The sequence below is a fragment of the Thiomicrorhabdus marina genome (genome assembly GCF_017571465.1).
Lineage (GTDB): Bacteria > Pseudomonadota > Gammaproteobacteria > Thiomicrospirales > Thiomicrospiraceae > Thiomicrorhabdus > Thiomicrorhabdus marina.
Map to the genome: position 1 here is coordinate 1 of NZ_JAGETV010000015.1, position 57671 is coordinate 57671.

The 57671-nt window shown below is 43.3% G+C and carries 52 protein-coding genes, 1 tRNA gene and 1 other RNA gene (1 of these 54 running past the window's edge); 15 read left to right on the top strand and 39 right to left on the bottom strand.

Annotated features, from left to right (window positions below; genetic code table 11):
• On the top strand, nucleotides 1-226 hold a 226-nt coding region (locus J3998_RS08630), incomplete at its 5' end, for a hypothetical protein (RefSeq protein ID WP_208150154.1).
• 16 nt (nucleotides 227-242) lie between these two features.
• Here J3998_RS08630 and J3998_RS08635 read toward each other — a convergent pair.
• The 3 genes from J3998_RS08635 to J3998_RS08645 are packed head-to-tail and all read right to left on the bottom strand — an operon-like array spanning nucleotide 243 to nucleotide 6129.
• Nucleotides 243-3995 (bottom strand): YhdP family phospholipid transporter, encoded by a 3753-nt coding sequence (locus tag J3998_RS08635; RefSeq protein ID WP_208150156.1) that lies wholly within the window; start codon nucleotides 3993-3995, stop codon nucleotides 243-245.
• A gap of 21 nt (nucleotides 3996-4016) precedes the next feature.
• Complete coding sequence (gene rng / locus J3998_RS08640) at nucleotides 4017-5486, bottom strand: ribonuclease G (protein ID WP_208150158.1); 1470 nt, start codon at nucleotides 5484-5486, stop codon at nucleotides 4017-4019.
• 55 nt (nucleotides 5487-5541) lie between these two features.
• The gene (locus J3998_RS08645; protein WP_208150160.1) at nucleotides 5542-6129 is read right to left on the bottom strand and encodes a Maf family protein; all 588 of its coding nucleotides are present in this window, start codon (nucleotides 6127-6129) and stop codon (nucleotides 5542-5544) included.
• Between the two features lie 161 nt (nucleotides 6130-6290).
• Here J3998_RS08645 and J3998_RS08650 point away from each other — a divergent pair, with 161 nt between their 5' ends.
• The 6 genes from J3998_RS08650 (at nucleotide 6291) to J3998_RS08675 (ending at nucleotide 11714) form a co-directional block, all read left to right on the top strand.
• Entirely contained in the window at nucleotides 6291-6713 is a 423-nt protein-coding gene (locus J3998_RS08650) for a hypothetical protein (protein WP_208150162.1), read from the top strand.
• Nucleotides 6714-6724: 11 nt separating this feature from the next.
• Nucleotides 6725-7618: a lysylphosphatidylglycerol synthase domain-containing protein gene (locus J3998_RS08655; RefSeq protein WP_208150171.1), complete on the top strand. Its 894-nt coding sequence runs from the start codon at nucleotides 6725-6727 to the stop codon at nucleotides 7616-7618.
• Between the two features lie 116 nt (nucleotides 7619-7734).
• The gene (locus J3998_RS08660; protein WP_208150173.1) at nucleotides 7735-8697 is read left to right on the top strand and encodes a glycosyltransferase family 2 protein; all 963 of its coding nucleotides are present in this window, start codon (nucleotides 7735-7737) and stop codon (nucleotides 8695-8697) included.
• An 8-nt stretch (nucleotides 8698-8705) separates the two neighbouring features.
• Nucleotides 8706-9962, top strand: a complete 1257-nt coding sequence (locus J3998_RS08665; protein ID WP_208150176.1) for an O-antigen ligase family protein — start codon at nucleotides 8706-8708, stop codon at nucleotides 9960-9962.
• A 9-nt stretch (nucleotides 9963-9971) separates the two neighbouring features.
• Entirely contained in the window at nucleotides 9972-10637 is a 666-nt protein-coding gene (locus J3998_RS08670) for a DUF1919 domain-containing protein (RefSeq protein ID WP_208150178.1), read from the top strand.
• Entirely contained in the window at nucleotides 10638-11714 is a 1077-nt protein-coding gene (locus J3998_RS08675) for a glycosyltransferase family protein (RefSeq protein ID WP_208150179.1), read from the top strand.
• 26 nt (nucleotides 11715-11740) lie between these two features.
• Here J3998_RS08675 and J3998_RS08680 read toward each other — a convergent pair whose 3' ends face one another.
• The 7 genes from J3998_RS08680 to J3998_RS08710 all read right to left on the bottom strand — a co-directional run bounded on the left by J3998_RS08680 (nucleotide 11741) and on the right by J3998_RS08710 (nucleotide 18497).
• The gene (locus J3998_RS08680) at nucleotides 11741-12664 is read right to left on the bottom strand and encodes a glycosyltransferase (protein ID WP_208150182.1); all 924 of its coding nucleotides are present in this window, start codon (nucleotides 12662-12664) and stop codon (nucleotides 11741-11743) included.
• A gap of 94 nt (nucleotides 12665-12758) precedes the next feature.
• Nucleotides 12759-13502, bottom strand: a complete 744-nt coding sequence (locus J3998_RS08685) for a glycosyltransferase family protein (protein ID WP_208150184.1) — start codon at nucleotides 13500-13502, stop codon at nucleotides 12759-12761.
• 23 nt (nucleotides 13503-13525) lie between these two features.
• Entirely contained in the window at nucleotides 13526-14554 is a 1029-nt protein-coding gene (locus tag J3998_RS08690; protein WP_208150186.1) for a polysialyltransferase family glycosyltransferase, read from the bottom strand.
• Nucleotides 14551-15294 (bottom strand): polysaccharide deacetylase family protein, encoded by a 744-nt coding sequence (locus J3998_RS08695; RefSeq protein WP_208150188.1) that lies wholly within the window; start codon nucleotides 15292-15294, stop codon nucleotides 14551-14553. Before J3998_RS08695 ends, J3998_RS08690 begins: the two co-directional genes overlap by 4 nt.
• Nucleotides 15281-16354 carry a glycosyltransferase family 4 protein gene (locus J3998_RS08700; protein WP_208150190.1) on the bottom strand — a complete coding sequence of 358 codons (1074 nt, stop codon included), beginning with the start codon at nucleotides 16352-16354 and terminating at the stop codon, nucleotides 15281-15283. The genes J3998_RS08695 and J3998_RS08700 overlap by 14 nt, the downstream gene beginning before the upstream one ends.
• Nucleotides 16354-17436 carry a glycosyltransferase gene (locus tag J3998_RS08705; RefSeq protein ID WP_208150192.1) on the bottom strand — a complete coding sequence of 361 codons (1083 nt, stop codon included), beginning with the start codon at nucleotides 17434-17436 and terminating at the stop codon, nucleotides 16354-16356. The genes J3998_RS08700 and J3998_RS08705 overlap by 1 nt, the downstream gene beginning before the upstream one ends.
• Nucleotides 17433-18497, bottom strand: a complete 1065-nt coding sequence (locus J3998_RS08710) for a glycosyltransferase family 9 protein (protein ID WP_208150194.1) — start codon at nucleotides 18495-18497, stop codon at nucleotides 17433-17435. Before J3998_RS08710 ends, J3998_RS08705 begins: the two co-directional genes overlap by 4 nt.
• 169 nt (nucleotides 18498-18666) lie before the next feature.
• On the opposite strand from J3998_RS08710, the gene J3998_RS08715 reads away from it, so the two are divergent.
• Genes J3998_RS08715 through J3998_RS08735 form a run of 5 tightly spaced genes read left to right on the top strand, consistent with a single transcriptional unit; the run spans nucleotide 18667 to nucleotide 24044 of the window.
• Nucleotides 18667-19341, top strand: coding sequence for a fused DSP-PTPase phosphatase/NAD kinase-like protein (locus J3998_RS08715; protein WP_208150196.1), 675 nt, complete (start codon nucleotides 18667-18669; stop codon nucleotides 19339-19341).
• A 2-nt stretch (nucleotides 19342-19343) separates the two neighbouring features.
• Nucleotides 19344-21092: a lipid A export permease/ATP-binding protein MsbA gene (gene msbA, locus J3998_RS08720; RefSeq protein WP_208150198.1), complete on the top strand. Its 1749-nt coding sequence runs from the start codon at nucleotides 19344-19346 to the stop codon at nucleotides 21090-21092.
• A complete protein-coding gene (locus J3998_RS08725; RefSeq protein WP_341829260.1) occupies nucleotides 21079-22035 on the top strand; it encodes a lysophospholipid acyltransferase family protein in 957 nt (318 codons plus the stop codon). Before msbA ends, J3998_RS08725 begins: the two co-directional genes overlap by 14 nt.
• A gap of 7 nt (nucleotides 22036-22042) precedes the next feature.
• Nucleotides 22043-23485 (top strand): bifunctional D-glycero-beta-D-manno-heptose-7-phosphate kinase/D-glycero-beta-D-manno-heptose 1-phosphate adenylyltransferase HldE, encoded by a 1443-nt coding sequence (gene hldE, locus J3998_RS08730; RefSeq protein ID WP_208150200.1) that lies wholly within the window; start codon nucleotides 22043-22045, stop codon nucleotides 23483-23485.
• Complete coding sequence (locus tag J3998_RS08735; protein ID WP_208150202.1) at nucleotides 23475-24044, top strand: D-sedoheptulose-7-phosphate isomerase; 570 nt, start codon at nucleotides 23475-23477, stop codon at nucleotides 24042-24044. Before hldE ends, J3998_RS08735 begins: the two co-directional genes overlap by 11 nt.
• A gap of 85 nt (nucleotides 24045-24129) precedes the next feature.
• Here J3998_RS08735 and J3998_RS08740 read toward each other — a convergent pair whose 3' ends face one another.
• Both J3998_RS08740 and J3998_RS08745 read right to left on the bottom strand, forming a co-directional pair.
• Complete coding sequence (locus J3998_RS08740; RefSeq protein WP_208150205.1) at nucleotides 24130-24339, bottom strand: zinc-finger domain-containing protein; 210 nt, start codon at nucleotides 24337-24339, stop codon at nucleotides 24130-24132.
• A gap of 17 nt (nucleotides 24340-24356) precedes the next feature.
• Nucleotides 24357-25283 carry a branched-chain amino acid transaminase gene (locus J3998_RS08745; RefSeq protein ID WP_208150207.1) on the bottom strand — a complete coding sequence of 309 codons (927 nt, stop codon included), beginning with the start codon at nucleotides 25281-25283 and terminating at the stop codon, nucleotides 24357-24359.
• 784 nt (nucleotides 25284-26067) lie between these two features.
• Between J3998_RS08745 and J3998_RS08750 the strand changes: the two genes are divergently transcribed.
• Nucleotides 26068-27246, top strand: a complete 1179-nt coding sequence (locus J3998_RS08750) for an aspartate aminotransferase family protein (RefSeq protein ID WP_208150209.1) — start codon at nucleotides 26068-26070, stop codon at nucleotides 27244-27246.
• A 15-nt stretch (nucleotides 27247-27261) separates the two neighbouring features.
• Nucleotides 27262-28167: an ornithine carbamoyltransferase gene (argF, locus tag J3998_RS08755; protein WP_208150211.1), complete on the top strand. Its 906-nt coding sequence runs from the start codon at nucleotides 27262-27264 to the stop codon at nucleotides 28165-28167.
• 88 nt (nucleotides 28168-28255) lie between these two features.
• Here the strand turns inward: argF and recR are convergent, their stop codons facing one another.
• The 27 genes from recR to J3998_RS08890 all read right to left on the bottom strand — a co-directional run bounded on the left by recR (nucleotide 28256) and on the right by J3998_RS08890 (nucleotide 56691).
• Nucleotides 28256-28849, bottom strand: coding sequence for a recombination mediator RecR (gene recR, locus J3998_RS08760; RefSeq protein WP_208150213.1), 594 nt, complete (start codon nucleotides 28847-28849; stop codon nucleotides 28256-28258).
• An 89-nt stretch (nucleotides 28850-28938) separates the two neighbouring features.
• The gene (locus J3998_RS08765; protein ID WP_208150214.1) at nucleotides 28939-29271 is read right to left on the bottom strand and encodes a YbaB/EbfC family nucleoid-associated protein; all 333 of its coding nucleotides are present in this window, start codon (nucleotides 29269-29271) and stop codon (nucleotides 28939-28941) included.
• A 54-nt stretch (nucleotides 29272-29325) separates the two neighbouring features.
• Nucleotides 29326-31809: a DNA polymerase III subunit gamma/tau gene (gene dnaX / locus J3998_RS08770; protein ID WP_208150216.1), complete on the bottom strand. Its 2484-nt coding sequence runs from the start codon at nucleotides 31807-31809 to the stop codon at nucleotides 29326-29328.
• Nucleotides 31810-31962: 153 nt separating this feature from the next.
• Nucleotides 31963-32059: signal recognition particle sRNA small type (ffs, locus tag J3998_RS08775), an RNA gene on the bottom strand.
• Between the two features lie 269 nt (nucleotides 32060-32328).
• Entirely contained in the window at nucleotides 32329-32691 is a 363-nt protein-coding gene (locus J3998_RS08780) for a response regulator (RefSeq protein WP_208150218.1), read from the bottom strand.
• Between the two features lies 1 nt (nucleotide 32692).
• Entirely contained in the window at nucleotides 32693-34879 is a 2187-nt protein-coding gene (locus J3998_RS08785; RefSeq protein ID WP_243750669.1) for a methyl-accepting chemotaxis protein, read from the bottom strand.
• A gap of 259 nt (nucleotides 34880-35138) precedes the next feature.
• Complete coding sequence (locus J3998_RS08790; RefSeq protein ID WP_208150239.1) at nucleotides 35139-35468, bottom strand: YggL 50S ribosome-binding family protein; 330 nt, start codon at nucleotides 35466-35468, stop codon at nucleotides 35139-35141.
• A 263-nt stretch (nucleotides 35469-35731) separates the two neighbouring features.
• Complete coding sequence (gene nadS, locus J3998_RS08795; protein WP_208150241.1) at nucleotides 35732-35911, bottom strand: NadS family protein; 180 nt, start codon at nucleotides 35909-35911, stop codon at nucleotides 35732-35734.
• Between the two features lie 165 nt (nucleotides 35912-36076).
• Entirely contained in the window at nucleotides 36077-36361 is a 285-nt protein-coding gene (locus J3998_RS08800) for an addiction module antidote protein (protein WP_208150243.1), read from the bottom strand.
• Nucleotides 36362-36363: 2 nt separating this feature from the next.
• Nucleotides 36364-36663, bottom strand: coding sequence for a type II toxin-antitoxin system RelE/ParE family toxin (locus J3998_RS08805; RefSeq protein ID WP_208150245.1), 300 nt, complete (start codon nucleotides 36661-36663; stop codon nucleotides 36364-36366).
• Between the two features lie 231 nt (nucleotides 36664-36894).
• Nucleotides 36895-38154, bottom strand: coding sequence for a tyrosine-type recombinase/integrase (locus J3998_RS13505; protein ID WP_208150257.1), 1260 nt, complete (start codon nucleotides 38152-38154; stop codon nucleotides 36895-36897).
• Nucleotides 38155-38355: 201 nt separating this feature from the next.
• Nucleotides 38356-38446 (bottom strand) — tRNA-Ser (locus J3998_RS08815).
• Nucleotides 38447-38512: 66 nt separating this feature from the next.
• Nucleotides 38513-40321, bottom strand: a complete 1809-nt coding sequence (locus tag J3998_RS08820; RefSeq protein WP_208150259.1) for a hypothetical protein — start codon at nucleotides 40319-40321, stop codon at nucleotides 38513-38515.
• Between the two features lie 37 nt (nucleotides 40322-40358).
• On the bottom strand, nucleotides 40359-40967 hold the full coding sequence (locus J3998_RS08825) for a tetratricopeptide repeat protein (protein ID WP_208150270.1): 609 nt from the start codon (nucleotides 40965-40967) through the stop codon (nucleotides 40359-40361).
• A gap of 1 nt (nucleotide 40968) precedes the next feature.
• Nucleotides 40969-41871, bottom strand: a complete 903-nt coding sequence (locus J3998_RS08830) for a type II secretion system F family protein (protein ID WP_243750670.1) — start codon at nucleotides 41869-41871, stop codon at nucleotides 40969-40971.
• Entirely contained in the window at nucleotides 41871-42812 is a 942-nt protein-coding gene (locus J3998_RS08835; protein ID WP_208150280.1) for a type II secretion system F family protein, read from the bottom strand. Before J3998_RS08835 ends, J3998_RS08830 begins: the two co-directional genes overlap by 1 nt.
• Nucleotides 42812-44212 (bottom strand): TadA family conjugal transfer-associated ATPase, encoded by a 1401-nt coding sequence (locus tag J3998_RS08840; RefSeq protein ID WP_208150282.1) that lies wholly within the window; start codon nucleotides 44210-44212, stop codon nucleotides 42812-42814. Before J3998_RS08840 ends, J3998_RS08835 begins: the two co-directional genes overlap by 1 nt.
• Before the next feature lie 42 nt (nucleotides 44213-44254).
• Nucleotides 44255-45490 (bottom strand): CpaE/TadZ family protein, encoded by a 1236-nt coding sequence (locus tag J3998_RS08845; protein ID WP_208150284.1) that lies wholly within the window; start codon nucleotides 45488-45490, stop codon nucleotides 44255-44257.
• A complete protein-coding gene (locus J3998_RS08850) occupies nucleotides 45487-47061 on the bottom strand; it encodes a type II and III secretion system protein family protein (RefSeq protein WP_208150285.1) in 1575 nt (524 codons plus the stop codon). Before J3998_RS08850 ends, J3998_RS08845 begins: the two co-directional genes overlap by 4 nt.
• Nucleotides 47058-47957, bottom strand: coding sequence for a Flp pilus assembly protein CpaB (cpaB, locus tag J3998_RS08855; RefSeq protein WP_208150288.1), 900 nt, complete (start codon nucleotides 47955-47957; stop codon nucleotides 47058-47060). Before cpaB ends, J3998_RS08850 begins: the two co-directional genes overlap by 4 nt.
• A gap of 108 nt (nucleotides 47958-48065) precedes the next feature.
• Nucleotides 48066-48539, bottom strand: a complete 474-nt coding sequence (locus J3998_RS08860; protein ID WP_208150290.1) for a hypothetical protein — start codon at nucleotides 48537-48539, stop codon at nucleotides 48066-48068.
• 53 nt (nucleotides 48540-48592) lie between these two features.
• Complete coding sequence (locus J3998_RS08865; protein ID WP_208150292.1) at nucleotides 48593-48832, bottom strand: hypothetical protein; 240 nt, start codon at nucleotides 48830-48832, stop codon at nucleotides 48593-48595.
• Between the two features lie 171 nt (nucleotides 48833-49003).
• Complete coding sequence (locus J3998_RS08870; RefSeq protein WP_243750671.1) at nucleotides 49004-49501, bottom strand: GlcG/HbpS family heme-binding protein; 498 nt, start codon at nucleotides 49499-49501, stop codon at nucleotides 49004-49006.
• A gap of 344 nt (nucleotides 49502-49845) precedes the next feature.
• Nucleotides 49846-53181 carry an efflux RND transporter permease subunit gene (locus J3998_RS08875; protein ID WP_208150296.1) on the bottom strand — a complete coding sequence of 1112 codons (3336 nt, stop codon included), beginning with the start codon at nucleotides 53179-53181 and terminating at the stop codon, nucleotides 49846-49848.
• 12 nt (nucleotides 53182-53193) lie between these two features.
• Nucleotides 53194-54279, bottom strand: a complete 1086-nt coding sequence (locus J3998_RS08880; protein ID WP_208150298.1) for an efflux RND transporter periplasmic adaptor subunit — start codon at nucleotides 54277-54279, stop codon at nucleotides 53194-53196.
• 35 nt (nucleotides 54280-54314) lie between these two features.
• Nucleotides 54315-55715: a TolC family protein gene (locus J3998_RS08885; RefSeq protein WP_208150300.1), complete on the bottom strand. Its 1401-nt coding sequence runs from the start codon at nucleotides 55713-55715 to the stop codon at nucleotides 54315-54317.
• A 328-nt stretch (nucleotides 55716-56043) separates the two neighbouring features.
• Nucleotides 56044-56691 carry an alpha/beta fold hydrolase gene (locus J3998_RS08890; protein ID WP_208150302.1) on the bottom strand — a complete coding sequence of 216 codons (648 nt, stop codon included), beginning with the start codon at nucleotides 56689-56691 and terminating at the stop codon, nucleotides 56044-56046.
• Between the two features lie 59 nt (nucleotides 56692-56750).
• Here J3998_RS08890 and J3998_RS08895 point away from each other — a divergent pair, with 59 nt between their 5' ends.
• Nucleotides 56751-57671 carry the 5' portion of a 4-phosphoerythronate dehydrogenase gene (locus J3998_RS08895; RefSeq protein ID WP_208150304.1) on the top strand. Its footprint extends 201 nt past the window's final position, so the window shows 921 of its 1122 coding nt (coding positions 1-921); its start codon is at nucleotides 56751-56753; its stop codon lies off the right edge, out of view.

A 57671-nucleotide genomic window follows, 5' to 3' on the forward strand; every position in this document is an offset into this window, starting at 1 on the left:
ACAGGTGCGTATTCTAGGCATTTACAAAAACTTCGCAACCCTTTTTTTCACTTTTTTCGCAAAAATAACAAAAAAATTCAAAAACAGTGCCAACCTGTCCCTTATACCCACAAACTCACACCTTATCCACAGGGTTTTCCACAAAACCAACCCATACGACCCCCTCACTCACACATTCCCTAACCCAGAAATGCAAAAAGCCGCTTTCTTAATAGCGGCTTTTTAATTTAAACAGGAATACTTTACTCGACAGCTTGGGGTACCAGTTCTATTTTGGGTTCTTTCCATGGACCATCAATCTTATATCGGTAAGTAATCAGATTTTCATTTATATCCGGTAATACTTTCATTACGGTATAAACGGCTAAAGCAGCAATCGGATTTGCAACACCGGCCAAAGCAGCAATCGTCGGCAAAGAAGACCCAACTGAAGGAGTCACATTAGCCTTCAGAGCAAATTCTTCTTTTTGCATATCAATAAGTCCCAACATCGCCACTTTCACTGCCGGAGCATCTAAATCTAAATTAACCAACTGAAGCTTACTATTATTGAGAATAGCTTTACCCTTAATATCATCATATATAAGCCCTTCATTCGTCACATCATCCAAATTCAATTTTAAGCGACGCGCTAATGAATCGACACTTAATAAGCCTAGCAATCGAGCAACGCCAGGCTCAACATCCTCGACAACACCTTCGTCCAATTTGAAATTAAGCCGTCCAAACAGACCATTTAAAGTAAAACATTCAAAACCGCCAAACCATGCAATTTCCGCATGAATGTCCGCCTGCTTAGAAGTCACCCCCTTACTGACACCTAAGTATTTCATCAATTGCTGTAATTTTTTCGAGCTCACATCAATTTCGGCAGCACTCAGATTTCGATTCTGATCATAACGGTAATTTGCCGTGACTACACCCGCCCCTTGACTAAATTGTGCCGATACATCTTCGGTAGCATAGCCATATTCATTGGGCTCTAAACTGAAACGCACTAACTCAAAAGGATAGCTATCAAATTGCACATTTCTCGCCAGAACATTCACTTCAGGGTATTTAGCTTCACGCTTATTAACCGCACAGATTAATTGATCATGAGCTTCCCCAGATTTATCAGACTTTAAAACGGCACGTTCAATTTGCACATTAAGCGCACCTTTCTCAGGAATAAATACACTTCCTTCCAATTCATTACTCTTTACCGACACTTTCAGATTCGATTCCAGCCGCTCAAGCTCAACTCGAGCATTAGTAAAAGATTGATTCTTGTAATTCAGGTTATCAATATTCAGATAACTATTGTGCCAGTCAATATTAGAAAACGGGTTTTTGCCCTCTTCACTCGCTAAGCTATTCCACCACTGTAACCACGCTGCTGCACTTAACTGACCGAGATCACCGTGAATATATGAACCAGAGTCACTCAATTTTGTTTTTGCCGAAACCTGTTTACCGACATAACCTTTTACACTAATGAATTTATCTTGCTCACTGCTGTAAACGACGTCAACTTTAGCAACATCAGGTTGAGATAAACTAACAGACAAACTCTCGCCGATCTGACCCGAAATACTCAAAGGCTTGTTTAAATCTTGAACCGAAAACGGATAAGGCAATAGACTCTGTGCCTGTTGAACTTGTGCGCGTCCAGAGAAAGTCGTCACTAATTGATGCTTTTTAGTCGGGACAGAAAAAGTAAGTTGAAAAGGAAGCGGCTTGGCAAAATACTCTCTGCTTAAATCATGCTCACTTCCTTGCACGGTAAAGTTCATCTGTGCTTTTTTCAGGTCGGTAGCAATATCTAGCACAGCAGGGTTGTCAAAAAGCAACGCTTTAACCTTATTAGCCTTCAAGGTCTTTTCCGTGAAGGATAAGTCACCATCTACCTTAGAAATTTCTGGCACCCCATCTAAAGCAACCTTTGCATCTTGTAGTCGAACGCTTCCAACAACGGTTTCTTCTTTACCTTTAAAACCACTTATCGGAATCCACACATCAGCAAGCGTCACTTTTGCATGCCCTGCATAAGCTTCATTTTGATGCATGTATTTATCTAGACCGACTTTTTTCGGCAACGGAGTTTGCGCAAGATAAGCCACGGCCTGCGGAACAGATGCCATCACACTGGCCTGAACATTCAGGGCAATATCTTTTTTCGATAGATCCGAAAACTTGACCCGCGCTTTTGCCGGCGCACTAACGCCCTGTAGATTAAGTTTTTCGCTATCAAAACTTAATTCGCAGTTTCGATATTCAAAATCAATGTCACTAGGCTCAATCTTTGGCCATGACTTATCAAACTTCAAGCTCGCTTTATCAACCGAGCCAACTACCGACAAACCACTTAACCAATTCGAATTATTTTCAGCTAAGGAGCCTTTAAAACTCACCTTGAAATTAGGATTTTCTCCTGCGACGTTACTGTTAACCAACCAACGATTCAGCCCTTCGCCAAACATCCCATAAGGCAAATAAGCCAACACATCTTTCACCTTGCGTGCCTTGATATCGGCAAAAATGGATAGGCTTTCAGCCGAAACATCAAATGACTCCAGAGAAACTCTGAAACGATCCACCGAAAAATCCACCGGATCGATACTGAACCTCTGATCAGAGTAATTCAGAACAACCGTTTTCGGTAAACTGACTTTTACTGGTAGAGGATGAACCTTCGGCTCCAGAACCCAAATAGGCTCATCCGCTTCAAGTAATAAAATATCACCCTGCTTAACTAAGGATAAATTTTGGGTTGCCACCCCCGGATAATCGGTTAAAGGAATTCCAAGACGAGCAAAACGCGTACGTAAATTCGGTATCTCTAATGTCTGCCAATTTAATCTAAAGACGAAATCGGTCACATCCAGTTCAACCGCTTGATTCAGCAACTCTGCCAGATAGTCATTTTCAACAAACACCCTTAACATATCTTTAAAAGGCGAAATATCAAAACGATCCGCCAAAAGCTCTAACTCCTGCTGCGGATACAAACGTAACTGCACCGGTGAAAGCGTTTTAACGAATTGATTATCCAATTGCACATTAACTAATTCAAAGTTGGCAATAGTGTTATCTAAATTTGCATCTAAACGCGGATTCCAACGTAGCTCAATGCCAACACTGTTCGGTAAAACTTCATCATCTTCTTGCCACTGCAACGCTTGGGCATTAATTTTTGCAACCGAGTCCGCTAGCTCGGCATCTTGAAAACTTGTGTGCCAATCCAGCAACAGTTCACCGGCAGGAAGGATCTCCGCCCACTTAACCGGCAATAACTCAGCTAGACGATTTACTTGTAGCGGCTCATAAGAAACCAAATTAATCGAACCAAAATCCAAGCCGCCCCAAGAATTGGTTGAGAGGTTAATCCTTAGATTGAAACGCTCAAAATCCAAAACATCGTGATAGCGCACACCAAATTCGGTAATCAAGTTGATTTGGCTCGCTTTAATTAAATCGAGATTATCGACCTGAACCGCTGTATCCGGCCCCATAAAGTCATTAACGACCAAACCATCTATGGTAATTTTTTGCCAACAGCGGCGGGTAAAGTTTTGCGAACGCAGAAAATCAACAACGTCTCGGTAAGCGCTATTGAGCTGTGAAAGGTTAGAAAGTGACTCATTTGTTTCTTTGTCACTGAAGGATTCTTTGACTCTCAAGCTAACTTGTTGCGCATTCAGCTGCTCACCAAAACTGATAACCGGAATCATTGGCGCAAAGATATTAATATCGCCGGACAGTTCTTCCGCCTGCAACTGAATATAGGGGTTATCGACTTCTAGACCGGACAGTTCAAACTTCGCGCCCAGCCAAGTTTGCTCAAGCTCAATCGCGCTGACCTTAAACTGCCAACCGCTAAGATCGCTTAAGAATTGTAAAGATTGTTGCGGGTAGGATTGCAAGCCGACAATCGCCAAGCGCATCAACAATAGATAGGCAATAAAAATCCCCAGAAGAATTTCTAGGAATAGATGTGTGCGCTTAATTAACATTCACACCCCGCATAGAGATGGTTACATCATAACGACATCGTATTGCTCAGCAGCATAGGCACTCTCGGCTTGAAAGCGGATACTTTTATCCAAAAATGCCTCCAGCTCAGCAACACTATTCGACTCTTCATCCATAATACGCGAAACCACCGCCTCAGCGGCAATGACTCGATATTGTTTAGCTTCAAAAGAACGAGCCATACGCGTGATTTCACGGAAAATTTCATAAGAAACCGTTTCCGCAGTTTTGACCGAACCACGCCCATTACAAACCGGGCAAGGCTCACACAAAGTACGTTCCAAACTCTCACGAGTACGTTTACGCGTCATCTCTACTAAGCCAAGACTGGAGATGCTACTAATCGTGGTTTTCACGCGATCTCGACTCAGCTCTTTTTCAAGTGTCGTCAAAACGTGTTTTTGATGGTTCTTATCTTCCATATCAATGAAATCAAGAATAATAATACCACCCAAATTACGTAACCGCAGTTGACGCGCAATCGCTTGGGTTGCTTCGAGATTGGTACGATAGATGGTTTCTTCCAGATTACGATGCCCGACGAAAGCGCCGGTATTGACATCAATCGTGGTCATCGCTTCGGTCTGATCAATAATCAGATAACCGCCGGACTTAAGATTAACGCGCTTATGTAAAGCCGCTTGAATCTCTTCCTCAATATTGTACAAATCGAAAATCGGGCGCTCGCCTTGATACAAACCAAGACGATCACTTAACTCCATCACGTAGGTATCGACAAAGCATTGCATTTTTTTGTGCGTCTCGCTGGAATCAACGCGGATTTTTTCAATACGTTCGATCGGAATATCACGCAAGATACGCAAATACAAAGGTAAGTCTTCATACAATAACGTCGGCTTACGAGTACTACGGGTTTTTTCTTGAATGCCAGACCATAAACGTTGCAAATAAATCATATCGGCGCGCATTTCATGAAAATCCACGCCTTCCGCGACAGTACGAACAATAAAACCGCCTTCGGAATTTTCATACTCAGGAATCTGCTTGACCATTTCGCGCAAACGTTCGCGCTCGGTATTGGAATCGATTTTCTGAGAAACGCCTAGCGTCTTCTCGGTTGGCATATAAACCAGCATACGTGACGGAATGGTGACCTGCATGGTCACGCGCGCGCCCTTGGTGCCAAGCGGGTCTTTTACCACCTGCACCATAATTTTTTGTCCGGCATGCAATAACTTAGCAATATCGTCGCATTCTTCATCATCCGAACCCACTGACTTATGGCACACATCAGATACATGCAGGAAAGCAGCGCGTTCTAAACCGATATTAACAAACGCCGCCTGCATTCCCGGAAGAACTCGGTCGACCTTGCCCATATAAATATTACCGACCAAACCACGCTTACTGGAACGCTCGACCCAAACCTCTTGCAAAACCCCGTTTTCCACCCATGCAACACGGGTCTCATTCGGGGTCACGTTAACTAGAATTTTTTCTTCGTTATGCATGCAATTAGCCTTTATTCAGAGTCATGCGGCAAATACTATTCTCTGACAATTATGATTAAAATCTTAAGTGAAACCCGTTTTGCTTTAAAAGCTGGCTCAGTTCATACAGCGGCAATCCCATAACGCCACTGTAGCTACCATTGATATTTTTGACCCATCTGGCAGCCTGCCCTTGAATCGCATAAGCACCGGCTTTGTCCATCGGCTCACCACTAGCGACATACGCAGTAATTTCGTCTTCCTCAATTTCGGCAAAATTGACTTCAGTAATATTAACTGAAGATTGCACCTTACCTTGATGCCAGACCGCAATAGACGAATATACCTGATGGCCTCGACCAGACAATTGACTTAGCATGGATTTAGCATGATTGGCATCGTTAGGTTTCCCCAGAATTTCGCCATCTAAAACCAAAGAGGTATCGCCGGCAATAATCCAATCATCGTCATTTACATCAATCTTGATGGCAGCGGCTTCTGCTTTGTGCTCCGCCATGCGCACAAGATAAGCTAGCGGTGCCTCATTGGCTTGCGGCGTTTCATCAATTTCAGCCAAAACAACGGTAAACTCAATGCCGAGTTGCTCCAGCAATTCGTGACGGCGCGGCGACGATGAAGCCAAATAAACAGCACTGTTCTGCATGCAAGAAGTCAACTCACAGGTTTATGGTAGTGGAAAACGGTTTTGCTGCTCATTCTACAGTGAGATTAGGTAAAATGGGCAAATTCACCAAGAAGATTGGTCTAAACCAAAAACCGCCTGCAACCCCGCAGCCGAAGGTCTAATTAAATAAAGAGAAAATTATGGATAAAGTCGTCACAGACCACAGCCCTGAAAATTTAACTGCACTGTTCCCTGGAACACAAGTGGTAGCGGAACTGCCATTTTTCAGCATTTTGGCAAAAGAAACCCGCGTACCGTGGTTGATTTTTATCCCTAAATACCCGCTTGAAAACATTAACTCAACGCTACTGCTTTACGGGCAAATTCATCGCTTAGTAGAAGAACTAAGAGAAACCAATGGCATGGGGCATTACAACTTAGCCAAAATTGGCAATAAAAACGAATGGCTACACCTACATTTAGTGTTCCGCAGCGAACACGACGAAGCTTGGCCTGATCCGGTTTGGTGTCGTGAACCATTAGAAGAAAACAAAGGCGCCGCAACCGGCTTAAGCAAAATGGTTAAGAGCGCACTACAACAGACTAGCGCTTCGGCAATGTAAATCGCAAATCAATGCCACATCTAAAATGGATTATTTCGAGCAGCCTTCTGCTCGCACTTGCCGCGTTAGTCGAATACTTTATCGGCTGGCATACCGTGTTTGCACCTTGGCAAACGCTACCAACCGCTCAAGTCGCAATGGCCACAGCTTTACTCTTTATAACCTATGCAGTCCGTGCCGGACGCCTAATACATTACTTTCAGTTAACTCAAACTCGGCAGATGCTTGGTTGCGCACGACTGATGTTACTGCACAATTTCTGGAACAACCTACTACCAATGCGTTCCGGCGAAGCTAGTTTTCCTATTTTAATGAAAAGTCAGTTTCAGATTGGTTTGGAAAAATCCCTGCCGGCTCTTTTGTGGTTCCGCATCCTAGATCTGCATACATTGCTACTTATTGCTCTGATTGCGCTCGCCAGCCTCTGGCTTAACACCTTACAAATACTGGCTGTAAGCACTGTATGGCTAGCGATACCCTTTATGCTTTATGCCTTACAAAAACCTTTACTTAAATTATTCTCGGCCGACCACAAACTCAACAATATAGCTCGTAAAATCATTGCCGGCCTTCCACAAAACCTATCGCAATTCGGCTGGAGCTGGCTGTGGACAATCGTTAACTGGACAATCAAATTACTGGTTCTTGCTTGGATTTTAAGCTGGTTTATCGACATCGACTATAACCTGGCGATTCTTGGTAGCGTAGGCGGCGAGTTAAGTAGCGTACTGCCTATTCACGGCATTGGTGGTTTCGGAACTTATGAAGCCGGAGTTTGGCTAGCATTGAGCCAACTCGAATTAACCGAAAACTCGGTCGTTAGCGCGGCGATAAATCTACATCTACTATTGCTTTCGAGCAGCATCCTTAGTGCCATATTTGCCAAACTACTCCCCAAAAACTAGTCGCCGCAATCCTTATGAGCAAAACTTAATAAGGATTGCGCTATAATTCGAGCACAATCATTCTAAGTGCTATTGAAAGTTAAAAAGCACCGCTTACAGACAGTCAGGTAAAACTCATGCAAAGCTATCATCTCTCTATTGTCATCCCAATGTATAACGAGCAAGAAAACGTCGAGCCAATGGTTTCCACGGTTTTTTCCGCACTCGAAAATTATGAACAGCCTTGGGAGCTGATTGTCGTAAACGATGGCAGTAGCGACCAGACCGCGGAATTTTTAACGACGCAAGCCGAACAATTTGGCGAGGCACTTAAAGTCATTAACCTGCAAAGAAACTACGGTCAGACCGCCGCAATGCAGGCCGGAATTGACGCAGCAAGCGGCGAAGTTATCGCCACCTTAGACGGCGATTTGCAAAACGACCCGAAAGATATTCCTCGCATGGTTGAGCGCCTAGTTAACGAAGATTTAGATTTGGTTGCCGGCTGGCGAAAAGACCGCAAAGATGATTTGGTACTTCGTAAAATCCCATCACGCATTGCTAACCGACTGATTGGCAAAATGACCGGCGTCACCCTAAACGACTATGGTTGTAGCTTAAAAATTTACCGTGCCAGCATTCTGAAAAGCATCACCCTTTATGGCGAAATGCACCGCTTTATTCCGGCCTGGATGGCAACCGAAACCCTACCGTCACGCATCAAAGAAGAAGTCGTTACTCACCACGCCCGCCAATTTGGCGAATCGAAATATGGCATTAGCCGAACCTTCCGCGTGATTATCGACTTATTGTTTGTCTTCTTCTTTATGAAATTCCGCGCTCGTCCATCACACTTCTTCGGACAAATAGGACTAGGATTTGGGGCTTTAGGAAGCCTAGGGCTAGCATACTTAGGCGTGATTAAACTGCTTGGCGAAGACATTGGAACCAGACCACTACTCATCATCAGCGTACTGTTAATGGTCATGTCCGTGCAATTCTTACTCAGCGGAATACTCGCCGAGATGATTTCGAGAACCTACTACTCAGCTTCAGATAGAAAGCCTTATAGTATTCGCAATAAGAAAAATTTGAGCTAATTCATGCTATGCACCTCAACTATTCTCAATCAAAGTTAAGAAGAATTTCAAAAACAACAGCTGAGTTGTTAATAATACCAGCATTCTTTTTTTTACCAATTCAGGCAGCACCAGTTAACACTTTACTGGTTCTCGCCATGCTCTTCTGGACTTTGTCAGGCAATTTATCACAGCAGTTAACTCAAGCCTTAAAGCATCCACTAAGTAAAGCATTTGTATTTTTTGCCTTTACTGCTTTTATCTCTTTGATCTGGACTGATAACTTAGAACAAGGGTTACACTTTTCGGAAAAATACCTTCCGTATTTATTTTTTCCAGTCATTCTTTTATTAATTAATACTAAATTTCAAACACACTACCTTGCCGCATTTTTTCTAGGTATTGCACTTTCTGAAATTCTTTCTTATTCAATGTGGCTAGGAATAACGGACATGGGGAAAGCCCCAAACGACCCAAACTTGTGGGATCACACCGCCTTTATTGGCCACGTCCTCTACAGTCCAATTGTTGCTTTTGCTGCGTACATGATGTTAAGCAGATTAATACTCGGGTGGAAGGAATTAAAAACGTGGCAGCGAATTAGCTTAGTACTTTTTTCCACGACAATAATCATTAATCTATTCTTTACACATGGTAGAACGGGGATGGTTGCTTTATTAGGACTCTTATTTGTAGTGTTTTTACTCAGATTTCCAAAAGCAAAATTCAAAGCAATCACGCTAAGCCTAGCTTTAACAACCGTAATTCCACTTATTGCATACAGTACACTAGACGATTTCAAACAACGTGTAGATATCGGAAAAGATGACATTACTCATCTATTTGAAAATAACAATGCAGAAACAAGTCTTGGCCATAGGCTAATCAGCTGGTATGCCAGTATTGAGATAATTAAAGAAAATCCCGTTTTGGGTGTTGGAATCGGGGACTTTGCAAAAGAGTACGAAAAAATAATGAGCACTCAAAATGTAAAATATTGGTCTACGAGCAATCCCCATAATCAGTACTTATTTACTTTTACTACAAGCGGAATCATTGGATTATTATCATTAGTTGGAATTTATCTAACTATTGGATACCTAACTTACCAAGACTATAAAACAACTCCAAAAAATGAACTCAATCCTATTAAAGTTGGCTTACTTATTTTATTTTTAATTATCCCACTTGCCGAAAGCTATTTATGGCGTTCCAACACATCTTTATTACTAATCTTATTTTCTGCTTTTCTATTTAAAAAGCATTTTAATGAGAATAAAATTTAAGCATTTTTTATGAGAAAACAACTCCTCAACTTGATAAGCCAAAATAGAGAACGAAAATATTTAAACAATATAAACTTCATCATAATTTCTAACAATTGCTGGGGGTTTAGTTTATACAAAACATTAAAAAGAGAATACAACACACCTTTCATTGGGCTTTACCTTTACCCTGATTGCTATCTAAAGTACCTTGAAAACTTTGACTACTATTCCAGTAAACCAATTAGCTTTAAAGAAAACTCCAAATATTTCTCCGAAGAAGTTTCTTATCCAATAGGATGTATTGACAATGACATTGAAATTCACTTCTTACATTATGACTCTAAAGAAGATGCCTATGATAAGTGGAATCGAAGATTAGCCAGAATGAAAAATGATATAAGAAATAAAACTCCCATTTTTCTTAAGTTTTGTGACAGCGAAAAAGCGACTCTTAGTCATTTAGCTAGATTCCATAATTTACCTTTTGAAAATAAACTATCTATTGGTCTAACCAAATACAATTCAAAGTGCCATTTTTATACACCCAAGTTACAACAAGCCAACTCTAATGAAATTATCAATGGGCTCGCATTATTTAGAAAACGATACCATTACTTTGACATAACAACATGGATAATTGATAAAGATTGTCGAAAAACTCTGTTTTCCAAACTTGTATCACTTATAAAATAAATGAAGAACTGCCAAAAAAATAAAACACCCATTAAAGTTTTATTAATCCCTTCTTCGGGTGAAAAGGGAAGTGGTGAAACGCTAAATGCAATACAAATTATTAATTTTCTTAGTGAAAGAGTTGAAAATATCTCATTCCATATTGCTCTACACAAGAACTCTCCGTTTATAAAAAACTTTGATTGTGATGTTATTCTGACAGAAAAAACGCCAACTGACAGCGACGAAATACTTATACCAGAAACACGAAAGATCAAACCCAACTTCAGCTTTTTTATTGGCGCGGGGAGTTCAAAACTATTCAGAGCTTCTAAAAAAACAGGATCATTTAATATATTTATTAGCTATTCAAAAGAGATGAGAGCAAGAGGCCTTAAATTAAATAGGATTATGAATATAGATTTTCATTTGGTTGATCAATATGAATCTTCATTACCAAAACTAAGATTATCAGAAAGAATCAAGTGTTTATTTTTTAATAAAAGTAAACCTCATTATCTTGGACCAATATTTCAAACCTGCAGTCTAATCAAAAAAAATAATACTTTAAAAAAATACAACCTCACGGCAGGAAATTACATCCTTGTGAGTTTGGGTTCTGGCGGAGACAAAAACCAGAACAACCAATACTACAATGAAATTATTCACGAAAATTTATGTAAATTAAAAGAAAAAAATCAAATCAAAGTTTTACATATATTTGGAAAAGCATTCCCATTAAAAATACCCGAAGGAAATAATGATCATATATGTATCGACTTCATGACTCCAAATGAATTCATTTGTCTTTTAGAATCTGCAAAGTTCGCAATAATAAACGGTGGAGGGACTCTTTCTCAAGCGATATCTCTTAACACCCCAACATTATCATGTGCAATAACTCCAGACCAACCAGATAGAGTTAACGCATTCGAAAATATGGGGCTAACAAAAAGCTTTATTCCAGAAGGTGACTTTACTGATGTGATATTAAGCTTTAATACCAAAAATATAAAAGAAAACTTACAGCGATCAAAAAACTTGAACTCTTTAGAACAGATTTTCAGAATCATTTCATTTAAAAACAAATCTCTTTAGGACACAAACAGCCTCTTTACAAGCTTCTAATCAACCAAGTTAGCCTTTTTATGTAAAGCACCAAAAACAGAAAACGGAGCACGCAATAGCCAAAACAAAAATATTGCATACCAGTCTGGTTTAAGCCAAAGCTTAGAGTAACAAGCCATTAACTTTTCAAAAGAATATATTGGGCGGTTTAATTTAGCTGCCTCTCTAGCAGCCACTAACTGTTGCTTAGCAACATACTTCGCGGGAAAAGGCTTCAACAACTCTTCCCTAAGAGCCAACACATCAAGCTTCGCCTTACGATTAGGGTTAGTCGCCATTAATCCGGTTTCTTGATATTCTTTGATTTGAATATTTTTATCTAAGGCAAAAAAATTAGGCGTTTTTTGCGCGATTGCCAAAAACCAAACCCACTCTTCAGCATTTTTATATAGCCTCGTAAAACGATTGCTTGATACAGCTCCTAATGAAATAAAATGCGCTACATCTCGTTTGACCGTTCTGCCTAAAAAATAATCATCCAAATAATTTAATTCACCATAACGTTTCAATTTTGAGATTTTTTCACCTCTTGTATCTATCGCATTACCAATCCACCATTGCACTTGAGGATTTTTCTGGATTTTTTCAGCCATATTAGAAAAAGCTCTAGGAACCATATAATCATCATCATCCAACAAGGTGACAAAGCCACTGTCATTTTCTGCCATAATCATATCAAGAGCTTGATTCCGAGCTGCATTAGCCCCTTGATTATTTGGCAGGTGGTAAACAGTAATCTTGCCAGATAATGTTTGCAGGTGCTCCAATACGTCTTTAGTCGGTTTATCAGATCCATCATCAACGATATAAAGATGCCAATTAGCGTAATCTTGTTCAATCAATGAATTAACTGAGCGCACAATTAATTTTCCGCGATTATACGAAGGCATGACCACCAAAAATTTAGGGGATGAACTCACAACCATTCCTCATTTTTTAAAGTTTATTTTTCGCACAAAAAGCATCGAACTCTATATTCAACCACTTTTTTGATTATTATTTAAAACTAAACCTCTAATCCATTGATGGTGCTCGGTAAACATCTTCAATCCACGGTGCTTTCTTATACTTATCATAAGGTTCATGGATTACATCTTTCGGATCAGGTTTTCCATGAAACAAAACAATGCTTGTTCCATGTGGGAAAGCAACTTCGCCCTTGGGAGAAAAGATTGAAAAGTGATTACGCAGTGCCTTTCCCAGAGCACCAAAAGAGTATTGAACCTTCGCATCCAAATCCAATTTAAACGATTTGATTAGTGTTTTAGGATAAATCACTGCTTCTTTGAAAACATATTCAATCCAGTCTTGATCGCCATGCATCTGCTTAATAATCCACTCTTTTTGTGCCCAAAAAGATTCCCAGATAAAAGCGTATTGGCCAGCATTAAAACAGAGTACCGAGCTGTTATAGCGGTCTTCATTAATATCTGACGAAATACAAAACTTATCGCTATATGTAATCAAGGGTTCTAGAGAACCCGTAATTACAATATCCAAATCTAAAAAAAGAATTTTGTCCTGTGAGGATAAACCTAAAAACCCTCTCTGGAAAATAACTAACTTGTACCACCATCCTTCAAGACCTAATTCAGGTAAATCTTCAATAATGATAACTTCGTCAACACCCTCGGCATCCTCAGTCAAACAGTGAAATTTAAATGGCTGATTAAGATTATTTTTGACCATCTTGTACAGACGATTTACATAATCTGGGCTATATTTATCTCCCCATTTCAAACAAATAACGTGCAACATTTCTTTAATCCATTTAATAATAATTAGGACAGTAATTCTTGGAACTCACTATGATGAATCTCAGCTTCATCCGTTAAGATATTAATCCCAACATCCTTTTTTAATAATTTCACCGTCAGTAAAGCGGTAGAAGGCGCTGATACAACATCGGAAAAAGATAATTTAGGTAATATTAATTCCAATGGCAAAGCCGATGGAAGAATGGAAAATGACATCCTCTTATCTCGCTTCACAATGTTTTCTAGCCAATTCAAATTAGAACCATCTCGTGGATGTTTTTTAACCGCAATTCTCAAACCAGTTTGCTTGCTTAAATATTCAGCATATTGCTGCTGTAGACTTACCGATAAATTTGACGGATGAGGGAGAATAATCAACAAGTCATAAGCTTGGTTTAGCAGTGGCGCCTGATCGTCAGAAATAAATTGTTCTAATAAACTTTGCAGCCTTGGACTCTGGTAAAAATTCAAAGGAATGGGATTTAACAGGAGCAAGTCTTTCAATAAACCACACGCTTTTTCTGGAGCGAGCAACCACCCTTCCGAAATCCATTCGCTAGCGCCAATTGTAATTGGATGCTTCCAGTCGCACGGATACATCCGTTTTTTTATCCAAGAATCAAGCACACGATCCCGCCAAGTTTGCGAGCGTCTACGACAGGTATAACTAAAAACACCTTCATCAAGATAGATGCCTTTAACCTCAGGTTTATGCTTAACTGCCTCAGTCATTGCGCATTGAAATTCAATGCGACGGTCACTGCCAACAAAAACCTGATCCGGTTTTAACTCAGCAACAATTTGTTTAATTTCATTTAACTCTCTAACCCGACTGCGCCACTTCTTCCAAGCTCCCTTAAATTTGCCATGAAAACACCAACTCTGTTCAAACGGCGAATCGATTTTAGACAGTGCATCAAGATATGGATTGGGTTGGTTGATCGGAAAGTCAACATACATCAAATAGCTTCGCTCATCTTTTCTTTGCGAAGCAAAAACGAAACTATTTAGAAAATTCCAAGGCGTAGCGGCAATATATAGCGAGACTTTCATCGTAAGATCAGCTTGCCTTTAAGCTTATGCTTCATGTGTATTTTCCACCACACGCCGGCCAAATCATCGCCAAACGAAATCGCCTTTCTTGGGATTGCCATTAGATCATGCTCAGAAGTCCAGGCTCCTCGTTGACAGCTGGTTGCTGTTTCAAATCCTGCTTCAGCAGCCAGTCTCATCACCTCTTTATTCAAGGATCCATAGGGATAACAAAAATGCTGCACCTCATCCTGTAAGCATTCTTCCAATTCGCGCTTAGAGTGAACAATTTCATCAAAGGCTTGCTCTGAGGTAAGTTCAGCCAAACGGGGATGGCTGTGAGTATGCGCACCAATCGTTATTCCTGCTAGCTTAATATCATTTAACTGCTGCTTGTTCATCAACGGCGCTAAAGGCAATCCACTCTTTTCCAGCCACTCTGCCTGCTTATCAATTAAACCACTGACCATATAGACTGTAGCAGGAAAACCATATTTCTTTAAAATTGGAAAGGCATGCTCATAAAAATTGACATATCCGTCATCGAAGGTAAGAACAACACTATGCTTAGGCAGTCTTACTTCCCCACGGATTCCTTGCAAAGCGTGGTCAAGTGAAATCACGTTATAGCCCATTCTTTTCAACCACCACATCTGTGATTTAAAACGGCTTAAACGACAAAAAGTTGCACCATGAGCGGTGATACCAGAAAAGTTGCCAACCTGATGGTACATGAGAACGGATATTCTAGGCATTTTCATTGCATGCTCCCTGATAAACCAAAACGGTTTGTTGTGCGTTTCTTTGTATTGAAAAACCATCAGAAAATGTTTTCAAAGCACCCTGCCCATACAAATTAAAGTCATCTGGGAAATCAACTGCCTGTTCGATAGCAAGGGTTAATTCACTCACATTCTCCGATTCAAACAGAAAACCGTTCTGGCAGTGTTTAATGACCTCAGGAATCCCGCCCGTTCGAGATGCAATAATCCCTAGACCAGCTGAACACGCTTCTAACAACGTAAGAGAAATCGCTTCTCTTCTAGAAGGTAAAAGTAAAATATCACTGGCTTGATAATAATTTTTCGGTTGATCCACTTGCCCAACCCATCGAATTGGCAACCCTAGTTTTTGTGAACGATTCTTTAAATCTTGAGCCCACTCAGTGCTTGCGGGACCGACTACCACTACCTGTAACTTAGCTAGCTTGCCCGCTTCTAATTGTTCGAGAGCTGACACCATCAGATCGTGACCTTTGTCTTTAAAAACGCGAGCGACCATTAAAAACGTTAATTTGTCATCCGCCCCTAAAGTCCGCCTAAGCTGGCGCTGAACATCAATACTCTCAACACGCCCAACTTCCGGAACGCCATTCAAAACCACATGCACCTTATCTTCATCAAAACCATGCGCAACCAGATTGTCTTTAACAGCATTGGAAACTGCAATAATCTGATGTTTTTTAGAAAAACGCTTGTGGGTATTGGTTGAATGAGCAGTCATCACAAGCCGCGTTCCTGCGAATTTAACCGCCCATTTTGCATAGAAACTAGCACGCATCAAATTGGCATGAACCAAGTTAAATTGACCATCGTTTAAAATTCGAGCTAATCTAAAAATACTAGCTAAGTCAAAATATCCTTTCATGCGTAATGAATGAACTTTAAAGCCATTATTCAACATCTGCCGGTACAGCCAACCATCTTTAATACCCGCAAACTCACTTTCAACTCCGATTTCCTTTAGCGCTAGTGCTAGATTCAGAACATACTTCTCGGCTCCCCCAATACCTTTTGAGCGAAGGATATGTAAAACTTTCATCAACCTAACACCTCAACATAAATCTGATAGTTGCCTTTAACCATTTGTTCTACAGAAAATTTGTTGCGCATTAATTGCTTGCCATTTTCACCCATAGCTATTCGTAGTGAATTATCTTCTAAAAGATGAGTAATCGCTTTTTGTAAAGCTCTGGAATCACCCGGTGCTACTAATAAACCATTATGACCGTCCTCAACCGCTTCTGGAATACCGCCTACTGCCGAAGCGACAATCGGTACAGCTTGTTGCGATGCCTGCAATAAAGAAACCCCCAATCCTTCCATTAAAGCGGGATGGACTAACAGGTCAATGCAACCAAAAAGAGCGGGCATATCATCGCAAAACCCAGTGAATTGGACGGTTTCTTGCAAACCAAGCGCGTCAATTTTCTGTTCTAAGTTTCCTTGGTACTTTCCTTTGCCAAAGAAAAGCACTTTTATATCGGGAAATTCTTTGCGCAATTCCGGTAGAACCTGCAACAGATAGGCATGCCCTTTGCGCTCAATAAGCTGAGCTACAACACCAATAACCAAAGCGTTTTGAGGCAAATTAAAACGCTCTTTAAATGCCTCAGCATTGCATTCACTAGTGGCATCTTTCGCTACCGAGCTTCTTACACACTCGACTTGTTCTTCGGAAGCTCCCTGACTGATTAAAACATCACGAATGCCATCAGAAATAGTAATCACTTTTTGATAGAGACCGTATTTATGTTTAGTTACCCAGCGACTCTCCGGGTTATCCACTCTGCGAGAAATAACAGCCGGCACGCCCGCGAGTTTTGCCGCTAAGCCACCCCAAACATCCGCACCACGGCGACTGTGTACATGCACAATATCGGCTTGAACTTGCTTAATTACCTTTTTGATGCGCCATAGCAAACCAATATCCAAATCGCCTTTAGCAGTAATTTCAATCACTCTAAAACCGCGCTGTTTCATCTCTTCGGCAATCACGCTGCCGCGCGTCGCCAACAATATATTTTCCACCGCAAAATCATCTTGCAGACCCTGCATAATAAAGGTGACTTGCTTAGCTCCTCCATAGAGATGCTTACCAAGCTCAATATGTAAGACCTTCACAAACGAACCTCAACATTTACCCCTTGATTTAACACTTGCCACTCTTGCAGCACCCATTCTGGTGACAAAGCTCTCATGCAGTCAAAACGCCCTTCACAAGTAGGATTGCGGCGACATGGAGAGCAGTCAAGTTGATGGTAAAGAACCTTTGCTTTAGCACTACGAGTATTTGAATAGGGTAGCGTTGAACCAAACAGTGCCAAGGTTGGTTTATTTTCAGCAATACCCATATGGGTTAGGCCTGTATCGACACCAATCACGCCATTCGAGTGACGAATAACAGCGATGGCTTCTTGGATTCGCGTTTTTCCAACGAGATTGACGACATTACCAGGCATGTTTTTCATTAAAGATTCAGCAGCAACCGTGTCCCCTGGCCCACCAAGAATCGCAATTTTTTTATTTGCGGGTAGAAGTGCGGCTAAAGCCTGCCAATTTTCATCAAACCAGTGCTTTTGCGGACGAGTAGTAAAGGGGCAAAAAACCAGGTAGTCAGAGCCAAGTTCTGTAGTAATTTCTTTCCAACTTGGTGTATCAAGGTTTGCCGGAAGACGCATCTGAAAGCTATCTATTGAGCAGCCTAAATATTCGGCCATCGCTTGATATTCTGAGCTAATCAGTTCGCCGGTAACAACCGAACCGTCAACCACTTCATCCATCCACTTTTGCGAACCTTCACGCGAATTAAGGCCAATTTTGCGTTTTGCCTGCGACCATTTCACTAAAATCCCACTTTTAGCAAGACTTTGCAGATCAATTGCTAAATCAAACTCTGCGGCACGCAACTGTTTTTTTAAACGACGGATTTCTTTCCAAAGCCTAACCCAATGCAGAGCCTTAAAATCTTTTGTCCATTGACCTTTAGGAATGATAATTAATTCATCGAGTAGTTCATGACCACGGATTACATCGGCAAATTCAGGCTGTACCGCCCAAGAGATTTCTGCTTGCGGATAGCGCCGTTTAATCGCCTTCAAAAGCGGGGTTGCCATGACTATGTCACCCATCGCACTCATTCGAACTAAAAGAATCTTATGGATTTTTGTGTTCGATTTTGTCATGTACTACCTTGCGTATATTCACTAAAACTTTTTTATCCGATTCAAGATGGCTTATCATACAGCTTTTCTTATAATTTGAGTTTCGCTTTTTACCTACATAAAAGCTGAAAGCACTAAACTAAATAATGAAAATCCATCACTAGGATTTCCCAAAACGGAACAAAACCGGATGACCCTGCTCAATAGTCGACTTGCACGCCTAAAAGCCTATCTCCATGCTAACCTGAAAGACCATGGTATTCTTCGAGCACTATTCCGTAATTTTTATCAAATTTCAGCGAATAGCTATCCAGAAGCTTACCGAAGCAACCATCCCTCCCCTTATTTTGTTCGTAAATTACACCGAAAATATAAGATTCAAACCATTTTAAGTGTTCGTCGGGCTGATACAACTGGGGCCTATTTGCTCGAAAAAGAGGCCTGTGAGGAGCAAGACATAAAGTTAATAAACCATGCCATGTCATCACGTCAACTCCCTACCATTGAGGATGTGTTAACGTCTAAAGAAATTTTGCTAAACGCAAAATATCCTATCCTCATTCATTGCAAGTCCGGTGCCGACCGAGCGGGAATGATGAGTGTGTTTTATAAACATTTTGTTGAAGGCTTGCCGATTAGTGAAGCTCTGGCGCAATTAAGTATGAAATATGGGCATTTCCGTTGGGCAGACACTGGAAAATTGGATTTCTTTTTTGAGGCTTTTCTGGATTTTGCCAAACAGCACCCAGATGTCAGTTTTGAAGAGTGGTTAACTGAACATTATGATCGCGAAGCCCTAGACAAAAAGTTTAAAGCCGAAGGCTGGGCGAATATAGTGGTTAATAAAATCTTACATCGAGAATAACAATGCTTGACCGTGCGACCCTAAGCCTTTATCGCCGTTTATTACGCTATATTTTGCCGTATAAAAAGCTGATAGCGGTAACCTTGCTAGCGCTGATTTTTATCGCCATGATGGAACCTGCTACCGCTTGGATTCTCAAAGAACTGGTTGATGAAAGTCTGATTGCCAAAAACCCTGACTCATTTGTGATGATGCCAATTTTGTTGGCCGGTGTATTTATCGTTAAAGGAATTGCCGAATATTTCAGTAAGGTATTTAGCCAATGGATTGCCCAAAGCGCCATTCTTGACATCCGCTCGGAAATGTATCGCAAAATGCAGTCTTTGCCGTACAGCGATTTCCAAGCCTATTCAACCGGCAAGCTGATGTCGAAAATCACCTATGATGTACCACAGGCGAGCAATGCTCTATCAACCGCTTGGGTGATTATTATCCGCGACAGCTTGACGGTTACCGCACTGGTCGCCTATCTACTCTATATCTCTTGGCAACTGACTTTGCTGATGCTTTTGATTGGCCCTGTAGTCGCATTTATTATTAATAAAGCCAGTAAGCTAATGCGTAATTCCAGCCGCAATATGCAAGCCGACATGGGGCAGATGACGCATCAACTGGAAGAAGGCTTAAACGCCTATCAGGATATTAAAATCTATGGCGCGGAAAACTACGAACAGAACCGTTTTCAGAACACCGCAAAAAGTCTTTTGACCAATACCTTAAATGTCACCAAAGTCTCAGCGCTGAATGTGCCATTGGTTCAAGTGTTGGCCGCCATTGCCTTAGCTATCGTGGTTTATATCGCCATGCAGATGTCCGCCAAAGACATGTTTACCCCTGGCGAACTACTATCATTTATTACCGCGATGGCTTTAACCTTTGAACCGATTCGCCGCCTAACCAATATCAATGAAACCGTGCAGAAAGGAATGGCTGCCGCAGAGAGTATTTTTAGCCTACTTGACTTACCGGACGAAGAAAATTGCGGGGAATTGAAACCCAAAGCCATCAAAGGCGAGATTATTTTCAAGGATATGCAATTCACCTATCCAAACGCCGATAAGGCAACTTTTGATCACCTAAATTTGCATATCGCTGCTGGTAAAACGACCGCTTTAGTTGGGCAGTCCGGAAGCGGTAAATCAACGCTTGTCCATCTAATAGCGCGTTTCTATCAACCACAAAACGGCACCATTTTATTAGACGGCTCCCCCCTCAAAGACATTGAACTCGACTTCCTACGTCAACAGATGGCTTTTGTCAGCCAAAAAGTCGTGCTTTTCAATGACACCATTGCGACCAATATCGCTTACGGACAATCCGGCATTAGCGAAGAGCAAATCATCACAGCGGCGAAAAAAGCCCATGCTTGGGAGTTTATTGAAAAACTGCCGGACGGTCTAAATACTAATATAGGAGACAAGGGCGAATTGCTCTCCGGCGGACAAAGACAACGGATCGCTATTGCCCGTGCTTTTCTCAAAGATGCTCCGATTTTAATTATGGATGAAGCCACTTCCGCGCTGGACAATCAAAGCGAGAAGATGATTCAGGAAGCGATGGAAACACTACGCCAAGATCGCACCGTGATTATTATTGCGCACCGTTTGAGCACCATTGAAAATGCTGACCAGATTGTCGTGTTGGAGCATGGCCAGGTTGTCGAACAAGGCGACCATCAAGCACTTATATCTGCCAATGGGCTATACGCCAGTCTGTACCAAAAGGGAGAGCAAATTGGTGCAAACGTCTAGTTCAAAAAACACTAAACCGCTTTCCGGCCGAGATTTCTTGCACCCCAAATATTGGGGCATTTGGCTCGGTGTAGGCTTACTGAAAGTATTCAGTTGGTTGCCTTACAACAGCAAATTCACTGTTGGTAAACTACTCGGCAACATGATGTATTGGTTAGCGCCAAGACGCCGTAAAATTGCTACTGCCAATATTCAAATCGCTTTTCCGGAAAAGACACCGGACGAACTGAAAGCGATTCTTAAAGCGCACTTTGTCAGCTTGGGAACCGGCTTTGCCGAGATGGCAATCATTTGGCATGGCGACCATAAAAAAAATCACCAAAATGCATTCGAGCGTTCTATCGTTCGCTTTATTGGAGCAGAAAATCTTCAGCATGCATTGAATGACAACAAAGGCGTTTTAATTTTAGCGCCGCACTTTACGACCCTTGAAGTGACCGGCTTGTTCGTCTCTTTTTTAACCAACTACCATGCGGTTTATCGCCCGCACGACAACCCTTTTATGGATTATCTGATTGCCCAAGGTCGGAGTATTCAATTTGATAATGGTGAGACCGTTGAACCAGTCTCGAACAGCAATACTCGCCAGATGCTCAAAGTACTCAAAAACGGCGGAGCTATGACTTTTCTGCCAGATCAAAAATACCGCGCTAAAGGATCAATTCGAGTACCTCTATTTGGAAAAGAAGCGCCAAGTAACCCAGCAACCTCTAAAATCAGTAAATTGACTGGGTGCGCGGTAGTACCGACTTTTACTAGACGCATTGAAGATGAGCAAGGTATTCATTACGAAGTAGAATTCCTGCCGGCATTGGACAATTTTCCAGCTGACGACTACCAAGACACTTTACGACTGCATCACCTTTATGAAGACGCCATCCGCAAAGCCCCGGAGCAATATCTTTGGGTACATAACCGCTGGAACCTAAAATTAGAAAAATGAGCACCCTATGAAATTAGACTTCTCAAAAGCCAAAATTCTTGTCATCGGCGATGTCATGCTTGACCAATATTGGTCCGGCTCAACGCAGCGTATTTCACCGGAAGCACCGGTTCCAGTAGTTAAAGTTCAAGACGATGAAACTCGACTTGGCGGCGCTGCCAACGTCGCTCTTAACCTAAAAGCGCTTGGCGCTAATGTCGAACTGGCTGCAGTGATCGGTGACGACGAAGCCGGAATACTGGTCAAACAACTGCTTGATAAACAAAATATCATGACGCACTTTCATTTTGGCGAACAACCGACAATTCGCAAGCTGCGGATTCTAAGCCGCCATCAGCAGCTGATTCGAATGGACTTTGAAGAACCTTTGCTTGCTAAAACCGCGGAAAGCTTTGCAGATAATATCAGCAACATCGTGAAAAATTTCGACTTAGTGCTGTTTTCGGACTATGCAAAAGGCAGCCTAACCGCTATCCAAAAGATGATTCAAGCATGTAATTCTGCGGGCGTGCAATCGTTTATCGACCCGAAAGGCGATTGTTACCAGAAATACAGCGGTGCCACTTTAATCAAGCCGAATCAATCTGAATTCTGTCAAATTGCCGGACAGTTCCAAGACACCGCAGAATTAACCACAAAAGCCCAAGAACTAATTCAGTCACTCCAGCTTAAACACCTATTGGTAACGCGTAGCGAAGAAGGCATGGCGCTCTTCACCCCTGAGCAGGAACCTTACTTCCTTGCCACACAAGCACAGGATGTTTATGACGTCACCGGCGCCGGCGATACCGTGATTGCGACGATAGGAGCCGCCTACGCGAATGGCTATTCGTTAAAAGACGCTCTGCACTTCGCCAATATCGCTGCCGGCATCGTGGTCGCTAAAGTTGGTACGGCCACCGCAAGCTTAGCGGAACTCAGTGACAAACTCCACCTATCACAACGCCATCAAGGTTATGTCGCGCCGTCCAAACAAGAATTAAAAGAACTGGTTCAGCAAGCGCAACAACAAGGCAAGAAAGTGGTCTTTACCAATGGCTGCTTTGATATTCTCCATTCCGGTCATGTGCGCTATTTGGATGAAGCCGCCAAACAAGGCGACAAGCTGATTATCGCTGTCAACTCCGATGAGTCCGTGCAACAACTGAAAGGCCCTACACGCCCTATTGTTCCTTTACAAAGCCGTATGGAATTACTTGCCTCACTAAGCTGTGTAGACTGGGTAATTCCCTTCTCGGAAGAAACGCCGCGCGATTTAATCTGCTATCTTGAACCAAACGTTTTGGTTAAGGGCGGTGATTATCAACCGCACGAAATTGCTGGTTGTGACTGCGTTTGGGACAAAGGCGGCAAAGTGGAAATTCTCAGCTTCTGGGATGGCTTTTCAACTACCCAGATTGTCGAACGCATCCAAACCTCAATCGCCGAGGAGCAAAATGATGAAAATTGAACTAGACTTCAATGCCGTTGCCAAAGAACATCAACAAGCGGTTGATTCGGTATTTGCACAAGCAGAACAAATTCAACAAGCTGCCAAAGCGATGATTGCCGTTCTAAAAAACGGTAACAAAGTACTTTGGTGCGGCAATGGCGGCAGTGCTGCTGAAGCACAACATATGGCGGCAGAATTAATGGTGCGCTATGTCAAAAACCGTCAACCGTTAGCATCCATTGCTTTGACCAATGACACCTCTATTTTGACCGCGCACCCGAATGATTATGACTTCTCAACCCTGTTCGCCCGCCAAGTCGAAGGACTCGCGCAAGAAGGCGATTTATTGATTGGACTAAGTACTTCCGGCAAGAGTGAAAATGTGCTAAAAGCGTTTGCGGCCGCGAAACAGAAACAGGTCAAGACGCTGGCACTAATTGGCCAAGACGATAGTGAAGTCAGCAACTTAGCTAACATGGTCATTAAGGTAAATAGCTCCAAAACCGCTCGAATTCAAGAAGGCCATACCCTCATCAACCATTTAATATGCGAAATGCTTGACCTCGCCTTTGATTAAACGATACAAATCACAGGCACAAAAAAACCGCTCGAAGAAAGATTGCTTGAGCGGTTTTTCATTTGCGCCGTATAAAGCTTATCGCTTAGTGACCGCCGGTAGCGTTCGGATCAAAGTCCGTTAGGATGTAATCCGCGCCACAATATGGGCACTTGGCTTTACCGGTTTTTTCAATCGGCAAATACACGCGCGGATGCGAATTCCACTTGCTCATATCCGGTGTTGGGCAGTGCAGCGGTAAATCTTTATGCGTTACCTCATACACTTTTTGGCTATTGGTTGAGTTTGATGACATCTGGCTCTCCCTTCTACTTAAGCTACTGGCGTTAACCAATCCATATGCGCTGGCGAGCGACCGTGCACAATATCGAAGTACTGCGATTGAAGCTTCTCGGTAATCGGACCACGCGACCCAGCACCGATAGGACGGTTATCCAGCTCACGAATCGGCGTTACTTCTGCCGCGGTACCGGTGAAGAACGCTTCGTCAGCAATATAAACTTCGTCGCGAGTAATGCGTTTTTCGCGAACTTCAATACCGTTCTCTTTCGCCAACTGCATAATGGTTTTACGCGTAATACCGTCCAGACATGAAGTCAGCTCAGGCGTATAAAGCACACCGTCTTTAACCATAAAGAAGTTTTCACCTGAACCTTCAGAAACATAGCCATCAACATCCAATAACAGCGCTTCATCACAACCGTGCGAAACCGCTTCTTGCAGAGCAAGCATCGAGTTCATGTATTGACCGTTTGACTTCGCTTTGGTCATGGTGACGTTTACGTGATGACGCGTATACGATGAAGTCGCGATTTTGATACCTTTAGTTAGGTTTTCTTCACCCATGTACGCGCCCCATTCCCAAGCGGCAACCATTACGTGTACTTTAAGATTATCAGCACGCAATCCCATTCCTTCTGAACCGTAAAACGCCATTGGTCGGATGTAAGCGGACTTTAGATTGTTTTCACGAACCGCCGCACGCTGCGCTTCATCCAGTGTCGCTTGGTCATACGGCATTGGCATATTCATGATTTTTGATGAGTTAATCAAACGCTTAGTGTGTGCATCCAAACGGAAGATTGAAGTACCCTGTTCGGCTTCATAAGCGCGCACGCCTTCAAACACCCCCATACCGTAGTGTAAGGTGTGGGTCAGTACATGGACCTTAGCATCGCGCCAAGGAACCATTTCACCATCTAGCCAAATCAGACCATCTCTATCTGCCATTGTTTGCATTGAACATTACTCCAAAACCATTAAGCGCCATTGGCGTTTCGTTAAAAAATATAGCCAGATATTTTAACGAATATAAGTAAACGGTGTAGGAATTATTTACGCCTGTTTGCGGAAAATTTATGCCTAAAAATCAAATTCTTAGCGTTTTCCTCGTGAAAGTCGGCAAAAATACCCGGCAAAACTTGAATTTTTAAATGCAATGGCTAAAATCTTCTTTTTGCTCTTTCAAACAAGCTGTAATGATTAGGGAAACGCAGAACAAGTCCAAATGGCTTCAGGCAAAGTAAAATTTAAGTTAAGCAAGGCGTCTGTTTGCCGTCATGTCTAGACCTGACAAAAAGAGACAACACCGCTTAACCAAATTTTGCAAAGCTCCTACGGGCGAGGTTTGGAAGCGTCACTTCGTTGTTAGACTTCTTAACCATAGCGATGGCTATGCTTTGCGAAATCTGCCTAGAATTGACTGCTTCAAACACCTCGCTGAAGCCAATGGGGACTTAATTCTGCGCTTCCTTAGCAAAAAAGCAACCCATCGGGAATGTATTTTTGAGCTGAGCTTTGCTCTATCGCCAACTTAGGTTTTTTTACCAAACCCATGCAAACGCGAACTGCCGAAGCCGTTGAAAAATACCTTTTCTAGGTTGCTTTTTTTATTTCTAAACGCAAGAAAGCAAATCCGCCACCGTTTAGAAAATCAATAAAAAACAGATAATAAAAAGTCGTTATTGACGCATTCCCTGCAAAGAGAGAGAAGTGCAGGGCTGACTTAACAAGGAAATGTTTCATGTCAAACCATTTAATGAATACCTATGCACGCTTGCCGGTAAGCTTTGTTAAAGGACAAGGCGCCCTATTGCATGACAGTGAAGGGAAAACCTATATTGACGGCATTAGCGGTATCGCAGTGTGTAGTCTAGGGCACGCTCACCCTGCGATCAGCGATGCAATTTGTGCGCAAAGCCAGACCTTGCTGCACACCTCAAACCTGTATCAGATTGATAAGCAACAGCAACTGGCAGACAAACTTTGCGAACTATCAGGAATGGAACAAGCGTTTTTCTGCAACTCAGGTGCAGAAGCCAACGAAACCGCAATCAAGATTGCGCGCAAGTATGCCAATCAAAAAGGCATTAGTAACGCCAAGATTATCGTGATGGAAAATAGTTTCCACGGTCGTACCATGGCTACTCTTAGTGCAACCGGTAATGAAAAAGTTCACGACGGCTTCTATCCTCTGGTACAAGGCTTTGAACGTGTACCATTCGATAATATTGCCGCAGTCGAAGCACTACAAAACGACCAAGACATCGTGGCGATTCTGGTTGAGCCAGTACAAGGTGAAGGTGGCGTTCATGTTCCTAAAGAAGGTTATTTAAAAGCACTACGCGACATTTGTGACCGTAACGAATGGTTATTGATGTTGGATGAAATCCAAACCGGCATCGGCCGTACTGGCAAATGGTTTGCCCATCAATATGAAGGCATTAAACCAGACGTGCTAAGCTTGGCAAAAGCGTTAGGCAATGGCGTTCCAATTGGCGCAAGTTTGGTTTCGGGCCGTGCGACCGGCATGCTAGTTCCTGGCAACCACGGCACCACTTTCGGCGGCAACCCTCTGGCTTGTGCAGCCGGTTTAGCCGTGGTCGAAACACTGGAAGTGCACAATCATATTGAGCACGTAGCCATCAAAGGCGAACAACTGTTAGCAAAATTCAAACAGTCTTTAGATGGAATCGACACTGTTGTCGACATCCGTGGTAAAGGCTTTATGGTTGGTATTCAACTGAACAAACCTTGTGGTGAGTTGGTTGCTAAAGCCCTAGAAAAAGGTGCTTTGATTAACGTAACTCGCGGCGACACGATTCGCCTGCTACCAACCTTTGTAATGACACAAGAGCAAACCGATACGCTAGTCACCATTGTTAGCGATTTAGTGAAAGAATTTGCTCAAACAAACTCATAACCAAAGTTATTTATTATGACTGTAAGACACTTTTTAACCTTAAAAGACCTCTCGAAGGAAGAATTGCAAACTGTTCTAGAACGCGGTATAGAACTGAAGAACATGCAAAAATCCGGAGAGATTCACGAGCCGCTAAAAAACCAAACCTTAGCGATGATCTTTGAAAAATCTTCGACTCGTACCCGTATTTCATTTGAAACCGGCATGACCCAACTAGGTGGTCACGCACTGTTCCTTTCATCACGCGACACACAACTTGGGCGCGGCGAACCACTAGAAGACAGTGCACGCGTCATTTCTAGCATGGTAGACGGTATTATGATTCGCACTTTCGAACATAAAATCGTGGAAACCATGGCTGAATACTCACGAGTACCGATTATCAATGCGCTAACCGACGACTATCATCCATGTCAACTACTGGCTGATATGCAGACCTATTACGAGCACCGAGGAAGCATTGCCGGAAAAACCGTGACTTGGGTTGGAGACGGCAACAATATGTGCCAGTCATATATCAATGCCGCAGAACTGTATGATTTTAAACTGCGCATCGCTTGCCCAGAAGGCTATGATCCAAATCCTGAATTAGTTGCAGAACACGCCGACCGCGTTGAAATTTTCCGTAGCACCAAAGATGCTGCGGCTAACGCCGACTTAGTGGTCACCGACGTTTGGGCTAGTATGGGTCAAGAAGAAGAGCAGCGTCTACGCGAAAAAGCCTTTGCTAACTTCCAGGTCAATGCTGAAGTCATGGCTTGTGCCAAAGACGATGCCCTATTCATGCATTGCTTACCTGCACACCGCGATGAAGAAGTCACCGCAGACGTTATCGATGGCAATCAATCCGTTGTCTGGGACGAAGCAGAAAACCGTCTACATGCTCAAAAAGCTCTGCTTGAGTTCCTTATGGCGAAATAACTTATAACCAAGCCTAGCTTCAAATAAAAAGCCCGCATTGTGAAAAGAAAATTTCAATGCGGGCTTTTTTACTCTGACGGCGAAGAAACTAAACTTCGCGACGAGAAAGGAAAGCTTGGGTAAGGGTACCTGAATCGAGATACTCCAATTCACCACCTAATGGTATCCCCTGCGCGAGGCGGGAGACTTTTACGTCATAATTCTTAGCAATTTGCTGTAGATAATGTGCGGTTGCCTCTCCTTCAACGGAGGGGTTAGTCGCAATGATCAATTCTGAACAGCCACCTTGTTGCAATCGCAGTTCGAGAATCGGCAAACCAATATCTTCTGGACCGATACCGTCTATCGGTGATAAACGCCCCATCAAAACAAAATAAGTGCCTCGAAAAATACCGGACTGTTCAATAACAGCAATATCGGCAGGTGATTCCACCACACAAATTTCATCTTGAACACGTTTCGCCGAAGCGCATATCGGGCAGATTTCATTTTCAGAAAAAGTACGACACTGCCGGCAATGTCCAACTTTCTCCATCGCTTCGTTTAATGTTTCCGCCAAACGAAGCGCACCTTTTCGATCTCGCTCCAGAAGATGGTAAGCCATGCGCTGAGCAGATTTTGCACCAACGCCTGGCAGAACCTTCAATGCTGAAATTAAATCATCAATTAATGGGGTTTGCATTGATTTCCATTAGTAAAAACAAGTAAAAATCCAATTAAAAGGTGGGTTCTATCCATTTTAAAATCATTGGTTAACAAAAAACCTCGTATTTAAAATGGCATTTTCATCCCTGGTGGAAGGTTAATACCATTTGTCAAAGAACCCATTTTTTCTTGGGTCGTCTCTTCAACCGTGCGCGCTGCACTATTTACCGCTGCGGCAATCAAGTCTTCTAGCATTTCACGATCATCCATTAATGAATCGTCGATTTGTACTTGCACCAATTCGTGTTTACCTGTCATGGTCACTTTTACCAAACCACCACCAGACTCACCAGAAACTTCCATCTGGGCGATTTCTGCTTGCGCTTTTTGCATATTCTCTTGCATCTCTTGCGCTTGCTTCATTAGGTTACCTAGACCACCTTTTCCACCACCAAACATTCTTTTTTCCTTTTCGTTTTTTAATGTAAATTTCTCATGAATCACTTAACGCGACTAGCTCATGAGCGGTTTTGTTGAATTCGGCAACACCTGCATATTCAGTGTCGACATAAAATTTTGCACAATCGGATCTGTCGCAATGGATACTTCAGCTTGCTGTTGACGTTCTTGCGCCAAAACTTGATCTTGTTGCTGCGGCGTTAGCTGCGAACGGTCAAATTGCTGTGCCGACGCAAATTCTAAAACGACACCCAATCTATTTTGCACCTGCTCAGTAAATAACTGCAAGGCGTTCTGCTGATGACTAAAGTTTTGCTCCGGGTCGACCGCAATGATTAACGCCTGACGGTTATAGTCTATTAAAACGGCTTGACGCGCAATTTCCAGAACCATTGCCTTTAACTCAAGCTGCTGAATCAATTCTCGCCACTGTTTCATTTTAACCATGGCATCTTCAGACAACTGAACTGAAGTTGGCATCTGCCACTCTACTGAAGTGCGCTGTTCAGCCTTTTCTGATTGTTGTAGCATGGCTTGCTGAACTGGCTGATCAACCGCCGGATCAGAATAAGATTGTTCGACAGGAGCTAAATGTTCAATATTCGTTTCTGGCGCAGGCACGCTTTCAATTGAGTCATTAAAACTGTGTGCATACTCATTTTGTGAAGGCTGTGCCGGTTCATCCATTAACCATGGCGGCACATCGTCTAATGCTGGTGGCGCATCGACACGCGTTTGATTATTCAGCGTTGGCGCCTCATTCACTACACGCTCTGAGGGATTAATAATCTGCGGTTCTGGCTGCTGTATTGTTTGCGAGTGACCAGTAGTTACTTGCTCACCGCCCATTTTGGCAAGCTGAGCACGAAGAGAAGAATCTAAATCTTTTGTTGGTTTCGGTTGAGAAACGCTGGTTTCCTCTGCCTTCTCAGGCGCATCAAGCTTTCCCAGATTATCGAACCCCGCCAACATTTGATCCATTAAAGATCCCGCTTTTGGTTCGGCAATCGATTGTTGAGGTTCCGTTGCCGCGGTGTCACTTTCTTGTGGATAACTTGGCTTACGAGGGGTAACTTCCTTACCAACTAGATTTCGAGCAGAGCCCATTTGCGCTATAGCGGCTTGCGGATCCATTGAATCAAGCATACTTTGCTCAGGTGCTACCTCACCACTAGCAAGGCCAAAATCTTGTTGTGCAACATTTGGTGCTATTGCATTGGTCGCTGACATATTAGTAGAGATTTCTGGTTGAGGCGTAGTTGTCTGTTGCTGAACTACTGCCGATGACGACTGATTAATTGCCGTTGATACAGCCTGTTCAGGAGGGTGATTGTCTTGAATACTATTCAAGCCATCACGTAATGCAGCCAATGCCTGAGAAGGCTTCATCGCAGCATTCACTTCCGTTACAGACACATTATCAACCTCTTGACTCTCAACACTAGCCACAGTTCGACTCGGGTCAAATGCCAACATACGCATCAAGCCCATTTCAAAGCCAATACGATTATCCGGTGCCAACTGCATATCTTGTTTGGTCAACAGACTGATTTGATACAACGTCTGAACACGTTCAGCGCTCAATGCTTGCGCCAAAGCTTGTACAATATCGACCGGCAAGCTATCTAGATTGACCGATTCACCAAACATTTGGAAATAGCTGATTTCATGCAAAGTTTCGCTCAAGCTTGCCAAGAGTGCATCATAATCAACGCCCATTAACGACAAGTCTTGCATCACTTCTTTGATTAACTGCGGACTGTCTTCGGCCAACGCCTGCAAAATTCGCAATACATATTGCTGATCGACCAAACCCAGCATGGTCTGAACCGGTACAAATTCAATTTTTCCGGCGCCGTAGGCAATCGCCTGATCTAACAAACTCAAGGCGTCACGTGCCGAACCATCAGCACTTTTAGCAATTAGCGCCAAAGCGCTCTCTTCAAACGGAATCTGCTCTTGTTGCAAAATATTCTGCAAGTGGTTTTGAATTTGAATTTGCGTCAGACGCATGAGATTGAACTGCAAACAACGCGACAAAACCGTGTTTAGCAATTTGTGCGGATCAGTAGTCGCCAATAGAAATTTGACATGTTCCGGTGGCTCTTCCAAGGTTTTCAACAACGCATTAAAGCTGCTTTTGGAAAGCATGTGCACTTCATCGATTAGATAGACTTTATAGCGTCCTTGCGTCGGCGCGAACTGCACATTTTCAAGAATTTCGCGGGTATCATCAACTTTGGTTTTCGACGCCGCATCGACCTCAATCAAGTCAATAAAGCGGCCTTCATCAATCGAACGACATGCCTGACATTGTCCGCAAGGTTTGGAAGTCACTCCGGTTTCGCAATTGAGTGCTTTAGCGAAAATTCGCGCTATGGTGGTTTTACCAACCCCACGAGTACCGGTAAATAAATAAGCGTGGTGCAAACGCTGCTGATCAAGTGCATTTGCCAAAGCCTGCATAACATGCTGCTGCCCTACTAATTCAGCAAAATTTTTAGGACGCCACTTACGGGCTAAAACGCTATAACTCATGCATCAACCTTTTAACTATCAACTTAGAAATCCGCACCAACGGTCTATATTTCCGAGCTAAAGAAGACAATAAAATTGCTTGGTATTTTACCGTTTAGAGAGTCGAAAGTGGATGAAATTCACTTAATGAAAAAAGAAAATGAATGGAGGCAACCCTACCCACCTATCCTCGGCGCACACATCAGAAGGTACCGTTGCTTCCTTCCGGACCTGGCGGGGTTCCCAACCTAGTGTCGCGAGGGAGCGAATAGAGTTACCATATTGAAATTTCCTAAGAATGACGACAAATAGCGATTTATACAAGCATTCCAAAGAAAACCATTAAATAGAAGGCGGATACGCGCTTCTGCAAATTAATGGATTTAAGAAGAGATAAGAACTCTTACAATCGGCAGCGATTATAGAGAACCTACTCAGTTTGTCAACTGCAATGACAACCCGATTATCAACGACGAACGGCTTGCCCCATGTAAATTTTCAAGAACACTTCCCTAGATAAATTTACCAACTGAAAACGTTTTACCCAAGAAGATGTTGCATCATAAATTCAAAAGTTTCTCTATCGGTTGGTTTCTTTAGAAAACCGTTCATACCGGCATCAAAGCATGCGTCTTTGGTTTCCGCCGAGTCATTACCACTCAAGGCAACGATAGGCGTCTGAATAAACTTTTTTCTGATTTCTCGCGAACACTCAAAACCGTCCATAATTGGCATATTCAAATCCATCAGGATAACGTCGAAGCCTTGCCGTTTCAGAACAGCCAACGCTTCTTTGCCATCTGCGGCAATCGTCACTTCATGGCCATATGTTTGAAAGTAGCCGGACTGAATCTGTTGCAGGATGTCATCATCCTCAACCAATAAAAGCTTTAAAGATTTCAACTTACGACGTTACTTTTTTTGATAATGCATATTTGGTTTCATCTAAAACCTTGGTTTGTCCCAAATCAAAATACGACATTTCTTGGCGTAAAGTTTCGGCCTGATGTCTTAAGTTTTCAGCCGAAGCACTGGTTTCTTCAACCAAAGCGGCATTTTGCTGAGTCACACTGTCAATCTGACTGATTGATTGATGCACCTGATTCACGCCTTCAGCCTGTTCTTGAGCGGCTTGTGCGATGTGGGTAACCATATTGGCAACCTGATCGATTGAAACATTAATCTCATTCAGCATCTCGCCTGACTCGGAAGCCAAGGTAGAACCTTGACTAACGCGCCCAACCGTTTCATCGATCAAAACCTTAATCTCTTTAGCCGCCTCTGCGGATTTTTGCGCCAAACTGCGAACTTCCGAAGCCACCACAGCAAAACCTCGTCCATGCTCACCGGCTCTAGCTGCTTCAACCGCGGCATTCAACGCCAATAAATTTGTTTGGAAAGCGATACTGTCGATTAAGGTTACAATGTCTGCAATTTTATGACTGGACTCTTCAATGGCAACCATCGCTTGAATGGTCTGCTGCATAACACCAACACCTTGTTGGACTTTTCCTTGAACTTCTACCGACACTCGACTCGCTTCTTGCGCATTATCACTACTGCTTTGAACCTGTGCATTCATTTGCTCCATGGTCGCTGAAGTTTCTTCCAAAGCTGACGCCTGCTGCTGCACACGACCGCTCAAATCCAAAGACCCTTGCGCCACTTCGCGAGCGGCAGTATCCACTGAAATCGATACTTCCGACGTCATGCCGACCACTTCTTTGATTTTTTGCGAGGAGAAATTAATGGCGTTTTTCAAATCATGAACCTGCCCTTTAAAGACGCCGGCAGGCAGTTCCAACGTTAAGTCACCTTGCGCCTGTGCGGTCATAACATCACTGATAGAAGTCATTACCCCGCCCAAAGTCACCATAGTGCTATTGATGGTATTACCGAGTTCTTCCAAATCACCAGGGAAGACTTCAACACGGTAATTAAAATCGCCTTCCTCAATATGTTTTAGAACACGGGTAATGTCATTGATATTTTTAATCTGATTGGTTTTATCCAACCATTCGACCACATAGCCGACTTTCTGTTTATTGCGGATAATCGGCACAACGGTCAGTTCCAAAATCAGATCAGAAACTTTCAGATTCCCCTGCCAAGGCTCCATTAAAGCTTGCACCATTTGGCGTTGATGGGCCGGATTTTTATGAAACACATCCATATTAGAGCCGACCACAGTGCTCGCTTTAAAGTTCGGCAAGGCTTCGCGTATGCTTGCCTCGTTGCGTTGGAACATTTCCGCCAATGACTGGTTAATGCTCTTAATATTGAATTCCGCATCGGCAACCATCAAGTTAGTACTGGCACTGTTCATCGCCGTGGTCAACACCGCAGCATTTTTTGCCCCGTCGTAACTCTTCGCTTCCGTTTCTGCAACGCGAGTGCGTAGCATATTGATTAAGAAACCTAATTCGCTTTTATCGTCGACAGCCTCTTGCAGGTTGCCATTTGAAATTCTCTCAATACCGCTTTTCAAATTGCTCGACAAATCATCAATTTTAAATACCGACCAAGCAGTCGCCATTAAAGCGAGCAGACCTAGGCCAATTAATCCGCCTGTGACCGTCGTAACTTCAGAAGTAATCGCCAAACCGATAAAGGCAACTAAGGCGACAAGCATGCTCACTAAAGGAAACGCTAAACTTTTTAATTTTGACACTTGTCTGGTCCAAGGGAAACTCGCGCTGCCTGCTTTGATATCGGCGTAAAGTTGAGTGGCAAATTGTTTTTGCTGAGCGGTTGCAGGATAACGAACTGACAAATAACCCGTGACTTTTCCAGACTCGACAATAGGCGTTGCATTCGCCATTACCCAATAATAATCACCGTTCTTACGTTTGTTTTTAACAAGTCCTTGCCAAGGTCGCCCGGCCTGCAAAGTTTTCCAGAAATCCACAAATGCCTCTTTTGGCATGTCCGGATGACGCAGAATATTATGCGGCTTTCCGGCTAATTCTTCATCGCTGTACCCTGAAGCTTCACGAAAGCCTTCATTATAATCAACAATGTTCCCGAACAAGTCCGAAGTGGATAAGATGACTAAATCATCCGCCAAAACATATTCTTTACCTGCACTCATTAAGTCCATCCTCTAAAAGCAACAACGCTAAAACACTATAACGTAAAAACTAAAAGCATCTTTAACTAAGTCTTTAAAATTACCGCAAATCACCGCTGCAAGTAACTTTTTATGAAACCCATCAAAAGGATTCTTATTCCATATTAAGAGTCCCAGATAGAAAAAAAGAAATCGGTTTTTTTCAGGCATAAAAAAACCCGCGTAAAAGCGGGTTTAATCTCAAAACTTGGCTAGGCCGTGCCAATGCTGTTTGGTTTAATTAATCAAAGTCGCCGTAAAAGACATCCACAAAATCACCGGCTTTTGCTTCTGTGCAGCGTTCTTTTAACCAGTCTTCAACCGCTTGCCGGTCTTCTTCACTTGGTGAACCATAGCGCGTTTGAGCAACAACAAATACATCAAACCTTTCAAGGTCACCGCCACCTGAAAACAGCAAGTCTCTCCCTTCAATCATGTCGATAAAATCATCAATAAACTGTTCAAAATTATTGCTATTACCAGCTTGGCATTCTGCCGTGACTTCAAAGCCGTACACGGCAAATTCATCTAAATAAAGCTTTTTTCTTAGTCGTCTGTTTCTAGTGGTCATCTTTCTCTCTCTTTTATATTTCGTTTTAACTGAATAAATTCAGTTCGTTTTATTCATTTTTTCGTTTCTCTGTACCGTTCGTACCGTTTTGAAAACAAAAACGGTACAGGCTCTAGGCCGCATGAATAAAGGCTCGTACCGTCCGTACCGCTTGTACCGTTAATTTTTACGCATGTCATAAGGTTGTACAAAATAACGGGGGTGAAAAGTGGCGCTATTTTCTGTGGGATTCGGCACAAATTAACACCAACTATAGGCGCGCCTTAATTTTCTGGCTTATGGCTGTTCGGTAGCCTTGCCCTCGATACGTCCAATGGTTCACGAATCGCTTTAACGTCCGCTACTTCGTATCGAGTTACACGGCTAGGCGCTTTCTTACCTTGTTGGATCTCTACCGCTTCTTGTAAGGATGCTTTCAATTCGTCAAAAAACTTATTCGCCATCTTCACCCCCGTTCAATTACTTCTGGGTTATGCCGTTGCCATGTGCGGCTGTAAACGGAACTCTAGCCCGAGTGCTTGGATTACTTTAAACACGGTTTCAAAACGGGGGGCTTACCGTTTGGTATTCCGCCGGATCATAAGGCACCGAATTTAAGTTATTCATTCCTAAGCCACTTCTACCGCGAATTTAAAACCCAGTGCATGAAGCAACTTATAAAGGGTTTCAAATTTCGGCTGTGTTTCACCATTCAGCAGGCGGTATAGGTGTTGGCGGTTAATGCCGCTTAATCTTGCGGTTTCCGTCATTCCCTTTGCTTGAATCAAGTGGCGCAAGCCATCCAGTAAAGACTGGGTGCCGCCATCTTCAAGAAAGGCTGATAGATACAAAGCTGCATCTTCTTTGGTTTCTACATCTTGAGCAAATTCAAATTCTTTTAATTCCAGTGCCATGATTATTCCCCTAGTTGCGTAAACAAATCCTTAGCCATTGCTATGTCTTTGCTCTGTGTCGACTTGTCACCACCGTTAAGAAGCAAAACAACTTCATTCCCTCGGATTGTGTAATAAATGCGAATCCCACCAGCAAAGAAAAACCGTAATTCATTAATGTTTGAATCAATCGGTTTATGGTCTCCAAAATTGCCGCGTGCCACTTGGTTAATACGCGTTTCTAATCGGTAACGAGTCTTTTTATCTTTAAGGCTCTTAAACCATTTATCAAATTTTGCAGTCGCTAGGATTCTGTATTTCATGTTCTAATTGTAACAAGTATGCGACATAAAAAGCAATGTGAGACCTTTCACCAGTGTAGATAAGTATCTATATTAGTAACCCTGTACCGTTCGTACCGTTTTGAAAACAAAAACGGTACAGGCTCTAGGCCGCATGAATAAAGGCTCGTACCGTCCGTACCGCTTGTACCGTTAGTTTTTACGTATGTCATAAGGTTGGCAGGTTCATGCTGTTCACGTTTTTTGGTGTGTTTAGTGAAGTACTCCCGCATTAACACCATTGCGGTTAATCGGGATAACGTCACTCCCATTTTTGAGAGAGTCTAAGTGGTTGCTCCATGCCTGCATCATTTTGCTACGTGCCGGTAGGTATTCGGCTTTGTTATATACTCCGCGGATCTGGTTCGCCTGTTCATGGGCTAACTGCTTCTCGATATGGTCGGAATTAAACCCGAGTTCATTAAGTAGCGTACTGGCTGTATGCCGAAAGCCGTGGGCAGTCTGCTTACCTTTAAACCCGATACGGTGCAGACCGGCGTTTAGGCTTTGGCCGTTTATCGGTCTTGCGGTGGTTCTCGGGCTAGGGAAAACGAAAGCGCTTTGCTCTTGGAATACCTGCATGGATTCAATTAGGGCTTTGGCCTGTTTTGATAATGGCACTATGTGGGGGCGCTTCATCTTCATGCGTTCGGCGCTAATGCTAATCTGGTCTTTGTCTAAGTCGATTTCATCCCAACGTAAACCGGCCAACTCATTTGGGCGCAAGAGTACATGCGGTGCTAGCTTTAAAGCAGTGGCGATACTTATATCACCGATATAGCTATCCAGAGCGTTCAGCAGTTGGTACAACTGGGCGCGGTCGGTAATATGGCTATAGTTGTCTTTCTCTTGCTTCAAGAAAATATCGGTCGGCAGGTCTCGTACCGGATCAACTTCACAGTGCCCCATTCCTACGCCGTAGCGGAATATGCGGCTCGCATACTGCTTTGAACGCCTCATGGTTTCCATTATCCCTTTGGCTTCTATCTGCTTTAGGGCGTGGATAATGTCTTTCGGCTTAATATCCTCTGCAGGCATGTGACCAATTAACGGCAATAGATGATTTTCAACGCGCTCTCGAATGTCTTTGGCATAGTCGTACTTCCAGCCTTGGGTGTTATGCTCATGCCACAACTCAAACAGGTCGGAAAAGGTTAAGCGTTCGGCTAACGCTTTCTGTTCTGCAAGTTCGGCTTGCTTAACGGCCTGAATGGTTTCTTTATGCTCTTTTGGGTTTATACCTTGAGCAACTAACGCTTTCGCTTCATCTCTTAGCTGCCTGGCTTTGGCTAGGCTTATGGCCGGATAATCGCCTATGGTGTAGATAGTGGCCTTACCACCAAATTGAAAACGGTAGCGCCATACCTTATTACCGTTTGGCATTACCTCGATGATTAAACCGGCACTATCCGTTTTGCGGTAGCGCTTGGCTTCTGGTTTGAATTTACGAATGGCTGTATCGGTTAAAGGCACGGGCTTTCCCCCTAAACTTTGTACACAGGATTAGGCATGTGTACACAGAATCGAATCGGTGTACAAGCTAGTGTACAAAAAATCGTGCGCTTCGGTGCATGCTTATGCAACGTGATGAAACAGGGAATTTAGAGAAAAGCCCGTGAATACGTTGTTTCAGGGCATAAAAAAACCGGTATGCAACCGGTTGATTTAAGAATTTGGCGGATAGCGGGGGATTCGAACCCCCGAAGGGCGATTAACCCTTACACACTTTCCAGGCGTGCGCCTTCAACCGCTCAGCCAGCTATCCGAATAGGGGCTGGATTATACTGATGACAGTAACGACTGTCTAGCCAAACAGAGCACCGTCTTAAATTTAATTCACCTCTTGCCAGTAAGAAGCGCCTAGCGGCGGCTGCACAAAACGGAAGTTTTGCATTTCGCAATTTAGGGTTTCTACCGCTGCTGGAAAATCTTTTACCGGCCCTAACAGCAAAATACTTAAGCGATTCACCAATGTCGGTTGTTCTGCTTCAGGCAAACCGGAAAGGATATATTCACAACTTTGATATTGGTTTGCGTTGGAATTAAACAAACAACGCTCTGCAGCGAGATTTGCCGTATCCGTGCCGTAAATGCAAGTACCTGAGCGCCCGATATAAACCGGATCATGAACTAGAACAATTGGATCAAGAAGATTATTCAAAACCGTTTCAAGATCTCCAATACCAATTAAATCTAGAACCGGGCCGACAAGAGGATCTAATAGATCAAATATCGAACCGAGCAGGCAACCAAGCCCAAGAAGTCCACAGCTTTCCTCATCACCGGTAACAATATCAAGAACGGAATTTAAAACACCTCCAACAGAGCTTAAAAGTCCATCGCAATTTTGCGCAAGGCCTTCGTTTGTTAACCCTAACACATCGGTAAGAGGTCCTAACAGAGAGAGATCAACATTAACGGTCAATAGAGAACACCGGTAATACGGAAGTTCCGAAGATTCTAAATCATCATGCGCAGTTTGATTTGTTGCATTCGTCTCTTCAGAATAAATCGAACCCGAACTATCAGCAGGGTCTAATAAGCCTAAAAGCTGATCAACCGTGGTCAACAGACCTGCTTCATTATTTAAAGTATCTGCACCATCATAAATAAACACCGGCAGCTGGCTGGTTACTCTTGCGTAATCCTCAGCCGAATAGTTACTTTCTGCAAGTAAATTTCCGACCAACCCATTATCGACTGAGATTGGATCGATTCCTAACCAAGCTTGGCGCTGAGTAAAGTCGATATAAGGATATTTACTTTGTGAACTATCCAAAGGATGAGTTCCGGTATAACCGTACTCGCAGTAATTTCGTCTTGCTTCCGAATTTGGTACTGCAATTGCCGCAGCAATCTCATCCGCATTCGGTGAAACTGCCGGATCACTTAATGAATGTTCGGCAACACCGCCACCAATTAAAACACCCAACAAATCTTTTAAAATTTCCGGTGGTTCATCCGGATCAAGACCGGCCTTGATTTCAGCTGCCGTTAAGTCGCCGCTCATACACTGTTGATAACGAACATCACAAAAACATTGATTATCGTCGTCAAGCGCACCATACAAGGCGCGACCCTGCGGCACAAAACCGTAAAAATCATCGTCAGTCCAAAGCTGAACGGCTACCGCATTGAATTGCGGAAGATCAGCGATACTGTGATTATCCGGATCATCAATCATCTCTTGAATATAGGAACGAGGATTGTACTTATAGGCGCCAAGCGATGCGCTTTCGGCATACTCGGGATTCTCTTCACCAAGTGCATAGAAGGTACCGTCTGAAGCGAAATTCCCAAAAGTAATCTCTTTATTGATTATCTTGTCTTGTGCATCAAGCTGTCCCGCTCCCGGCGTATAGCCGACTCTTTGCAAGCTAAAGCTACTGATGATATCCGCCGCGGTAATATCCATTTCACCGGATTCAATTCCGTCCTTAGTAAGAGCCAATTCGGAACGCAATGAAACTTCGGCAACGCTACGAGCATAATTGTCGAGTTCGCGATCGACGATCTTGAGCTTGGTGTAAGTCATGACCAAATCAAAGGCAAACAGGGCTGCGAAAATCCCGCCAATCCCTAATAAAGTGGCAATCCCTTTCTGTCTTTGTTGTTGTTTTTTATTTCTGAGTCGAGACATAACCCATATACCTCTTTAGAATCACCGAAACTATTCGTTATCGGCCAGTCAGCGCATCAACTAAAATCAAGTTATTGAGCGCCTTACTGTTTAAAGGGTCAATTTTCAAAGCCTGCTGAAAATACTGACGAGCTCGCGGAAAATCTTTCTGCAATAAGCAACTAAAGCCCAGATTGTTTAATGCGCTTAATCGGTGATTAACGTTCTCGCTATCTAACCATTGTTGGTAGATGTGTTCAGCAATTTGATATTGATCTTCAATTAATGCGAGTCGCGCATATTCCGATTCATCATCAATCGTATGATCTTCAAATTGGCTAATCTGTTGCCATGCTAATAAAGCTAGATGCTGCTTTTGCTGACCTTCATAGGCTTGTGCCAACATTCGATAAACCTGAATATCCGAGCGGCTCAACTTGCGTAATTTCTGCAACATCGGTTCAGCTTGCTGATAACGTTTCTGCTTCAGCTCCATTACCGCCAAATCGAGTAACAGTTTATACTGCCCTTGAGGGTCAACCTGAGTTGCCAAAGGGGAATCCGGCGACGGACTTGTCATACTCGCGCTAGACTTGGTTTCGGTAACGGTACATGCCCCCGACAATAACGAGACACTTACTACAAACAGAGAAAGAATTCGTTTCAAATTACAACCCTCTTCCTAGCATAACCAGTTTCTCGCCAAGCAGTAACATCACATAAGGCAACAACATAAACGGCAAAATAATAATTGCCATCTTGGCAGAGGTTTTTGCCGCTTTCTCCTCCATTAAGTTTTCACGATCCTGATAAATAGTACGGGAGAAGTTATACAGCGCTTCAGAAATCGAACTTCCTAACTTTTCATTTTGCACCAGCACCTGTATCAGGTTCTGAATATCCTTAGTCGGATTACGCTGTGCAAACTGATGCAATGCTTCAATACGCGGTACCCCTACCTGAATCTGCTCTAGCATAAATTGAAACTCATTACAGATTTCTGGTGACACATCTCTTAACTCCTCAGAAACCCGTTTAACTGAGACAAGATAACTGAGACCCGCATTCATACAAATGGTTGTCATATCCAAAAAATCCGGTAACTGCTGATTGATTTTTTCAAGCCGTTTCTCACCAAGGTTGATCAATACCCGTTCCGGAATCAACATCACAATCAGCGGTACGATTATCATCAACAGCGGCGTAAAATCTTGAAACACCCATAGGATAAAAGCGATAAAAAACGACAATGCAATTGCCGTGAACTTAAAAAAATAATAAGCACCAATATGACTTTCGTCACTATAACCGGCACTGACCAGCTGACTTTTCAAAATTGCCAACTGCTTAGGGTTCTTACTTCCCAGCACTCGACCTACACGACACCAAGCACAAGTACTTTTAACTTCATAAGTTTGTGATAAATTACGACCGATACCGACACGTTGACGCATACGCTCTTTCTGCGCTTGCTCTTGGTATTTGCCTTGATATACGCGAACCAAGGCAAAGGCTGAAAGCAAGAGCAGCAATCCGATAACGAGCAAAAACATATCATTCGACAACGTCATTAAAAACGAATCCTTAACATACTTCTCAGAATTAACGCACCTGTAAAAATCAAGCCTAGCGAGATCGCTAAAATCTTCACGCCGGTTGGGTCATGCAAAAGAAAATCCATTGAGCCGATATCAAAAATGAACTTATACAAGACATAAAGAATTGGCAGGCCACTGATAAACCAAGCAGTAAAACGCGACTCTGCCGTCAAAGTCTGTAATTTCGCCTGAAAGTTTTCACGACGACGCATTAGCAACCCCAACTGTTTCAATACTGGTGATAATTGACCACCACTTTCACGCTGCAAAATAAGCGTGATTACAAAGTACTGAGCTTCGATCAGGCTAACACGAGCCTGAAACTCTCGAAGAATATCACGTAAGCTGATACCCAGTTTGAGCTGTTTATTCATCTCTTCGATTTCTTCGGCTAAAGGCCCGCTCATATCTTCCGCTACCACACGCAAAGCACCGTCAATTCCATATCCTGCCTGCATTGAACGTACCAAAGAATCTAACATTTCCGGAAACTCTTTACGCAACTGCGCTTGACGCTGCGCAGCCTTAACAAACAGATAGACAGTCGGCAAGGTCGGCAATATCAATATCAATAACAACACTCTTTTACTGAGTTCACCTAAATTGAAAGCCAATAACAGTAAGGTTAAAGTAAGCAAAAAGGCCTGTATCAAAATCAACCGGATAATTTCTTGGCGCCCAATAATGCCCGCCTGCTTAAACTTAACAACAAAAAACTGGAACCAGCCTTTGTTTTTTTGGGTCATTAACAGCTCTTCAAGGCTCAGTCTTTCTTCTTCCGCCATGCCGATACGAAGCATCACCGAGCGAACTTTGGCATCATATTTTCGCTGACGGCCACGCATTAAGCCTAATGCAATAAACACAAACGGCAGCAAAACCAAGGAAGAAATGACCGCAAGTTCCCAATCCATCACTTACTTTCCTGAACAAAACTGAACATGTCTTGCGAAAGCTTCATTCCATGCGATTCAAACTTCGCCGCACATGAAGGACGTACGCCGGTCGCTTTGAAGCGTCCTAAAACACGCCCCGACAGTTCATCATAATTACTTTCAAAACTAAACAGTTCCTGCAACACCACGTTTTCTTCTTCTACGCCGGTAACCTCGGTTATCGACTCAACACGACGCTTACCATCCTTGCCGCGATTAACGAAGATAATCAAATCCAAAGCACTGGCAATCTGTTTACGAATCGAGTTTGCCGGAATATCAACCCCACTCAAGTTAATCATCAACTCCAAACGAGCAATACAGTCACGAGGCGAGTTGGCATGCAATGTTGCTAAAGAGCCATCATGACCGGTATTCATTGCCTGAAGCATATCCAACACTTCGCCTCCGCGCACCTCACCTAAAACAATTCGATCCGGACGCATACGCAACGCATTTTTCAATAACTCACGCTGCGTCACTTCACCAATCCCCTCGGCATTGGGCGGGCGAGTTTCCAGCCGAACAACATGCGCTTGCTGCATACGAAGCTCGGCACTATCCTCAATCGTAACGGTACGCTCATCATGGGGGATCAAACCTGACAACATATTCAAAGTTGTGGTTTTCCCTGAACCGGTACCACCACAGACAATAACGTTCAGACCGGCACGAACACTCATGTCCAAAAACTTGAACATCTGCTCGGTCATGCTGCCAAGAGCAATCAAGTCTTTAGCGCGTAAATGATATTCAGGAAAACGGCGAATCGAGACACAAATACCGTCAACAGATAACGGTGGAATAATGATATTGATACGTGAACCATCAGGTAAGCGCGCATCAACCAGCGGGGAAGATTCATCAACACGGCGACCCGTGGTAAACAACATCCGGTCAACTTTATTACGCAAATGCTCTTCACTAATAAAGGTGATGTCCGTCAACTCCAGTTTACCGCCACGCTCGACATAAATTTGATCATAGCCGTTAATCAAAATATCGGAAATAGTACTATCCGCTAGCAGGGGTTCAATCGGCCCTAGCCCGTAGATTTCGTCTAACAAATCCAAAGCTAACTGACGAACTTCTAGCTCAGATAGCGGATATCGCATCTCATGCGCGACTTCGCGCACCAGCCCTTCTAAACGCGGGCGCAGTTCTTGGCGAGTTTCACTGGAATCAGCTTGATAAAAAGCCTCGTCGTCAGCTGCTCGTTTTTGACAACGAGTTTTGATTTCGACAAAAGTAGAATTTTTAGCAACCTCTTTAGCCTTTACAGATTTTTCCGGACCCGAAGATTCTTGGTTCGGTTTTGAAACCTCTAGAGCCTTACTGCGTCCCTGCTCTACTTGTTGTAAGCGTTCACGGATTCCCATCTGTCATTCCTATTTTTGCGGTAAGCTGTGTGGCGAGTCCGCCTATTTTTCTTCTTTTTCTACGTGCAGTCTCGACACCAGCTTGCTAAAGAAATTATTTAACTGCTCAACCGTGCTCGGTTTACTCTCTTTTCGGAAGCTTGGAATGACCAGTTCATCTGTTTTAATAACACCGTTATGCAACATATGCGCCAATGAAAACAACTGACGATTTACAATTGCATCGGGTTTAAACTGCGAGAGCAACAAGCCCTCTTTTAGTGACTCATTAAAGCTGTAGTAGTCATTCGAGACACGAATCACCGTATCGATTTCCAAAGAATCGACCACATCATCCAAAACCAAATCACTGTCCGGAGTACCGCGGTTAACCACCAATTTCAAAGATTCTTTGACATAGCCTAGCTTCTGGGAAAGCTGAATCGCGGTATTAACTGCACGCAGTGAGGAAAGCGATGGTTCAGCAATTAACACGACATTATCCGCTTCATCCAAGCAGCTTAAGGTCGAATCCGATAAATCCGAAGAAAGATCGATAATCACATGATCAAAATACTTACGCAGGGACTGAATAACGGTCTTGATTAAATCCGCGTTCAATCCATCCAGTTCACCAATATCAGCTGGCAAAGGAAGCAAATACAAACCCGATTCATGACGACTCAAGGAGTTGTAAATCAGATCTTCATCAAAGCGGTTAATGTTATAAACGAAGTCAGTAATAGTATAAAGGCGCTGATTCTCCATATTCAGATACAGCACGGTATCGCCCAACGGCATATTTAAATCGACCAAAACCGTTCGGCCATGCGTCAAATCCGCAATATGCGCGGCAACATTGGTTGCCAAAGCGGTGCGCCCGACCCCGCCTTTCAAACTGAAAAATGCCGAAACATTACCATTTTTGCCCACTCTGCGGCGATCTTGCATATGCAAAATAGACAGGATATTAAAGACTTCATCTGGACATTCAATAAAACCTTGCACTCCTTGGTGCGAAGCTTCAATTAAAAAGTCGGCATCTTTTTCCTTGAGCAAAACGTAAACCGCAACCCCTTTTGCTAAGGTCAAAATCTGGTTAATTCGGTTAATAACGATTTTGCTGTCGCCATCGTACTCAATCAAAACAAGGCTAGTGTCTTCGGGCCAAATCTTTGGCACTTCAACCATCAATTCCAAGGAATATTTAGAACGAATTGAAATCGACACCGCCTCTAGAAGATCTCGATCAGAACCAACATATAGAGCTTGATGCAAGTTAACGCTGTTATCCATCATGGCTTCTCCAATCCAATTTTGGTCGTTAACTCAGGAAGCGCCTTTTGCCCCTCCGGCAAAGTTTGTGAAATCTTACCTAGCCAAAAAGCATCGCTATATGATGGCGCAACAAAATCTTCACCCGGCAATTGAATATCAGTACCTTTCTCAATCGGCTCAACAAAGGTAGGAGTTACTACAATTGCCAATTCAGTTTGATCCTTATTAAACGAGGTTGAGCGAAATAGTGCACCCAGTACAGGAATATCACCCAAGAACGGAACTTTAGATATTGAACTTTCGAAAGAATCCTGAATCAAACCGCCAATCACAAAACTTTGTCCCGGTGCCAAAGTCACTGTGGTTTTAGCACGACGCGAACGAAAACCTGGCTGAATGACGCCACCGCTTTCCGCACCGGCACTTTCATCAATATTGGAAATCTCGGGCGCTACTGTCAACTTGATTTCGCCACTTTCGGTAATTAACGGACTAAAACGTAAACGAACCCCAAACTCTTTGTAGCGAACCGTGACCGAATTTTCATTTTGCGATACAGGAATCGGCACCTCTCCACCAACCAAAAACTCGGCAGTTTCCCCTGACTGCACTGTCAACTCAGGGCGTGCAAGAATGCGTGCCAAGTTATTACTTTCCAGTACAGATAAAATTCCGAACATTCCATTTCCGGAGGTATTAATACCGATTTGAAAAGCCTGGCCTGATAAAGGTGCGGTCAAGCTAGAAATACCGGCAAGCGTATTTAGAATATAGTTTCCGCCATCCGAACCCGGTGGAAAAATACCCGAGTGAGTATTACCGCTGCCGATTAAAGCCCCGCTTTTAAATGGATTGCCTTTCACAACCTCGGCAACACGCACTTGCAATTTAACTTCTTGCGGGCCGCTAATATCAATCATATTCAGTACACTGACGCCCAAAGTAGAAATCACAGACTGAATGCGTTTCTTTTGCGCTTGGTTCGGCACTTCGCCACTTAAAATCACCATTAAGTTCCCTGCTTGTGCAGCAATACTGGTACTACCGACCGATTGCTCAGTCTGCAAAACTTCCGCATCTTGACTCGCCGAACTGGCTAGAGTTTTTCCACCGTCAATCTGATTGCCTACTTCATCAATCTGACGTTGAATACTACTCTTCTGATCAACCCAAATTGAACGTACTTCAAAGCTAACCGTACCCGCTGGATTTAGCTTCTTTAACAGTTCGGCAATGGTGTTTTCGATTTGCGCTTGTTGTTCAGGATTCTCTTCAACTTTGATTTGATAGGTATAGGTTTTCGCCGGATTCGCTGCAAAATTAATGAACAACTCCGTGGTACCGACAGCCTTCGCTGAAACCAATAACTCACCACTGCTAATAACTTTTAAGCCTATTTTTTCTGGATTAGCAACCATGGCTCGTTTAATGGTCTTATTGAAATTGATCAGTTTAGATTCAGATTTTGTTACTCTGTAAACTTTGGTCACTGCATCACTTTGCGCATAACCGACTGTAGGTTGAACAAGTGCTGCCACAGGCATTGCTAGCGTTGCAATTGTCAGCACAGAGGCAAGTAGATTATTCTTCATGGTACTTTCACCTCCTGTACTTCTCCTCCTTGAAGAAGCTGGACTGTTTGGCGCTGATCTTTAGCAGAATGCTCAACACGCTTCTGTCTGTCACTCTCAATCACGCGAACATTCACCCCATCACTTTCTTTAATTTCGGTATCGGCCTCATTACGCAACAATAAATTTAATTTACCGATGCTAATCGCCAATGCCAATTTTTCAGCTTGTTGAATCGTCAGATGAAGTGCCACCATTGAACGTTTCACGGCGGTTTCGTCTTTTTTAGTCCCAGATTGTACAACTTCTTGGATTTCCGACTTAGGCTTATAGCGACTCTCTTGCCCAATTGACAGTACTTCGATGTTCTGAAGAATGACGCGACTAATTTGACGTTTGCCGTTAGCGCTATTGAAAACGCTGGCGACATCAACATGATCACCCGGCTTAAGAATGCCTAACAAACCGGATTCCGGTGAAACGGGAATACGCATCGCTCTCATACCTGGCTTAATCAAGGACGAGACTCCGGCAATTTGTTGAATATTTTTATCCGCAATTTTATCGGTAAACTTCTTCGCAAATAACCATTCACCAGCGTACAAATCCTGGCGCACGATTTGTCCTACAGCCTGTTCCGGTTTCGCGTAAATTCCTTTAATGACAATCCCTTCTTTAGCAACATTCAAAACCTTGACGTCTTCTGCTGCTATTTTTTCTCCACGATATAGATCACGACTCGCAATCAAAACGGGGGCAAGTTCAGGCTTTTCTACAACGGTGACTGTTTTAACGGGGATGTTCTTTTGCGCATCGGCGACACGCTTTTCAATATAGGTATAGACGAGAGCAACGACTGCTATTGCCGAGATAACCGCAATAGAGTAGAGAAGCCAATCACTTCGTGAGATTTTCATAGAACGTTCAACTTTATTGTGCGCAGACTAAATTGACTAAAGTCTTACTTTTCACGATTTGCCAACAAAAAGCAACAATTTAACCATTCAGAGATAATTGGAAATAAGTTATGGTGTTTGGCAACTTGCCTTAATGCTAATAACGGTATCGACACTCATCGGCAAAAGTTCGTTCAAAAAAACCGGCAAGGTTAACGTATTGGCAGTACCATTAAAACGAATAACATAATGGTCAAAGCCGTATTCAGAATCCGTATCGCTCGTGATGTTTAAGGTTCCAGGGTCGCTTTCCAGCAACGTAACCCCCTTAATAGTAAGCGCATTTACAACAAGCGTTTTTATCGCATCATTCGAACCTAATGGCAATTTAACCAAACCACCATCACAATAAATGCCGAATACGCTGCTATAAGCAGAGGCATCATCTAAAGCTGAAATTTCCTGTACTTCATCAACAATTGCCAAATGTGCATCAGTCAAAACATCATTCACAATCAAACTATTCATTGCGTAAGATAGCGTCTCAACAATGAACAAAACTACCCCAACTAAAATAGGCAAAACGTAAGCGGTCTCTAACATAACCGCCCCACTTTGCCTTTTAGCTGAAGTAATTTGATATTTCATTAATTGGTTTATTCTGTAGGTGTTGCTGTTGCGCCAGTTTCATCTGGGTTGATTTTTTCCACCGCCTTATCTACCGCACCGGTAATCGCAGTTCCAACTGTTCCGCCATCATCTCCACCAAATAGGATTGCCGCAACTACCGCAACACCTGCAATAATCAGGGCATATTCAATCATTGAAGCACCCTTTTGGGCTTCTTGTTTTTGACGACGCGCTTTTAGAGTTTTTAAAATTCTATTTTCTAACATACTCATGTCCTTTGCAAAACCGTAAGAATAAATACTTAGACCCACTATACAAGTGAGTTTTTTTGATTTGTGGCTTTGATTTTAACGATTTTTTTACTTTTAAACAGAAGATTCTGTATTAAATTTTCTATACTCTGTAAAGAATGCTTACAGAGTATAGAAGGACTTGATCTACATCATTTCAAGATCTTCCAAAATGCTTTCAACCCCCTTCACGGCACAGGCTTCATCATCCATTCCATCCGGCGCACCACTGACACCTACAGCCCCATACAATTTACCTCCCGCTTGAATCGGAGTTGAACCGGCCATGAAAGCTAAACCGGCTCCCATAGTCTGCAAAGGACTCTTGGCGCGATCACCAAGTTGAGATCCTTTTACATTAAACATTACTGCCGTGTAAGCTTTTTTCTGACTAATTCCTAAAGAGACCGGCGGTGCAATCGTATCGCGTAACTGAGCTTGTACAATGCCGTTTCGGTCAACCACCGTCACACTGACAGGAATGCCTTTTTCACGACATGCTTCAACGGTAGCCATTGCTGCTTTATTGGCCATATCTAATGATAAACGTGCAACATTCACAACCATAGGCTCTTCTGCATAAACTGGCACAGATGTTGTAAGAGCACCAATCGACAATAGAGTTCCGGCAATCAATTTTTTCATCATTCTCTCCTAAAAAACGAATTTCAAACTACAAGAAATACAGGATCGGTTTAAACCTAACTTTCTAAAATCAGCAAAAACACCCCATATTTCATTCGGGAATTTCCCCAGACAAAGCAACTAACGGCCGTTAGTTACCAGTCAAGCCAGTATACGCAGGGATGCGCATAACTCTAATAACAAAAACTTAACCATCAATAAATTTTATTAAGCATGCGTCATAATCACTTATCCGCATTTTCAGATATTCAAAAATGAGGCCTTAATAACCTAAAAACAAAAACGCCCCGAGACCATAGTGACTTCGGGGCGTTTTTTATTGGCCGTTAAACCGTTATTTCAGCTTAGTTGTTTGCTTGCGCTCTTTCTAAAGCTTCTTGTTGCTTAACACCGCCGTGCCATTGCCAGATGTAGTACATCAATGGAATAACTAACAGAGTCAATACAGTTGAAGACAGTGTACCGAAGATTAGCGCAACCGCTAGACCACCGAATACCGGATCGGTAATCATGATCATTGACCCGAAAATGATAGCCAAAGCAGTCAACAGGATCGGACGGAAACGCACCTTACCGGCTTGAATAACCGAATCTTTCAAAGACTTACCTTCTGCACGATATTCAAGAATGAAGTCGATCAATAGCAGCGAGTTCCTCACCACGATACCGGCCAAGGCGATAACCCCAATCATTGATGTCGCGGTAAAGGCTTGATCCGTCAACCAGTGACCTGGGAAAACCCCAATCATTGTCAGCGGAATTGCACCCATCACGATAACCGGCATCATAAATGATTTGTAGTAACCGACCAGAATTAGGTAAATAAAGATCAGGGCGACAATAAATGCAGACCCCATGTCACGGAATACATCCAAAGTCAGGCGCATTTCACCACCCCAAAGAAGCGTGTAATCCATAACATCTTTTGGATCTGCCGCAACAAAACCAAGGTTAGCTGTTTGGAAGGTCACACCTGATTCAGGAAGAGTCACATTATCTAGCATCTTATCTAGCGCCAGAATTGCGTAAACCGGACTCGATTGCAGTAGTTCACCGCCAATCATTACCATGCTGTGCTGATCACGAGATAGAACCGGCTTAGCACGCGGCACTTCTTCAATCTCAGCCAGAGCAGATAATGGCACTGGAACACCGGCGCGAGATTGCACACGTAACGACAGCAATTGCTCAGGGACGGTACGCTCTGAACGAGGCAGACGAACCAAAATATCTACCGGCTCACGAACGTTGTCTAAGTGCATATAGCCCAATTCGAAACCATTAATGTAGTCACGCAACATTTTACTCACTTGCGCCGGCGCAACACCTAGCAAATTCGATTGCTCACGGTCGATATTGATTTCATAAGTCATGGTGTCCGCCGTGACCGAGTCATCAATGTTAATCAAACCGTAAACCTCTTCAAACTTAGCAGAGACTTCTTTCGAAGCAGCTCGTAACTTATCGTAGTCTGGCCCGTACAACTCGGCCATGATTTGGGTTGTTACCGGTGGCCCAGGAGGGGTTTCATACAGCTTAATATTCGCATCAGGAAAAACCTTACGCAACGAGTTCAAATCAAGGTTTAGATTCTGCACGATTTCATGCGATGAAGCCGCACGCATACTCTTCTTAACCAAATTCACACGAATTTGCGCAAAATTAGGCCCTTCCTTGATTAAATCCCCACGAACCAATGCGGCAAAATCAATTGGTGCCGGTTTACCAAGGAAAACGCTATAGTCGGTTACGAACTGAGTTTGCGACAACATATTACCGACATGGCGAACCACACGATCTGTGGTTTCCACAGCGGTTCCTTCCGGCATATCAATCTGCACCAGGAAAGTGCTGGTGTTATCGTAAGGCAGCATTTTCACCTCAACACCGGCTGGGTGTAGCGGGTTGTTCATACCATCATCACGAATAAACTGAAGCGCAGGCTGCATCATCGATGCAATCAAAGCACCAAGAACCACAAACAGGAACACATTACGCTTGGTACGGCTTTCGATTAGAGGCACAATCGTTTTAACGTACAACTTCTGCATCCAATCTTCTTGCTGCGGATGATGTGCTTCAGAGCTTTCACGCTCTTGCATCTCTTTAATCGCTTTCTTACCGAGGAAACGATAAGCCGCATAAGGCACCAGTAGATAAGCGATAACCAACGAGGCAACCATCGCTACCGGCACATTAAATGGAATCGGCGCCATAAACGGCCCCATCATACCGGTAACAAATAGCATCGGAATAAAGGCAAGGATAACCGCGATAGTCGCAACGTTAGTCGGGTTACCGATTTCGTTGGTCGCTTTAATCAGAACCTCATCGAACTTCTCTGGATCAAAACCATTATGGATATGCCTGTGAATATTTTCTATAACCACAATAGCGGCATCCACTAAGAGCCCCAGCGAAAGAATTAATGCAAAAAGGGTGATACGGTTAATGGTCTGCTCGGCAATCAAACCAATAAACAGCACCACAAAAAGAATGAGCGGAACCGTCAAGGTAACAATACCGGCTTCACGCCAACCCAAGAACAGAACCAGAATAACAATTACCGAACCAACTGCGATTCCCAAATGCTCCATAAGAAGGTTTACAGCAGCATTGGCTTTTTCACCGTCATTACGCGTAACCACTACATCAACATTATGAGGAATAACCGCTTTCTTAAGTTCTTCAAGCTGTTCAAGAACGCCATTTGCAACCTGTACTGCATTGGTACCCGGTTTCTTGGCAATGGTAATGGTTACCGCAGCTTGCTCACCGTTAGCATTATATGCAGAATTCGGTCCGAAACCGATACGACTGTAGGCATCAGATTCTTTCGGGCCATCCTCGATACGCGCAATGTCGCGAAGATAGATAGGACGACCTTGATCAGCACCGATAATAATACTGCCTACTTCTTCGGCATTACCAAGGAAGCCGTTTACACGCACTAGTCGATCTTGGTTATTGTTAACCAAAGAACCAACCGGAACCGAAACGTTTGAACCTTTCAGCATTTGGCTAATGGTATCCAAAGAAAGACCGGTTAAAGCGATTTTCTGCGCATCTAGCCACACATTAATCGCACGCTCCTTACCGCCAACCACATCGGTAAAAGACACGCCGGGTAGATTACGGATATTCTCAACCAGTTTCAGAGAGACATCCCGCAAATCAAACCCAGAAAGCTCATCTGAAGTGACTGCTAGTGTCATGATAGGAACATCATCAACGTTGATTGGCTTAACCAGCGGCTCTTGCGTATCAGGCGGCATCTTATCCATGTTCTGCATAATCTGGTTATAAACCTTAACCAGACTATCAACTTGGTTTTGCCCCACTTCAAACTGAACCGTTACCACACCGAAGTCATTAGTCGCATAACCAAAGGTGTGATCCACCCCCGGCAAGGCGCTCATAATGGTCTCCAATGGTTTGACCACCATGTTCTCGACTTCCTGCGGTGTTGCGCCACCTTTCGGCACAATGATATTTGCCGCCGGCACAACGATTTGCGGGTTATATTCACGCGGAGTGACCGTATACGCCAAAATACCAGCCAAGGTAATGGCGATAACAATCATCATCGTAATTTTTGAATGGATAAACGCTTTAGCAAGCTTACCGGCAATATTTAGCTCGGCCTGATCCGCAGCGTTATGGTTTGTATTTTCAGACATACAAAATCCCTATTACTGTGCTGCAGCGGCAGTAGTTGCCTCAACAATATCTCCGTTAAGCATGCTCTGGTTATTCGAAACCACAACTTGCTCTCCCAAATCCAGACCGGACTGAATCTCAACCATGTCACCCATAGTGATACCGGTGCGAACCATATTAAACATTGCCTTACCGTCTTGAACAATAAAGACACCATCAATACCAGCACGATTTGCGATTGCCGATTGCGGAACCATCATTGCTTGGCGTTCGCCGCGTTTGAAACTGATGCGAGCGAAAGTACCTGAATTGATATTTTTCACGGCCGGCAAACTCAACTTAACCGTATGAGTACGTGTTTTAGGGTCAGCCGCACTCACCAAAGTATAGATAGTGCCGACCATTGGCTCAGCTTGACCATCAATCAAAACACTGGCTTCGTCGCCGTTACGTAGCACAGCATAAAGCTCGCCCGCCACTTGAGTTTGAACACTCAAAGACGTCAAATTTTCAATCACAACAACCGGATTACCTGGAGCAGCTAAATCACCAGCCGTCGCCATTTTTTGCACGACAACACCACTAAAAGGCGCACGAACATTCGCATAATTCAACTGCGATCTAGCTTGGTTTAACCCAGACTTAGCCGCAGCCAAATTTTCTTGAGCAACCGCATATTGCAGGCGAATTTTGTCAAATTGCTGTTTCGATACCGAGTCTTCCTTAAACAATTGACTAAAGCGATCGTAATCTAACTTCGCATCTTGCAGTGCTGCTTCCGCTTGTGAGTAAGCAGATTGCGCTTGCGCAATTTGACTCTGAATATCAGTTGAGTCAATCGAAAACAATAGGCTTCCACGCTTGACCTTATCACCGACCTCGACTTCCAAACCTTTAATGTAGCCCATTAATCGAGAGGCAATATGAGCCTTCTGATCGGCCACAACCGCACCCGGTACAACAGCCGTTAACGGCACAGTGCCTAACTCAACGTTATGTACCTCTGCCGCAAGCGTCTGCGGTTCAGACTGAGGAGCGACTGGCGCTTCTTGCTGACATCCGCTCAAGCCCATAGCCGCGAGTACTGCGACTGCCAGAACTTTATTAATCTGTTTCATTACTTATTATTCCTTTTTAAGCCAATCAATTCTGTTTACAGCTGTTTTACATCCATGCTACCGGCAGCAAGGCGTAGCTTGGCTTTCTGTACATTTACTTCAAATTCCGACGCAACCAACTCAGCACGAGCCTTGTCTAACTGAGTCTGTGCAGCCAAAAGCTCGGTGAAAGTCGCCACACCGTTCTCATAGCGTTTTTGCACTAACAGTTGAGCTTCCTCGGCTTGCTCCACCGTTAACTTGCTTGAAGCCACTTGCTCTTTAGCTACGCCAAGACGACGCCAAGCCTGCATAATTTCAAACTTAACCTCATTTTCCATCGAAGCGGTTTCTGCTTGCTTCTGTTCCGCCTCAGCCTGCGCCATTTTGACGGAGTTTTCAGTTAGACCGAAATCACTTACCTTCCAAGAAAAAACACCTGCTACGGTATAACTTGAGCTATCAAATCCGACACTGTCATCATTCCAATCCTGACGCGCCATCAAATTAAAACTCGGTTTCTCATCCGCACGTGCTGCATCAACAGCAAACATAGAAGACGTTGCCTGCTTACGTTGTGCGACTAACTGTGGATTGTTATTCACAGCATCTTCAATAATGGCCTGTAAATCACTTTTCGGAAGAACAATATCTAGACGTTCAGCAACGTCAATCTCAACTTCCGCACCCAATCCCATTAAAATTCTCAATCCGTCCAATGCCATATGCTCTTTGCCTTTTGCTTGCGCTAATGCAACATCAGCAGCAGAAGCATTAACACGGGCACTTAACAATTCAGAACGAACTAAAACCCCTTGGCGAACCAAGTTTTCAGTGGTACGTACAAATTCTTCAGCCGTCTTCTTCGCCTGCTCGGCTACTCGGATAAAAGAACGCGCCGCATGCACTGCTTCATATGCTTGATAAACGCCAAAAGTCAGATATTGCTCAACCGCAACTTCACCATTACCGGCGGCATCAATCATTTCACGAGCTTGGTTTTGGTAACTTTCAACTTTACCGCCGTTATAAACAGGATAGAGAACCTCAATTCGAGTATTCATATCAGAGTGCGAGCCTGGATTATTTAGTGCATCTGGTTGGTGCGTATAATCCCCAGAACCAAAAGCAGCAGCAGTTGCGCCATCAAAGCCAAAATCGGATAGTGCCGCCTGACGCTGTTGCAGCTTCATTCCAAATACATTCAATGCATTATTAGAGTATGAACCGGTAACCGAAAAATTAATTTGCGGCATTTCGCTGGCTTTCGCCTTACCCAAAGCTGACTGGGCTTGCATCATGCGCGCTTTGGCAACCTTCATTTCAGGATTAGCACTAATCACTTCCTGCACAGCCTCAGGAAAAGTATAGGTTTTTGCATATGATGTTATTGGTAGCGTAGTCGCAACAATCAGCGCGATACCACTATATTTTGAAAAATGCTTCCATTTAGACATCCCGTTCTCCAAAGCTAGGAATATTAATTTTTTAAGACTTCATATTAAATGAGTGCAGCACTCTAAGGCCGAAAATACCGTTCAATACACATAAAGTTGACTCGGCGCATAAAACTTCAGTATTTCAGATAAACAAAAAGGATGACAAAGCACCCTTTTCTACCTTTTTTAACTAGTTGCTACACTAGCTTCATCCTATTTCTAAGACAAGCTTATTAACACATAAGAAAATTCTAATATTATAAACATCTCATTACATCATTCAATCCTTATATAAGAATTTTCTAATCTAGAGACATATCTTAACCCTGAATCCCTGAATCTTGATTTAAGAATACGCTAACAGCACTGCACGCCTTAGCCAGATTAACTCACCGTGAAAAAAGTGCGATGCTTTTTCACGCCAATAAATATCCGGTTTCTCAGCCAAAGCTCGCGCCCAATTCAAAACCTGAGCACTTTCAACCACTTCGTCTTGCCCACCTTGCAACAGGCTCCATTGCGTATCTTTATCTAATTGCCCAGTTACCTCCGGTTCAAAGGAATAAAGTCCTACCGGTGGCGCAACCGTCAATAAACTCTTCGGCTTTAATTGAGCCGCAGCTTTGAAAGCGATATAACTTCCGAAAGAAAAACCCGCCAAATGCAATGCACTTTCAGGAAATGGTTGCTGAGCCCAATCCACCACCGCCAGTAAATCGTTCAACTCGCCTTGCGCATAATCATGCTCACCTTCACTCGCACCAACACCGCGAAAGTTATAACGCACCACATTAAACCCAAGCTCCTGATAGGCTTTAAATAAGGTAGTAACAACTTTATTGTCCATAGTCCCACCATATAGTGGGTGCGGATGACTAATGATGGCAAGATTTTGACTGCCATCCTGACTCAGTTGTTTTTTTGCAGGAACAACCTCTACTTCAATCAATCCGGCAGGCCCTTCAATTAACTGCGTTTTTTTCTTAGTACGCACACTTACTCCTTTAGTGAACAGCCTTGTACAATAAGCAAAACTTTTTTGAGATAAATTAGATGACACAAATTGTACAACGCAAACTTCTTATAGACGATGCCGTTCCCTATGCACAAACAATTTTCGGCCATTTAGGCAAAGTAATGACCCTACCAGGTCGAGAAATTAATGCCGAAGCAGTAAAAGACATCGATGCACTTATCGTCCGTTCACGCACCCAGGTCAATGCCGAACTTTTAGCTGATTCCAAAGTGAGCTATGTCGGAAGCACGGTTGTCGGATTGGATCATATTGACCAAGATTACCTGGCCAACACTCAACGGCATTTTTACTCCGCACAAGGTTGTAATGCCAATTCCGTAGCCGAGTTTGTGATCCACGCTTTAATATTATTAGCAGAGCAGGAAAATTTTGACATTAGCACCAAGAGCTTAGGGATCATCGGCGTTGGTCACGTCGGCAAACTTTTGCATGCCAAGGCACAAGCGTTAGGAGTAACGTGTTTATTGAATGATCCACCGCGTGCCAAACAAGAAGGCAACCAAGGGTTTGTCGATTTAGAGCACGCACTGCAAGCAGATATTATTAGTGTGCACACACCTTTGACATTTTCCGGTGCAGACAAAACCTACCATTTAATTAATAGCGAAAAACTGGCTTTATTAAATCCACAACAAATTCTTGTCAATGCTGCACGCGGCGGCATTATTGATGAACAAGCACTATTACAGACCCATCTAAAAGCCAAAATTACTGATTGCTGGGAAAATGAACCGAACATTAACCCTGAACTGATCGAACAATCATTTCTAGTCAGCCCGCATATCGCCGGACATTCATTTGAAGCAAAACTGGCCGGCAGTACGATGGTCTACCACGACTTATGTTCTTTTTGGAATGAACCTCAAAAAAACGACTGGCAACAAAAACTGCCGAAAATACCAAAAGCGATCACGGTGCAAAATGCCGAAAACTGGCAA

Bases quoted from the DNA above. Each gene is read 5' to 3' on its own strand.
- J3998_RS08635 (WP_208150156.1), bottom strand. From the start codon at position 3,995: ATGTTAATTAAGCGCACACATCTATTCCTAGAAATTCTTCTGGGGATT.
- rng (WP_208150158.1), bottom strand. From the start codon at position 5,486: ATGCATAACGAAGAAAAAATTCTAGTTAACGTGACCCCGAATGAGACC.
- J3998_RS08645 (WP_208150160.1), bottom strand. From the start codon at position 6,129: ATGCAGAACAGTGCTGTTTATTTGGCTTCATCGTCGCCGCGCCGTCAC.
- J3998_RS08650 (WP_208150162.1), top strand. From the start codon at position 6,291: ATGGATAAAGTCGTCACAGACCACAGCCCTGAAAATTTAACTGCACTG.
- J3998_RS08655 (WP_208150171.1), top strand. From the start codon at position 6,725: ATGCCACATCTAAAATGGATTATTTCGAGCAGCCTTCTGCTCGCACTT.
- J3998_RS08660 (WP_208150173.1), top strand. From the start codon at position 7,735: ATGCAAAGCTATCATCTCTCTATTGTCATCCCAATGTATAACGAGCAA.
- J3998_RS08665 (WP_208150176.1), top strand. From the start codon at position 8,706: ATGCACCTCAACTATTCTCAATCAAAGTTAAGAAGAATTTCAAAAACA.
- J3998_RS08670 (WP_208150178.1), top strand. From the start codon at position 9,972: ATGAGAAAACAACTCCTCAACTTGATAAGCCAAAATAGAGAACGAAAA.
- J3998_RS08675 (WP_208150179.1), top strand. From the start codon at position 10,638: ATGAAGAACTGCCAAAAAAATAAAACACCCATTAAAGTTTTATTAATC.
- J3998_RS08685 (WP_208150184.1), bottom strand. From the start codon at position 13,502: ATGTTGCACGTTATTTGTTTGAAATGGGGAGATAAATATAGCCCAGAT.
- J3998_RS08690 (WP_208150186.1), bottom strand. From the start codon at position 14,554: ATGAAAGTCTCGCTATATATTGCCGCTACGCCTTGGAATTTTCTAAAT.
- J3998_RS08695 (WP_208150188.1), bottom strand. From the start codon at position 15,294: ATGAAAATGCCTAGAATATCCGTTCTCATGTACCATCAGGTTGGCAAC.
- J3998_RS08700 (WP_208150190.1), bottom strand. From the start codon at position 16,354: ATGAAAGTTTTACATATCCTTCGCTCAAAAGGTATTGGGGGAGCCGAG.
- J3998_RS08710 (WP_208150194.1), bottom strand. From the start codon at position 18,497: ATGACAAAATCGAACACAAAAATCCATAAGATTCTTTTAGTTCGAATG.
- J3998_RS08715 (WP_208150196.1), top strand. From the start codon at position 18,667: ATGACCCTGCTCAATAGTCGACTTGCACGCCTAAAAGCCTATCTCCAT.
- msbA (WP_208150198.1), top strand. From the start codon at position 19,344: ATGCTTGACCGTGCGACCCTAAGCCTTTATCGCCGTTTATTACGCTAT.
- hldE (WP_208150200.1), top strand. From the start codon at position 22,043: ATGAAATTAGACTTCTCAAAAGCCAAAATTCTTGTCATCGGCGATGTC.
- J3998_RS08735 (WP_208150202.1), top strand. From the start codon at position 23,475: ATGAAAATTGAACTAGACTTCAATGCCGTTGCCAAAGAACATCAACAA.
- J3998_RS08740 (WP_208150205.1), bottom strand. From the start codon at position 24,339: ATGTCATCAAACTCAACCAATAGCCAAAAAGTGTATGAGGTAACGCAT.
- J3998_RS08745 (WP_208150207.1), bottom strand. From the start codon at position 25,283: ATGCAAACAATGGCAGATAGAGATGGTCTGATTTGGCTAGATGGTGAA.
- J3998_RS08750 (WP_208150209.1), top strand. From the start codon at position 26,068: ATGTCAAACCATTTAATGAATACCTATGCACGCTTGCCGGTAAGCTTT.
- argF (WP_208150211.1), top strand. From the start codon at position 27,262: ATGACTGTAAGACACTTTTTAACCTTAAAAGACCTCTCGAAGGAAGAA.
- recR (WP_208150213.1), bottom strand. From the start codon at position 28,849: ATGCAAACCCCATTAATTGATGATTTAATTTCAGCATTGAAGGTTCTG.
- J3998_RS08765 (WP_208150214.1), bottom strand. From the start codon at position 29,271: ATGTTTGGTGGTGGAAAAGGTGGTCTAGGTAACCTAATGAAGCAAGCG.
- dnaX (WP_208150216.1), bottom strand. From the start codon at position 31,809: ATGAGTTATAGCGTTTTAGCCCGTAAGTGGCGTCCTAAAAATTTTGCT.
- J3998_RS08785 (WP_243750669.1), bottom strand. From the start codon at position 34,879: ATGAGTGCAGGTAAAGAATATGTTTTGGCGGATGATTTAGTCATCTTA.
- J3998_RS08790 (WP_208150239.1), bottom strand. From the start codon at position 35,468: ATGACCACTAGAAACAGACGACTAAGAAAAAAGCTTTATTTAGATGAA.
- nadS (WP_208150241.1), bottom strand. From the start codon at position 35,911: ATGGCGAATAAGTTTTTTGACGAATTGAAAGCATCCTTACAAGAAGCG.
- J3998_RS08800 (WP_208150243.1), bottom strand. From the start codon at position 36,361: ATGGCACTGGAATTAAAAGAATTTGAATTTGCTCAAGATGTAGAAACC.
- J3998_RS08805 (WP_208150245.1), bottom strand. From the start codon at position 36,663: ATGAAATACAGAATCCTAGCGACTGCAAAATTTGATAAATGGTTTAAG.
- J3998_RS08820 (WP_208150259.1), bottom strand. From the start codon at position 40,321: ATGTCTCGACTCAGAAATAAAAAACAACAACAAAGACAGAAAGGGATT.
- J3998_RS08830 (WP_243750670.1), bottom strand. From the start codon at position 41,871: ATGACGTTGTCGAATGATATGTTTTTGCTCGTTATCGGATTGCTGCTC.
- J3998_RS08835 (WP_208150280.1), bottom strand. From the start codon at position 42,812: ATGGATTGGGAACTTGCGGTCATTTCTTCCTTGGTTTTGCTGCCGTTT.
- J3998_RS08840 (WP_208150282.1), bottom strand. From the start codon at position 44,212: ATGGGAATCCGTGAACGCTTACAACAAGTAGAGCAGGGACGCAGTAAG.
- J3998_RS08845 (WP_208150284.1), bottom strand. From the start codon at position 45,490: ATGATGGATAACAGCGTTAACTTGCATCAAGCTCTATATGTTGGTTCT.
- J3998_RS08850 (WP_208150285.1), bottom strand. From the start codon at position 47,061: ATGAAGAATAATCTACTTGCCTCTGTGCTGACAATTGCAACGCTAGCA.
- cpaB (WP_208150288.1), bottom strand. From the start codon at position 47,957: ATGAAAATCTCACGAAGTGATTGGCTTCTCTACTCTATTGCGGTTATC.
- J3998_RS08860 (WP_208150290.1), bottom strand. From the start codon at position 48,539: ATGTTAGAGACCGCTTACGTTTTGCCTATTTTAGTTGGGGTAGTTTTG.
- J3998_RS08865 (WP_208150292.1), bottom strand. From the start codon at position 48,832: ATGTTAGAAAATAGAATTTTAAAAACTCTAAAAGCGCGTCGTCAAAAA.
- J3998_RS08870 (WP_243750671.1), bottom strand. From the start codon at position 49,501: ATGAAAAAATTGATTGCCGGAACTCTATTGTCGATTGGTGCTCTTACA.
- J3998_RS08875 (WP_208150296.1), bottom strand. From the start codon at position 53,181: ATGTCTGAAAATACAAACCATAACGCTGCGGATCAGGCCGAGCTAAAT.
- J3998_RS08880 (WP_208150298.1), bottom strand. From the start codon at position 54,279: ATGAAACAGATTAATAAAGTTCTGGCAGTCGCAGTACTCGCGGCTATG.
- J3998_RS08885 (WP_208150300.1), bottom strand. From the start codon at position 55,715: ATGTCTAAATGGAAGCATTTTTCAAAATATAGTGGTATCGCGCTGATT.